This is a genomic window from Microbacterium sp. HD4P20, from assembly GCF_019449275.2.
Classification (GTDB): Bacteria; Actinomycetota; Actinomycetes; order Actinomycetales; family Microbacteriaceae; genus Microbacterium.
The window spans coordinates 339,098-391,809 of sequence record NZ_JAHZQZ020000018.1 but is presented as its reverse complement, the minus strand read 5'-3'; the positions used below and the strand labels follow the sequence as shown (position 1 = coordinate 391,809).

53 protein-coding genes, 1 rRNA gene and 1 riboswitch (1 of these 55 cut by a window edge) are annotated in these 52,712 nt (G+C 68.7%); of the genes, 21 read left to right on the top strand and 33 right to left on the bottom strand.

What is annotated here, in order from left to right:
* Positions 1-370 (bottom strand): 16S ribosomal RNA (locus K0817_RS15160); the annotation flags it as partial.
* Between the two features lie 517 nt (positions 371-887).
* On the opposite strand from K0817_RS15160, the gene dapD reads away from it, so the two are divergent.
* Positions 888-1,844 carry a 2,3,4,5-tetrahydropyridine-2,6-dicarboxylate N-succinyltransferase gene (gene dapD, locus K0817_RS15155; RefSeq protein ID WP_219982343.1) on the top strand — a complete coding sequence of 319 codons (957 nt, stop codon included), beginning with the start codon at positions 888-890 and terminating at the stop codon, positions 1,842-1,844.
* Positions 1,845-1,902: 58 nt separating this feature from the next.
* Here dapD and K0817_RS15150 read toward each other — a convergent pair whose 3' ends face one another.
* From K0817_RS15150 to K0817_RS15115, 8 genes are all read right to left on the bottom strand, one after another.
* Positions 1,903-3,201, bottom strand: coding sequence for a citrate synthase (locus K0817_RS15150; RefSeq protein ID WP_219982342.1), 1,299 nt, complete (start codon positions 3,199-3,201; stop codon positions 1,903-1,905).
* A gap of 185 nt (positions 3,202-3,386) precedes the next feature.
* The gene (dapC, locus tag K0817_RS15145) at positions 3,387-4,496 is read right to left on the bottom strand and encodes a succinyldiaminopimelate transaminase (RefSeq protein ID WP_253735416.1); all 1,110 of its coding nucleotides are present in this window, start codon (positions 4,494-4,496) and stop codon (positions 3,387-3,389) included.
* Between the two features lies 1 nt (position 4,497).
* Positions 4,498-4,818, bottom strand: a complete 321-nt coding sequence (gene fdxA / locus K0817_RS15140; protein WP_219982340.1) for a ferredoxin — start codon at positions 4,816-4,818, stop codon at positions 4,498-4,500.
* A gap of 69 nt (positions 4,819-4,887) precedes the next feature.
* Positions 4,888-5,271: a histidinol dehydrogenase gene (locus tag K0817_RS15135; protein ID WP_219982339.1), complete on the bottom strand. Its 384-nt coding sequence runs from the start codon at positions 5,269-5,271 to the stop codon at positions 4,888-4,890.
* A 46-nt stretch (positions 5,272-5,317) separates the two neighbouring features.
* The gene (locus K0817_RS15130; RefSeq protein WP_219982338.1) at positions 5,318-5,632 is read right to left on the bottom strand and encodes an AzlD domain-containing protein; all 315 of its coding nucleotides are present in this window, start codon (positions 5,630-5,632) and stop codon (positions 5,318-5,320) included.
* Positions 5,629-6,429, bottom strand: a complete 801-nt coding sequence (locus K0817_RS15125) for an AzlC family ABC transporter permease (RefSeq protein ID WP_219982337.1) — start codon at positions 6,427-6,429, stop codon at positions 5,629-5,631. Before K0817_RS15125 ends, K0817_RS15130 begins: the two co-directional genes overlap by 4 nt.
* Positions 6,430-6,522: 93 nt before the next feature.
* On the bottom strand, positions 6,523-8,436 hold the full coding sequence (gene typA, locus K0817_RS15120) for a translational GTPase TypA (protein WP_219982336.1): 1,914 nt from the start codon (positions 8,434-8,436) through the stop codon (positions 6,523-6,525).
* 71 nt (positions 8,437-8,507) lie between these two features.
* Positions 8,508-10,316 (bottom strand): ABC transporter ATP-binding protein, encoded by a 1,809-nt coding sequence (locus K0817_RS15115; protein ID WP_219982335.1) that lies wholly within the window; start codon positions 10,314-10,316, stop codon positions 8,508-8,510.
* Positions 10,317-10,347: 31 nt separating this feature from the next.
* Between K0817_RS15115 and K0817_RS15110 the strand changes: the two genes are divergently transcribed.
* Positions 10,348-10,956 carry a PH domain-containing protein gene (locus K0817_RS15110; RefSeq protein ID WP_219982334.1) on the top strand — a complete coding sequence of 203 codons (609 nt, stop codon included), beginning with the start codon at positions 10,348-10,350 and terminating at the stop codon, positions 10,954-10,956.
* Positions 10,957-10,969: 13 nt separating this feature from the next.
* Here the strand turns inward: K0817_RS15110 and K0817_RS15105 are convergent, their stop codons facing one another.
* The 3 genes from K0817_RS15105 to K0817_RS15095 all read right to left on the bottom strand — a co-directional run bounded on the left by K0817_RS15105 (position 10,970) and on the right by K0817_RS15095 (position 15,691).
* A complete protein-coding gene (locus tag K0817_RS15105; protein WP_219982333.1) occupies positions 10,970-12,148 on the bottom strand; it encodes an ABC transporter permease in 1,179 nt (392 codons plus the stop codon).
* Between the two features lies 1 nt (position 12,149).
* Positions 12,150-13,667 (bottom strand): ABC transporter permease, encoded by a 1,518-nt coding sequence (locus K0817_RS15100; RefSeq protein ID WP_219982332.1) that lies wholly within the window; start codon positions 13,665-13,667, stop codon positions 12,150-12,152.
* Between the two features lie 179 nt (positions 13,668-13,846).
* On the bottom strand, positions 13,847-15,691 hold the full coding sequence (locus K0817_RS15095) for an ABC transporter family substrate-binding protein (protein ID WP_219982331.1): 1,845 nt from the start codon (positions 15,689-15,691) through the stop codon (positions 13,847-13,849).
* Positions 15,692-15,854: 163 nt separating this feature from the next.
* Between K0817_RS15095 and K0817_RS15090 the strand changes: the two genes are divergently transcribed.
* Entirely contained in the window at positions 15,855-16,712 is an 858-nt protein-coding gene (locus K0817_RS15090) for a CPBP family intramembrane glutamic endopeptidase (protein ID WP_219982330.1), read from the top strand.
* 6 nt (positions 16,713-16,718) lie between these two features.
* Here K0817_RS15090 and gcvP read toward each other — a convergent pair whose 3' ends face one another.
* The 4 genes from gcvP to K0817_RS15070 form a co-directional block, all read right to left on the bottom strand.
* Complete coding sequence (gene gcvP / locus K0817_RS15085) at positions 16,719-19,553, bottom strand: aminomethyl-transferring glycine dehydrogenase (protein WP_253735425.1); 2,835 nt, start codon at positions 19,551-19,553, stop codon at positions 16,719-16,721.
* Positions 19,554-19,606: 53 nt separating this feature from the next.
* Positions 19,607-19,990, bottom strand: a complete 384-nt coding sequence (gene gcvH / locus K0817_RS15080; protein ID WP_219982328.1) for a glycine cleavage system protein GcvH — start codon at positions 19,988-19,990, stop codon at positions 19,607-19,609.
* The gene (gene gcvT / locus K0817_RS15075; protein WP_219982327.1) at positions 19,987-21,132 is read right to left on the bottom strand and encodes a glycine cleavage system aminomethyltransferase GcvT; all 1,146 of its coding nucleotides are present in this window, start codon (positions 21,130-21,132) and stop codon (positions 19,987-19,989) included. Before gcvT ends, gcvH begins: the two co-directional genes overlap by 4 nt.
* Before the next feature lie 141 nt (positions 21,133-21,273).
* Positions 21,274-21,371: riboswitch (glycine riboswitch) on the bottom strand.
* A 42-nt stretch (positions 21,372-21,413) separates the two neighbouring features.
* Positions 21,414-22,586, bottom strand: coding sequence for a MarP family serine protease (locus tag K0817_RS15070; RefSeq protein ID WP_219982326.1), 1,173 nt, complete (start codon positions 22,584-22,586; stop codon positions 21,414-21,416).
* Between the two features lie 141 nt (positions 22,587-22,727).
* Between K0817_RS15070 and K0817_RS15065 the strand changes: the two genes are divergently transcribed.
* The 6 genes from K0817_RS15065 to K0817_RS15040 are packed head-to-tail and all read left to right on the top strand — an operon-like array spanning position 22,728 to position 29,462.
* Complete coding sequence (locus K0817_RS15065; RefSeq protein ID WP_219982325.1) at positions 22,728-23,444, top strand: NUDIX domain-containing protein; 717 nt, start codon at positions 22,728-22,730, stop codon at positions 23,442-23,444.
* A gap of 21 nt (positions 23,445-23,465) precedes the next feature.
* Complete coding sequence (gene nadA / locus K0817_RS15060; RefSeq protein ID WP_219982324.1) at positions 23,466-24,812, top strand: quinolinate synthase NadA; 1,347 nt, start codon at positions 23,466-23,468, stop codon at positions 24,810-24,812.
* Positions 24,809-26,461 (top strand): L-aspartate oxidase, encoded by a 1,653-nt coding sequence (gene nadB / locus K0817_RS15055; RefSeq protein ID WP_219982323.1) that lies wholly within the window; start codon positions 24,809-24,811, stop codon positions 26,459-26,461. The genes nadA and nadB overlap by 4 nt, the downstream gene beginning before the upstream one ends.
* Entirely contained in the window at positions 26,455-27,330 is an 876-nt protein-coding gene (gene nadC / locus K0817_RS15050) for a carboxylating nicotinate-nucleotide diphosphorylase (protein ID WP_219982322.1), read from the top strand. Before nadB ends, nadC begins: the two co-directional genes overlap by 7 nt.
* Before the next feature lie 18 nt (positions 27,331-27,348).
* On the top strand, positions 27,349-28,494 hold the full coding sequence (locus K0817_RS15045; RefSeq protein WP_219982378.1) for a cysteine desulfurase family protein: 1,146 nt from the start codon (positions 27,349-27,351) through the stop codon (positions 28,492-28,494).
* Positions 28,495-28,505: 11 nt separating this feature from the next.
* Complete coding sequence (locus K0817_RS15040) at positions 28,506-29,462, top strand: glycosyltransferase family 2 protein (RefSeq protein WP_219982377.1); 957 nt, start codon at positions 28,506-28,508, stop codon at positions 29,460-29,462.
* Positions 29,463-29,469: 7 nt separating this feature from the next.
* On the opposite strand, the gene K0817_RS15035 is transcribed toward K0817_RS15040, so the two are convergent.
* The gene (locus tag K0817_RS15035) at positions 29,470-31,431 is read right to left on the bottom strand and encodes an ABC transporter ATP-binding protein (RefSeq protein ID WP_219982376.1); all 1,962 of its coding nucleotides are present in this window, start codon (positions 31,429-31,431) and stop codon (positions 29,470-29,472) included.
* 84 nt (positions 31,432-31,515) lie between these two features.
* Here K0817_RS15035 and K0817_RS15030 point away from each other — a divergent pair, with 84 nt between their 5' ends.
* On the top strand, positions 31,516-31,728 hold the full coding sequence (locus K0817_RS15030) for a hypothetical protein (RefSeq protein ID WP_219982321.1): 213 nt from the start codon (positions 31,516-31,518) through the stop codon (positions 31,726-31,728).
* Between the two features lie 126 nt (positions 31,729-31,854).
* The gene (locus K0817_RS15025) at positions 31,855-33,384 is read left to right on the top strand and encodes an MDR family MFS transporter (protein ID WP_219982320.1); all 1,530 of its coding nucleotides are present in this window, start codon (positions 31,855-31,857) and stop codon (positions 33,382-33,384) included.
* 6 nt (positions 33,385-33,390) lie between these two features.
* On the opposite strand, the gene K0817_RS15020 is transcribed toward K0817_RS15025, so the two are convergent.
* The 5 genes from K0817_RS15020 to K0817_RS15005 are packed head-to-tail and all read right to left on the bottom strand — an operon-like array spanning position 33,391 to position 35,475.
* Complete coding sequence (locus K0817_RS15020; RefSeq protein WP_219982319.1) at positions 33,391-33,900, bottom strand: hypothetical protein; 510 nt, start codon at positions 33,898-33,900, stop codon at positions 33,391-33,393.
* A 29-nt stretch (positions 33,901-33,929) separates the two neighbouring features.
* Positions 33,930-34,052, bottom strand: a complete 123-nt coding sequence (locus tag K0817_RS18595) for a hypothetical protein (RefSeq protein WP_301339968.1) — start codon at positions 34,050-34,052, stop codon at positions 33,930-33,932.
* 58 nt (positions 34,053-34,110) lie between these two features.
* A complete protein-coding gene (locus K0817_RS15015; RefSeq protein ID WP_219982318.1) occupies positions 34,111-34,944 on the bottom strand; it encodes a DNA-formamidopyrimidine glycosylase family protein in 834 nt (277 codons plus the stop codon).
* A gap of 36 nt (positions 34,945-34,980) precedes the next feature.
* Positions 34,981-35,271 (bottom strand): hypothetical protein, encoded by a 291-nt coding sequence (locus K0817_RS15010; protein ID WP_219982317.1) that lies wholly within the window; start codon positions 35,269-35,271, stop codon positions 34,981-34,983.
* Positions 35,272-35,292: 21 nt separating this feature from the next.
* On the bottom strand, positions 35,293-35,475 hold the full coding sequence (locus K0817_RS15005) for a hypothetical protein (RefSeq protein ID WP_219982316.1): 183 nt from the start codon (positions 35,473-35,475) through the stop codon (positions 35,293-35,295).
* 253 nt (positions 35,476-35,728) lie between these two features.
* Between K0817_RS15005 and K0817_RS15000 the strand changes: the two genes are divergently transcribed.
* Positions 35,729-36,142, top strand: coding sequence for a CBS domain-containing protein (locus tag K0817_RS15000; RefSeq protein WP_219982315.1), 414 nt, complete (start codon positions 35,729-35,731; stop codon positions 36,140-36,142).
* 75 nt (positions 36,143-36,217) lie between these two features.
* On the opposite strand, the gene K0817_RS14995 is transcribed toward K0817_RS15000, so the two are convergent.
* Entirely contained in the window at positions 36,218-37,219 is a 1,002-nt protein-coding gene (locus K0817_RS14995) for a TIGR03885 family FMN-dependent LLM class oxidoreductase (RefSeq protein ID WP_308211907.1), read from the bottom strand.
* A 104-nt stretch (positions 37,220-37,323) separates the two neighbouring features.
* Here K0817_RS14995 and K0817_RS14990 point away from each other — a divergent pair, with 104 nt between their 5' ends.
* The 4 genes from K0817_RS14990 (at position 37,324) to K0817_RS14975 (ending at position 40,245) form a co-directional block, all read left to right on the top strand.
* Positions 37,324-38,034, top strand: a complete 711-nt coding sequence (locus K0817_RS14990) for a GAF and ANTAR domain-containing protein (RefSeq protein WP_219982314.1) — start codon at positions 37,324-37,326, stop codon at positions 38,032-38,034.
* Positions 38,031-38,759 carry a GAF and ANTAR domain-containing protein gene (locus K0817_RS14985; protein WP_219982313.1) on the top strand — a complete coding sequence of 243 codons (729 nt, stop codon included), beginning with the start codon at positions 38,031-38,033 and terminating at the stop codon, positions 38,757-38,759. The genes K0817_RS14990 and K0817_RS14985 overlap by 4 nt, the downstream gene beginning before the upstream one ends.
* A 20-nt stretch (positions 38,760-38,779) precedes the next feature.
* Positions 38,780-38,959 (top strand): hypothetical protein, encoded by a 180-nt coding sequence (locus K0817_RS14980; RefSeq protein WP_219982312.1) that lies wholly within the window; start codon positions 38,780-38,782, stop codon positions 38,957-38,959.
* 98 nt (positions 38,960-39,057) lie between these two features.
* Entirely contained in the window at positions 39,058-40,245 is a 1,188-nt protein-coding gene (locus K0817_RS14975; RefSeq protein ID WP_253735415.1) for an aminotransferase class I/II-fold pyridoxal phosphate-dependent enzyme, read from the top strand.
* 33 nt (positions 40,246-40,278) lie between these two features.
* Here the strand turns inward: K0817_RS14975 and K0817_RS14970 are convergent, their stop codons facing one another.
* Both K0817_RS14970 and K0817_RS14965 read right to left on the bottom strand, forming a co-directional pair.
* A complete protein-coding gene (locus tag K0817_RS14970; protein ID WP_219982310.1) occupies positions 40,279-40,821 on the bottom strand; it encodes a putative immunity protein in 543 nt (180 codons plus the stop codon).
* A complete protein-coding gene (locus tag K0817_RS14965; protein ID WP_219982309.1) occupies positions 40,818-41,276 on the bottom strand; it encodes a DUF6194 family protein in 459 nt (152 codons plus the stop codon). Before K0817_RS14965 ends, K0817_RS14970 begins: the two co-directional genes overlap by 4 nt.
* Positions 41,277-41,348: 72 nt before the next feature.
* On the opposite strand from K0817_RS14965, the gene K0817_RS14960 reads away from it, so the two are divergent.
* The gene (locus K0817_RS14960; RefSeq protein WP_253735414.1) at positions 41,349-42,077 is read left to right on the top strand and encodes a MerR family transcriptional regulator; all 729 of its coding nucleotides are present in this window, start codon (positions 41,349-41,351) and stop codon (positions 42,075-42,077) included.
* Positions 42,078-42,345: 268 nt separating this feature from the next.
* Here the strand turns inward: K0817_RS14960 and K0817_RS14955 are convergent, their stop codons facing one another.
* The 3 genes from K0817_RS14955 to K0817_RS14945 all read right to left on the bottom strand — a co-directional run bounded on the left by K0817_RS14955 (position 42,346) and on the right by K0817_RS14945 (position 44,916).
* On the bottom strand, positions 42,346-42,927 hold the full coding sequence (locus K0817_RS14955; protein WP_219982308.1) for an alpha/beta fold hydrolase: 582 nt from the start codon (positions 42,925-42,927) through the stop codon (positions 42,346-42,348).
* 35 nt (positions 42,928-42,962) lie between these two features.
* A complete protein-coding gene (ychF, locus tag K0817_RS14950) occupies positions 42,963-44,036 on the bottom strand; it encodes a redox-regulated ATPase YchF (protein ID WP_219982307.1) in 1,074 nt (357 codons plus the stop codon).
* Between the two features lie 121 nt (positions 44,037-44,157).
* Positions 44,158-44,916, bottom strand: a complete 759-nt coding sequence (locus K0817_RS14945; RefSeq protein WP_219982306.1) for a class I SAM-dependent methyltransferase — start codon at positions 44,914-44,916, stop codon at positions 44,158-44,160.
* An 87-nt stretch (positions 44,917-45,003) separates the two neighbouring features.
* Between K0817_RS14945 and K0817_RS14940 the strand changes: the two genes are divergently transcribed.
* Positions 45,004-45,600 (top strand): exonuclease domain-containing protein, encoded by a 597-nt coding sequence (locus K0817_RS14940; RefSeq protein ID WP_219982305.1) that lies wholly within the window; start codon positions 45,004-45,006, stop codon positions 45,598-45,600.
* 83 nt (positions 45,601-45,683) lie between these two features.
* Positions 45,684-47,009: a DNA recombination protein RmuC gene (locus K0817_RS14935; protein WP_219982304.1), complete on the top strand. Its 1,326-nt coding sequence runs from the start codon at positions 45,684-45,686 to the stop codon at positions 47,007-47,009.
* 10 nt (positions 47,010-47,019) lie between these two features.
* Here K0817_RS14935 and K0817_RS14930 read toward each other — a convergent pair whose 3' ends face one another.
* Both K0817_RS14930 and glpX read right to left on the bottom strand, forming a co-directional pair.
* Complete coding sequence (locus tag K0817_RS14930; RefSeq protein WP_219982303.1) at positions 47,020-47,244, bottom strand: UDP-N-acetylmuramyl pentapeptide phosphotransferase; 225 nt, start codon at positions 47,242-47,244, stop codon at positions 47,020-47,022.
* Between the two features lie 184 nt (positions 47,245-47,428).
* Positions 47,429-48,418 carry a class II fructose-bisphosphatase gene (glpX, locus tag K0817_RS14925; protein WP_219982302.1) on the bottom strand — a complete coding sequence of 330 codons (990 nt, stop codon included), beginning with the start codon at positions 48,416-48,418 and terminating at the stop codon, positions 47,429-47,431.
* Positions 48,419-48,616: 198 nt separating this feature from the next.
* On the opposite strand from glpX, the gene fbaA reads away from it, so the two are divergent.
* Positions 48,617-49,648, top strand: a complete 1,032-nt coding sequence (gene fbaA, locus K0817_RS14920; RefSeq protein WP_219982301.1) for a class II fructose-bisphosphate aldolase — start codon at positions 48,617-48,619, stop codon at positions 49,646-49,648.
* A gap of 85 nt (positions 49,649-49,733) precedes the next feature.
* Here the strand turns inward: fbaA and K0817_RS14915 are convergent, their stop codons facing one another.
* Genes K0817_RS14915 through K0817_RS14905 form a run of 3 tightly spaced genes read right to left on the bottom strand, consistent with a single transcriptional unit; the run spans position 49,734 to position 51,981 of the window.
* Positions 49,734-50,282, bottom strand: coding sequence for an MOSC domain-containing protein (locus tag K0817_RS14915; RefSeq protein ID WP_219982300.1), 549 nt, complete (start codon positions 50,280-50,282; stop codon positions 49,734-49,736).
* A 59-nt stretch (positions 50,283-50,341) separates the two neighbouring features.
* The gene (locus K0817_RS14910) at positions 50,342-50,944 is read right to left on the bottom strand and encodes a DUF6264 family protein (protein ID WP_219982299.1); all 603 of its coding nucleotides are present in this window, start codon (positions 50,942-50,944) and stop codon (positions 50,342-50,344) included.
* Positions 50,941-51,981, bottom strand: a complete 1,041-nt coding sequence (locus K0817_RS14905) for a 4-hydroxy-3-methylbut-2-enyl diphosphate reductase (protein WP_219982373.1) — start codon at positions 51,979-51,981, stop codon at positions 50,941-50,943. Before K0817_RS14905 ends, K0817_RS14910 begins: the two co-directional genes overlap by 4 nt.
* 89 nt (positions 51,982-52,070) lie before the next feature.
* On the opposite strand from K0817_RS14905, the gene xseA reads away from it, so the two are divergent.
* On the top strand, positions 52,071-52,712 hold the 5' portion of the coding sequence (gene xseA / locus K0817_RS14900) for an exodeoxyribonuclease VII large subunit (RefSeq protein ID WP_219982298.1). The gene runs 663 nt beyond the window's last position; 642 of the gene's 1,305 nt are visible here — the first part of the coding sequence; its start codon is at positions 52,071-52,073; its stop codon lies off the right edge, out of view.

Genomic DNA, 52,712 nt, shown 5'->3' with positions numbered 1-52,712 from the left:
TTGTGCAATATTCCCCACTGCTGCCTCCCGTAGGAGTCTGGGCCGTGTCTCAGTCCCAGTGTGGCCGGTCACCCTCTCAGGCCGGCTACCCGTCGACGCCTTGGTGAGCCATTACCTCACCAACAAGCTGATAGGCCGCGAGCCCATCCCCAACCAAAAAATCTTTCCAACCCCCCACATGCGTGGAAGGCTCATATCCAGTATTAGACGCCGTTTCCAGCGCTTATCCCAGAGTCAGGGGCAGGTTGCTCACGTGTTACTCACCCGTTCGCCACTAATCCACCCAGCAAGCTAGGCTTCATCGTTCGACTTGCATGTGTTAAGCACGCCGCCAGCGTTCATCCTGAGCCAGGATCAAACTCTCCATAAAGAAAAAATGCATACACAACCAGAAAAATGATCATGCAGCGAGTTCGAAACTGACCAAAAACAAATGTCACTGACATCCATTAAATTGATCCAAAGGAATCCCAACCAGACAAAAGCCTGGACGAGGATATTTGGCATTTGACAAGTGCACGCTGTTGAGTTCTCAAGGATCAGACACACCAACCAAACCAACCACCACAACGATGACCAGCCCAGAAGGGCAACTTCACTAGTTTAGCTCTCGGCGCTCGGCCCGTCAAACTGACGTTCCTCGCTCTCAGAGCTTCCCTTCCCGGCCCGGAGGCCGTCTGGATCAGATCGTGATCCAGCGGAGGGGAGTTCGTTCTCCGCTTGAGGGGGGCGGGGCCTCTCGGCCGCTCCGCTCTACCCTTTGGGGCGAACAAGAGATACTTTACGTCGGATCTGCGCCAGGTGGCCAATCCACTGGGTCCCCGGGCGTGTCGCGCCCTGGATCGGCGGAATTCCGGGGCATCCGTCGCCGCGCTACCGTTGTGCACATGAGCGACGAACGATGGGTGTGGGGCGCCGGCCTCGCGACGCTGGCCGAAGACGGAACTGTGCTGGACACGTGGTTCCCCTCCCCTGCGGGAGGACGCATCCCCGTCGGCTACGACCCCCAGATGCCTCCCGATCAGCTCGAACGACTCGCGGTCGCCGATCCCCGACGAGCCGTCAGCGTCGACGTGGTCACCGTCGAGATCGACCTCGACGCATCACCGGCATCGACGTCTGACGCCTACCTGCGCCTGCACGCGCTGTCGCATCGACTCGTGCGCCCGAACGAGCTGAACCTCGACGGCATCTTCGGCCACCTGCCCAATGTCGCATGGACGACCGCGGGGCCGATGCATCCCGATGCGCTCACACGCCTGCGCCCGTTCCTCGTACGGGACGGCGTGCAGGTGCAGGGCCTCGACAAGTTCCCGCGCCTGCTCGACTACGTGACCCCGGCCGGCGTCCGGATCGCGGACGCCTCTCGAGTGCGACTCGGGGCCTATCTGTCGCCCGGAACCACCGTCATGCACGAGGGCTTCGTCAACTTCAATGCCGGCACGCTCGGCCAGAGCATGATCGAAGGCCGGGTCTCACAGGGCGTGGTGATCGGCGACGGCAGCGACATCGGGGGCGGCGCCTCCATCATGGGCACGCTTTCCGGCGGCGGCACGCACAAGGTGTCCGTGGGAGCGCGCACGCTGCTCGGCGCCAACGCCGGCATCGGCATCTCGCTGGGCGACGACTGCATCGTCGAGGCCGGCCTGTACGTCACCGCGGGCACCAAGATCGTGATGGCCGACGCACCTCCCCTTGCCGAAGGCGGGCGCCAGGTCATCAAGGGCTCCGAGCTCTCGGGGCGCGACGGCCTGCTGTTCCGGCGAAACTCCGTCACCGGCGCGGTCGAGGTCGTGCAGCGCGCCGGAGTCGGCATCACCCTCAATGAGGCCCTTCACGCCTGACCCACACGACGAGATCGGCCTGGGCGCGTGAGCGTCCGGGCCGATCTCGGTCATCGGCTCACACGGTGCCGGGATAGTCACGCTCGCGCGCGCCGATGTAGAGCTGCTGCGGGCGGCCGATCTTGGTCTGCGGGTCACTCGCGGCCTCGCGCCACTGCGCGAGCCAGCCCGGAAGACGCCCGATCGCAAAGAGCACCGTGAACATGCGGGTGGGAAAGCCCATCGCCTTGTAGATGACGCCGGTGTAGAAGTCGACGTTCGGGTACAGACGGCGCTCCTTGAAGTAGTCGTCGTTGAGAGCGATCTCTTCGAGCTGCTTGGCGAGATCGAGCAGCGGATCGCTCACCCCGAGCGCCTCGAGGACCTCGTCGGCGGACTCCTTCACCAGCTTGGCGCGGGGGTCGTAGTTCTTGTAGACCCGGTGGCCGAAGCCCATGAGCTTGACCCCGTCCTCCTTGTTCTTGACCCTCTCGACGAAGCGCTGCACGCTCTCGCCGGAGTCCCGGATCTGGCCCAGCATGTTCAGGACCGCCTCGTTGGCGCCGCCGTGCAGCGGCCCGTACAGCGCGTTGATGCCCGCCGAGATCGACGAGAACTGGTTCGCTCCGGTCGAGCCGACCAGGCGCACCGTGGACGTCGATGCGTTCTGCTCGTGGTCTTCGTGCAGGATCAGCAGCCGCTCCAGCGCCCGGGACATGACGGGATCCACTTCGTAAACCTCGCTCAGGACACCGAAGTTGAGCTTGAGGAAGTTGTCGACGAAGCCCAGCGAGTTGTCGGGATAGAGGAACGCTTGTCCGATGCTCTTCTTGTGCGCGTAGGCGGCTATCACCGGCAGCTTCGCCAGCATGCGGATCGTGTTGAGTTCGACGTGCTCGGGGTTGTTGGGGTCGGACTCGTTCTCGTAGTAGGTCGACAGTGCCGCCGTCGCCGCCGACAGGACCGACATGGGATGAGCGTTGTGCGGCAGCGCTGAGAAGAAGCGTTTGAGGTCCTCGTGCAGCAGAGTGTGGCGCCGAATGCGCCCGTCGAACTCGGCGAGTTCGTCCGCTGTCGGCAGTTCGCCGTAGATCAGCAGCCACGCCACCTCGAGGTACGTGCTGTTCGTGGCCAGCTGCTCGATGGGATACCCCCGGTAGCGCAGGATCCCCTGGTCGCCGTCGATGTAGGTGACGGCGGACTTCGTCGCCGCGGTGTTGACGAACCCGTAGTCGAGCGCCGTGTGTCCTGTCTGGCGGGTGAAGGTGGAGATGTCCACACTCGGGGCGCCGTCGCTGCCCTTCAGCAGCGGAAATTCGGCGGTCTGTTCACCGATCGTGAGGGTGGCCTTCTCCTGCTGGGTTCCCGCGTCGCTCACGGCGCCTCCTCGCGATTTCTGGTCGTGCCGGGGGTGTCGTCTCGTTCCGGCACGGACGCAATGGCATGTCCGCGAGGAACGAGGTACGGGGACGGAGATACCGCACCGCCGCTCATACAGCCTAGTGCGCCACCGCGCCTACTGCTGACACGGCCAAAGGGACGCGGCATCCGATGGAGGATTCATCACACCGACGCGGAGAGGCGCGCCGCGGCCGCGGCGACACGTTCGTCGGTGGCGGTCAACGACAGCCGGATGTGCTGCGGGAAGTGGGCTCCGTAGAAGTGCCCAGGGCCAGCGAGGATGCCGAGATCGGCGAGGCGGCCCAGGCTCTCCCAGGCATCGAGACCCTCGGTCCCCCAGAGGTAGAGGCCCGCCTCGCTGCCCTCGACACGGAACCCGGCCGCTTCGACCGCGGGTTTGAGGACGTCGCGGCGCCTGCGATACCGGGCCTTCTGCGAGACGACGTGCTGGTCATCGCCGAGGGCCGCGACCATGGCGGTCTGCACCGGCAGGGGCAGCATGAGTCCTAGGTGCTTGCGTCCGGTCAGCAGTCGCGCGACCAGTTCTGGATCGCCGGCCAGAAAGGCTGCGCGGTAGCCGGCGAGATTGGATTGCTTGCTCAGCGAGTACACCGACAGGATGCTGCGCAGATCGCCGCCCGTCACCCGCGGGTCGAGCGACGAAGGGATCGGCGTGGAATCCCACGGCTCGTCCCACCCGAGTTCGGCGTAGCACTCATCCGACACCAGCACCGCACCCAGTTCGCGGGCACGCGCGACCGCGACGCGCAGGGCGTCGACATCGAGCACGCGGCCGTCGGGGTTGCCCGGGGAATTGACCCACACCAGCCGCGTGCCCGCCGGCCACTGCGCCGGGTCGTCTGCGGCGAGCGACGTCGCGCCGACCAGCCGGGCGCCGACCTCGTAGGTCGGGTACGCCGCGCGCGGATGGACGACGACATCACCCGGCCCGAGGTTGAGGAGCAGCGGCAGCAACGCCACGAGCTCTTTCGAGCCGACCGTCGGCAGCACGTGGTCGGGCGTGAGTCCAGGCACGCCTCGCCGGCGGGCGTACCACTGCGCGATCGCCGACCGGAGTGCCGGGGTGCCGACGGTCTGGGGGTAGGCGTGGGCGTCTGTTGCGATGCGCAGCGCATCGGCCACGACCTGCGGCGTCGGGTCGACCGGCGAGCCCACCGACAGGTCGACGATTCCGTCGGGGTGAGCCCGAGCCCTCGCCGCGTAAGGAGCGACAGCATCCCAGGGGTAGTCGGCGAGGTCGGCGACCCCCACGTCAGTGTTCCTGCGGGGGCAGTGCGGCGATGATCGGGTGGTCCTTGTGGATGACGCCCACCTTGGCGGCGCCGCCGGGCGAGCCCACATCGTCGAAGAACTCGACGTTGGCCTTGTAGTAGTCCTGCCACTCGTCGGGCAGGTCATCCTCGTAGTAGATCGCCTCCACCGGGCACACCGGTTCGCACGCACCGCAGTCCACGCACTCGTCAGGGTGGATGTACAACGACCGGTCACCCTCGTAGATGCAGTCCACCGGGCACTCGTCGATGCAGGCGCGGTCCTTGACATCGACGCAGGGAAGAGCGATCACATACGTCACAGCACCAGTCTAGGTGCGCTGCCTGGGGCCAGTCGCCGCCAGCGGGGCCACGGCGGAGCGGGGAGCCGGTCAGGGGGACCGTGTCGGCCGCGCGGCAGCGCGCGAACGCTCGGGCCACGCGACGATCAGCGCCACGAGGATGGGGACTGCATAGGTCCACGCGACGGCGAGGCCCGTCTGCGGCACGATCACCGATCCACCTGGCCCGCTCCCCGAGAAGACGAGCGTAGCGACCATCATGCCCAGGCCCGTGGCGAGCGTGGCGCCGCGGTCCGCCGTGAGCAGGCGCACGGCGAGCAGCAGCGCAGCGCATCCGATCGCGCCGAGCACGAGGCCGAGCGGAAACGGACCGATCGTGTAGGCGTGCGCAATGGTGCCCGCCAGTCCGTAGACGGCACCGACGACCAACGCGACGAACCAGGTGCCGACGCGGGCAAGGACAGACGTACGCACCCGTCGACTCTAGCCGCGCAGCCACACGGGCCGCGTCGTCGGCCGGTCAGGCGGCCCAGCCCCACAGGCGGAGAAGCGCGGCCACGAGGGCGGCGGCGACGACCACCACGAGGAACGGCGCACGCAGCAGCAGCAGTCCCGCGGCGACCAGCACCGCGGGCACTCGGGCATCGACGACGACGGCCTGCCCGGCGCCGACCGTCTGCACCGCGACCAGGGCAGCCAAGAGAGCGACGGTGAGCAGATCGGCGATCCGCAGGGGGCGGGGCGACTCGACCCAGCGCGGTGGAATGAGGTAGCCGACGGTCTTGAGCGCGACGCAGATGATGGATGCCAGGAGCACCGCGGTCCACATGGTCATGGCAATCCCTCCCGTTCGGGGACATCGGCTGGTTCTCCCCCGCCGAACCCGTTCGTGGCTGTCGAGGACCCGGCAGGTCGTCCAAGCCAGTTCGTCCATCCGACGACGACCGCCACGGCAGCGGCGATGATGACGGGCAGTCCCGGCATCAGCACAGGGGTCAGGATCGTGGCGATGACCGCCGCCGCGATCCCGACGACGATCGGCTGCCGGGCTCGCAGGCGCGGCCACAGCAGCGCGAGGAAGGCGGCGGCCGCCGCGGCGTCCAGTCCGTACGCGCGGGGGTCGCCGAGCACATCGCCCAGGAGCGCACCGGCGAGCGTCGACAGGTTCCAGCCGATGTAGATGCCGATCCCGGTGACCCAGAATCCCAGCGTCCGGGCGCGGTGCCCGGTCTGTGCGAGCGAGACCGCCGTGGATTCGTCGATCGTGAACTGCGCGGCTGCCGTGCGACGCCAGAACCCCGATCCGATCACCGGGGACATGCGGATGCCGTAGGCGATGTTCCGCACACCCAGCAGCGCCGCTGACGCGATGGCCGAGGGCGCGGCCGCGAGCCCGCCGGCCGCGACGATTCCGACGAAGGCGAACTGAGATCCCCCGGTGAACATCAGCAGGCTCAGCACGCAGGTCTGCCAGACGTCGAGCCCGGAGGCCACCGCAAGCGCGCCGAAAGAGATGCCGTACGCGCTCGTCGCGAGCGCGACGCCGAGCGCCTCGCGGACGGCCCTGCGAGCCTCTCCCGCGCTGTGCGCATCGTCGAAGTGCGCGCCTTCGACGGCGTGGGGAGGACTCACGTCGTCATGCTAGCGAGAACCGGCGACACCGAGGCCGGGCCACCGCGTGGTCCGTGGCCCGCGAGAGGGCGGGTCGTGGCATCCGTTCGGCTGCTACGCGTTGGCGTCCTGGCGCTTGAGGCGTGCGGTCGCACGACCGCGCTCGGTCGCGTTCAGCACCACCTTGCGGATGCGCACCATCTCGGGAGTCACCTCGACGCACTCGTCGTCTCGGGCGAACTCGAGGCTCTCTTCGAGCGAGAGCTGACGCGGCGGCGTCATCGACTCGAACGTGTCGGAGGTCGACTGACGCATGTTCGTCAACTTCTTCTCCTTGGTGATGTTCACGTCCATGTCGTCGGCGCGGGAGTTCTCGCCGATGACCATGCCCTCGTACACCTCTTGCGTCGGCTGCACGAAGAACGACATGCGCTCCTGCAGCGCGATGATCGCGAACGGAGTGACCACGCCGGCGCGATCGGCGACGATGGAGCCGTTCTGGCGGGTCACGATGTGGCCCGCCCAGTCGTCGTAGCCGTGCGAGATCGCGTTGGCGATGCCGGTGCCGCGCGTGGTGGAGAGGAACTCGGTGCGGAACCCGATGAGGCCCCGCGAGGGGACGATGAACTCCATGCGAACCCAGCCCGTGCCGTGGTTGGTCATGTTGTCCATGCGGCCCTTGCGTGCCGCCATGAGCTGCGTGATGGCGCCCAGATACTCTTCGGGGGCGTCGATGGTCAGGTGCTCGAAGGGCTCCTTGACCTTGCCGTCCTCGCCCTTGCGTGTGACGACCTGCGGCTTTCCGACGGTCAGCTCGAATCCTTCGCGACGCATGTTCTCGACGAGGATCGCCAACGCCAGCTCGCCGCGGCCCTGCACCTCCCACGCGTCGGGGCGACCGATGTCGACGACCTTGAGTGAGACGTTGCCGATGAGCTCGCGATCGAGGCGATCCTTCACCATGCGGGCGGTCAGCTTGTGACCCTTCACCTTGCCGACGAGCGGGCTGGTGTTCGTGCCGATCGTCATCGAGATCGCGGGGTCGTCGACGTGGATCTGCGGCAGCGGCCGGACGTCGTCGGGGTCGGCGATCGTCTCGCCGATCGTGATGTCCTCGAACCCGGCGATCGCGACGATGTCGCCGGGGCCCGCGGAATCGGCCGGATAGCGCTCCAGGGCGCGGGTCTTCAGCAGCTCGGTGATGCGGGCGTTGCTCGTCGTGCCGTCGTGGCGCACCCAGGCCACCGTCTGGCCCTTGCGAAGCGTGCCGTTGAAGACGCGGAGCAGGGCGAGACGACCGAGGAACGGGCTCGAGTCGAGGTTGGTCACCCACGCCTGCAGCGGCGCTTCGTCGTCATAAACCGGTGCCGGCACGTGCGCGAGGATGGCTTCGAACAGCGGCTCGAGGTCGGCGTTGTCGGGCAGGTCGCCGTTGGCAGGACGATTGCGGGATGCCGCACCCGCGCGTCCGCTCGCGTAGACAACGGGCACGTCGAGCAGCGCGTCGACATCGAGGTCCGGAACGTCCTCGTGCAGGTCGGAAGCCAGTCCCAGGAGGAGGTCGTGGGCCTCTTCCTCGACCTCGGCGATACGCGCGTCCGGGCGATCGGTCTTGTTGACCAGCAGGATCACCGGCAGCTTCGCCTCGAGCGCCTTGCGCAGCACGAACCGCGTCTGCGGCAGGGGACCTTCACTCGCGTCGACGAGAAGCACGACCCCGTCGACCATCGACAGACCGCGCTCGACCTCGCCGCCGAAGTCGGCGTGGCCGGGTGTGTCGATCACGTTGATCGTGACCGGGACGTCGGTGTGAGCGCCGTTGTAGGTGATCGCGGTGTTCTTCGCGAGAATCGTGATCCCCTTCTCGCGTTCGAGATCGTTCGAGTCCATAGCGCGCTCTTCGACGTGGGCGTGCTCGCCGAACGAGCCGGTCTGACGGAGCATCGCGTCGACGAGTGTCGTCTTGCCGTGGTCGACGTGGGCGACGATGGCGACGTTGCGGAGGTCCGGACGGAGGGCGCGGGCCATGAGGGAATCCTTGCGAAAGTGGGAGATGCCGGAATTCGGCATCCCCCACTCTATCGGTCGCTACCTGCGCGTCAGCTCTCAGCTCGCGCGCCGCTGCGCTGCAGCAGCGCCGCCCGCTCCTCGCGACGCACCCGCTGCTCCTCCGGATCGGGCACCGGGACGGCCGCGATGAGACGCTGCGTATAGGGGTCCTGCGCGCCGCGCAGGATCTCGTTGCGAGTGCCGGTCTCCACGAGCTTGCCGTGGTGCATCACGGCGATGCGGTGAGCAAGAATGTCGACCACCGCGAGGTCGTGGCTGATGAACAGACAGGCGAACTGCAGCTGCTGCTGCAGTTCCTGAAGCAGATCCAGGAACCGTGCCTGCACCGAGACGTCCAGCGCAGAGGTGGGCTCATCCGCGACCAGCAGCTCCGGGGCGAGAGCCAGCGCGCGTGCGATCCCGACGCGCTGACGCTGCCCGCCGGACAGCTCGTGGGGGAAACGGTTTCGGTAGGAGGAGGGAAGCTCGACCTGTGTCAGCAGTTCTTCGACGCGCTTGTCGAGCTCCTTGCCCTTGGCCACGTTCGCCAGCAGGATCGGTTCACCGATCGATTGCCCGATCGGCATACGGGGATTCAGCGATGACGCGGGGTCCTGGAAGACGATCCCGGTGCGACGACGAATGGCGAACAGTTCCTTCTGCGATGCCTGCGAGATGTCCGTGCCCACAGCGGTGAGTCTGCCCTCGGCGATCGGAATCAGGCCGATCGCCGCGCGCCCGAGCGTCGTCTTGCCGGAGCCGGACTCGCCCACGAGTCCCACGATCTCGCCGGGGTAGATGGCGAGATCGATGTGCTCGGCGGCCCGGAAAGCGGGAATCCGGCCGCGCTTGGGGTAGTCGATCGCGACATCGTCGAAGTGCAGCACGGGCGTGCGTTCGTCGACGGCCACTCGCGAGGCTTCGGAGGCGTGTTCGCGGATCGCCGACACCGCCGGCACCGTGGACGTGTCGGTCGAGACGGATTCGGGGCCGGACCCGGCATTCTCCAGCACTCCGAGGCCGAGGTGCGGCACGGAAGCGAGGAGCTGCTGGGTGTAGGGATGCTCCGGCTTGTGGAAGATCTTCTCCACCGTGCCGGACTCCACCACGATGCCGTTCTTCATGACCATGATCCGGTCGGCGAGATCGGCCACCACACCCATGTCGTGGGTGATCAGGATGATGGCGGAATCGAGCCTCTTGTGCAGGTTTCGCAGCAGGTCGAGGACTTCTGCCTGGACCGTCACATCCAGTGCCGTCGTCGGCTCGTCGGCGATCAGCAGCAGCGGGTCGCACGAGATCGACTGCGCGATCATGGCGCGCTGACGCTGACCACCCGACAGCTGGTGCGGATACTTGTGGAATGACTGCTCCGGTTTGGGCATCTCGACCATCTGCAGCAGTTCGATGGCGCGCGCCTTCGCCTGGCTCGGCGAGAGCGCACGCTGGTGTGCACGCAGCGACTCCGTGATCTGGAAGCCGATCGTGTACACCGGGTTGAGCGCCGTCATGGGCTCCTGGAAGATGACGGCGATCTCGTTGCCACGCAGGGAGCGCAGGGTCGCGTCATCGGCGCCACGCAACTCGCGACCGAGCAGCTTGATCGACCCTGTCACGCGCGCGTTCTCGGGGAGCAGGCCGAGCAGCGCCATCGAGCTGGTGCTCTTTCCCGAGCCGGATTCGCCCACGATGGCCAGCACTTCGCCGCGCCGCACCTCGTAGTTCATGTCGATGGCTGCCGGGTAGAACTCGCCGTCGACCCAGAACTCGACGCCGAGCTCGTCGACCTGCAGGACCGTTTCGGGAAGGGCTCCATGCGACGCTGCGAGTGCGGCGTCCGTGCCCGTCTTGTCAGTCATTCGTGGTGTCCCATCTGCGAAGCTTGAGGTCATGTCTTTCCAGGAGGTCCGTTATCGGCCGGTTCTCGGCCGCATTCTCGCTGTCGTGACCGTGGTGGTGTGTGTCTTGGGCCTGGTGGCGCTCGTCTGGGCCGATCCCGCCTCGGCGGTGCGCTACGTCTGGCCGGTACTGCTGGTCGCCGTGCTGGCGTGGGCGCTGTTCTGGCGTCCGAGCCTGATCGTCGAAGAACACGGCGTCACGGTCGAGAACGTCCTGCGGACGCACTTCGTGCCATGGCCCGCGATCCGTGCGATCGACACGCGGTACGCGCTCGCCTTGCAGACCGCGAACGGCCGCATATCGGTGTGGGCAGCGCCCGCCCCGAGCAGGCACCGCATGCTCGGACTGGCCCCGAAGGACTTCGACGGCATCGGCGACTCTGCCCGCGGCCGCGTCGGCGAGCTCCGGCCCGCCGACGCGCTCACCACCCCGAGCGGCAACCTGGCCCAGGTGATCCGTGGTCACTGGGAGCGGCTGCAGGACGCGGGCGCCTTCACCAGCGGCGTGGATCCTGACGCGCAGCGCACGACGTGGCACATCGCGACGATCACGGCGATCGCCGCGTTGATCGCCGCGACGGTGATCGGCCTGCTGGCCTAGCAGCGACAGCACGTCATCTCTCCGGATCGAGCGGCTTGTGCTGAACGTCGCCGGGTTCCTCCGGGCGCGGGTCGTGATAATTCACGACGTCGCCCGTGTACGCGGTCTCGATCCCGACGTCCACCATGCGGGCGTCGGTCGAAGGGGTGGTGTCCACCGGCGCGACCGGACCGGCGGCCCGACCTGCGCGTGCCATCGCCCGCTCGCTCGGCATCTTCTTCTGGCGCGGGTCGAACGCGTCGCGCAGACCGTCGCCGATGAAGTTCACGCACAGCGCGATCGCGATGATGAAGATGCCGGGCCACCAGAAGATCCAGGGTCGCGTCGAGAACGCCGCCTGGTTCTCGGAGATGATCTTGCCGAGCGATGTGTCGGGGTTCTGGACGCCGAATCCGAGGAAGCTCAGTGCGGACTCCAGCAGGATCGCTCCCGCCATGAGCAAGGTCGCATTGACGACGATGACGCCGACGGCGTTGGGCAGGATGTGCCGGAAGATGATCCGGCGGTCCCGCGCTCCCGACACTCGTGCAGCATCGACGAACTCGCGCTCGCGCAGTGAGAGGAACTCACCGCGGACGAGACGGGACATCGTCGTCCATGCGAACAGGCCGATCACGACACCGAGCACGGCGGCGCCGAGGCTTCCGAACGTGTTTCCGAGCACGGAGCCGATCACGATGAGCGGGATGGTGATGATGATGTCGGTGAAGCGCATCAGCACCGAGTCGGTCCACTTGCCGTAGTAGCCGGCGACAGCGCCGATGACGACGCCGATGACCGTCGCGACGACGCCCGCGATGACCATCACCATGATCGACTGCTGCGCGCCGCGCATGACGACCGCGAAGATGTCGCGGCCGACCTCGTCCTGACCGAACGGGTGCTCCCCGAACTGCAGCGGCCACAGGCTGAGCGTCGGAACGCCGTTGTTCACCTTCGTCGGGATCTCGTTCCACGAGTAGATCCACCAGCCGGGAATGCGCAGACCCCACAGGTCCACGCCGACGGAGGTGAATGCCAGGATGACGATGAAGGCGAGGACGAACATCGAGATGAGCGCCGCGCGGTGACGGAAGAAGCGCCGGCGGACGATCTGCCCCTGGCTGAGGCCTTCGGTCTCCTTCTGCTCGATCGTGATCTCGGCCAGCGCCTGAGTCTCGACGCCGGGCTCCTGCGAAGTACTGGTGTTCATGTCAGCCCACCTTGATTCTCGGGTCGAGGGCCGCGTAGACGAGGTCCGCGATGAGGTTGAAGACGACCGCGAGGGTGCCGGTCACCACGAAGAACGCCATGACGGGGTTGGGATCGTGGGCCGCCAGTCCGTCGACGAACAATCGCCCCATTCCCGTCCAGCCGAAGACGGTCTCGGTGATCACAGCCCCGCCGATCAGCGCGCCGACATCGAAGGCGATGATCGTGGTGATGGGGATGAGCGCATTCCGGAACGCGTGCCTCACGATCACCGTCCGTTGCGTGAGGCCCTTGGCTCGCGCGGTGCGGATGTAGTCCTGGTTCATGACCTCGAGGAGGCTCGCTCGCGAGTATCGGGTGTAGCTGGCGAATGAGATCAGGATGATCGCGATCGTGGGCAGCAGGAGGTGGGTGTACAAATCGATGCCCTGCACCCAGAAGTTGCCGCCGAGACCGGGTGTCGACGCCCCCACGGTGGCGATCGGGCGACCTCGCACGCGGCTGGAGTTCGCGTAGACCTCCCAGTACGACATGTACTTGTCCAGCGAGATGAACGAGGCGACGAGGAAGCCCACGATCGCGGTGGTGCGAACGACGGGCCCGCGGTCGGGGGACCCCATGAACCAGCCGATCGCTCCGCTGACCACCAGGGTGACCACGGCGAGCAGCAGGAAGAACCACAGCGTCATGTTGTTGAGGATGGAGTTCATCATCGGGAAGTACAGCGCGATGCCGACCAACGCGACGATGAGCGAGGCATACAGTGCCTTGCGGTTGTGCAAGCCGGTCGAGATCGCTGTGACACCCACAGCGACGCCCAGCGCGAGCGCCGAGAAGACGACGATGCCGATCGAGGGATCCGCGAACCACTCGGTGACCGAGAGGAACGTCAGCACAGCGCCCGTCGCGAGGGCCGACACCCCGAAGACGATGAGTCGTCGTTTCCAGCGGCCGCCGATCAGCGAAAGCCAGATGAGACCTGCGATCAGGGATATCCCGATCGTCACCGGCACGGATATCGTCGGCTCGGCGAGCCAGTCGTTCAGCTGGATCGCGCCGTACTGCTTGAGCAGCACCGCGACCCAGAAGATCGGGAGGGAGAAGAACAGGAACGACAGCAGCGTGACCGAGTAGTCGAACCCCGTGTACTGGCGCAGAGCCGAAACGATGCCGACCGTGATGCCGAGGACGATCGCCACGATGGTGGCGGTGGTGACCAGCGTCAGCGTCGACGTGATCGCGTTCCCCAGCATTGCATTGACCTGTTGGTTCTGGATACTGATGCCGAAGTCGCCGCGGAACAGCCCGCCGAGCCACAGGAAGTAGCGCAGCGGGGGCGGGACGTCGAGGTTGAGAAGTCTGGTGCGAGCTTCGATGAGCTCTGCCTTGTTGGGGGCACTGCTCTGCCGGAGGTCCTCGAGGGGATCGCCCGAGAAGGACACCAGCAGATACATCAAGAATGTCGCGGCGAAGAGCACGAAGATCGACGCGATCAACCGCCGGATGATGAATGAAGCCATGGTGTGGCCGCCTGCCAATCGATGAATCAGCGAGCACGAGGCAGGCCCGGGAAGACGCCCGGGCCCGCGCTTCGCAGCTGCGAGGAGTCTAACGCGGTGGGGTGCAGGCCCCCTCGGGGACCTGCACCCCACCTCAGTTGCTCACGCGGACCGAAGTCCGGTGGAAACTGCGACGGTGATTACTCCTCGGAGCCGCCGTCGGTCACTTCCCAGTCCCATGCGTTCCAGAAGATGGTCGGCGCCAGGATCGAGGCGTCGATGTTGGTCACGCGGTCGCTGAACGCGGTGACCTCCGGGAACTGGAAGATCGTCACGCCGTAGAAGTCCTCCCACAGCAGACGGTCCATCTCCTGCTGGAGCTCGATCTGACGCTCCGCGTCGAACTCGACGTTCAGCTGCGAGATGATGTCGTCGACCTCAGCGTTCGAGTAGAAGTTGAGGTTGTTGATTCCACCGGTCTCGAACGTGGGGAGCGAGTTCGTCACGCCGAGGCTCGTCGACTGCCATCCGAACAGCGATGCGTCGTACGCGCCCGGGGTGCCGAGCAGGCCGCCCCACTCTTCCGAACCACAGTCGGTGACGTTGAAGCCGGCCTCAGCAGCCGACGCCTGGATCAGCGCGAACTCGTTGACACGGCGCGGGTTGTTCGAGGCGTACAGGATGCAGACCTCGGTGTTGGTGATGCCCGACTCCGCGAGAAGCGCCTGCGCACCCGCGATGTCGACCTCGGCGTAGTCGGCCGACGTGTTGTTGGCGATCGACTCGTCGTAGCCCTCAGCACCCGGCACGAACAGCTGCGAGTCGCGCAGGATGGCGTCGTCGCCGATGATCGGCTTGATCAGCGTGTCGACGATCTCCTGGCGCGGGATGGTCTTCATGAACGCCTCGCGCACGAGCGGGTTCGAGAAGATGTTCTCGGGGTTGCGCCCGCTGTCGAACTGAAGGTCGACGTGCTCGTAGGTGCCACCCAGGCCCGTGTTGACCGTGATGCCGTCGATCGCCTCGAGGGCGGTCGTGATGTCGGCGGTCGCCTGCGGCTGGATGATGTCGACCTCGCCGTTCTCCAGCGCCTGAACCGCGGCAAGCGGGTCGGGGATGAAGCGGATCGTGATCTCCTCGATGTTGGCGGCGTTGTCGCCCTTGTACTCGGGATTGGCCGTCAGCGTGACGAACTGGTCGGCGACGTAGTCGCTGATCATGTACGGGCCGCTGGCCGTCACGAGCTCCGGGTCGTCCGGCATCGCGGTGAAGTTGAAGCCGGAGTTCCAGAACGCCGAGATCGGCGCGAGCGCCGCAGCGTCGTTGCTCTCGATCGCGTCGAGGAGCGCCTGCTTGGCCTCTTCGTTGTCTTCGATCTCGAGCGACTTCTTGGCCACGATGTGAGCCGGCAGCATGGCGCCGACGGAAGCGAAGGTGAGCTCCCAGTCCACGAACGGCTCGTTGTAGGTCATCGTGATGGTGCGACCGTCGTCGCTGATCTCAGGCGTCTCCGAGACCAGACCCAGCCCCGAGGTGGGGGTGGCGCCGGAGTCGAAGTAGACGACATCGGTCGGGAACGCCTCGGTGAACTCACCCGTGTCCGGGTCGGTGAAGTCGGCCGGGTCGAAGTCAGGAGTGTCCAGCGCCCGGGAGTTGGCAGCCCAGTGCAGCATCAGATCGGCTGCGTCGATCGGCGTACCGTCCGACCACGTGACGTCTTCGTTGACCGTGTAGGACACCGTGAGCGGGTCTTCGCTCACCAACTCGTACGTGCCGAAGGAGGTGTTCTCCACCAGCTCAGGCGTGTTGTTGTAGTAGTTGAAACCGTCGAGCACCAAGTAGTTGATGTTGTTGTTCGCCGTGGCGTTTCCGAACGATGTGTTGCCGTTCATCGAGTAGAACGCCTGGTTCCACGCGGCGGTGATCGACGAGCCTTCGACGAGGCCCGAGTCGTCGCCGGTGTCGTCGCCGCCGCCCGCGGCGCAGCCCGAGATCACTAGGGCGCCGGCTGCGGTGAGTGCCACCGCTGCCGAGATGCGCTTCATTCTCACTGTTCCTCCTGTGCAGGGTAATGCGCACACGTCAGGCCTTGGCCGACGGGGCGCGGATGGGAAAACCATATGCACGCGTTGTGAGATGGTCAAAACGATGGACGAAAACGTTACAGAGCCTTAACTCAATCGACCCGAAGTGTGACAATCTGACAAGATGGCGGCGACCAATCGGCTCGCGGATGTGAGGGATTCCACGATCGCAGTTTCGGACACCACGGGAGAGCGCCGGCGGCTGAAGTGGGAAGTGTGCCTCGTGCTGGCCGTCACGGTCGGCCAGTCGGCCGTGTACTCGATGCTGTCGCTCGTCAGGCGTCTGCTCGCGCCGATCCCGTTGGGCTCGCAGCAGGCCCAGGTGAACCCGTCGCGGGATGCCCTGGCGCTGTGGGACATCGTCTACCAGCTCCTGGCGGTGTTCTTCGATCTGGCGCTCGTCGCGCTCGTGCTCTACCTGCTGTGGGATCCGGGCCGTAGCGCCTTCCGCCGCATCGGCCTCGACTTCTCGAGGTTCGGCGGAGACCTCGGCCGCGGCATCCTCCTCACCGCCGTCATCGGCATTCCCGGGCTCGGACTGTATGCCGCTGGGCGGGCACTCGGGGTGACCGTCGCCGTCGTCGCGTCGCCGCTGGATGCCGCGTGGTGGACCGTGCCGCTGCTCGTGCTGGCCGCGCTGCGGGCGGGGCTGACCGAAGAGGTCATCTTCATCGGCTATCTGTTCGACCGGCTCCGGCGACTCGGCTGGAACTGGTGGGCGATCATCCTCTCCACCGCCGCGCTGCGCGGCGCGTATCACGCCTACCAGGGCATCGGTGCGATCGTCGGGAACTTCGCGATGGGCGTCCTGTTCGGCTGGTGCTACAAGCGATGGGGCCGGGTCATGCCGCTCGTCATCGCCCACACCATCCTCGACATCGTGGCGTTCGTCGGCTATCCCCTCGCGGCCGCACTGTGGCCCGGCGTCTTCGCCCCTCCCCCCTCCCCTTCCCCGTCCCCGTCCCCGAGCCCGAGTTCCTGACCCGGGTCAGGCGAAGGCCTCGATCGGGGGGCAGGCGCACACGAGGTTGCGGTCGCCGTAGGCCTGGTCGATGCGACGAACCGGAGGCCAGTACTTCGTCCGCACGAGCGCGGGCACGGGGTACACGGCGCTCTCACGCGAGTACGGGTGAGACCACTCCCCGGCGACGACCGCCTCGGCGGTGTGCGGAGCGTTCACCAGGGGGTTGTCATCGGCGGGCCACTCCCCTGCTGCCACGGCGAGAGCCTCGGCCTTGATCGCGATCATGGCCTCGATGAAGCGCTCGATCTCGGGGAAGTCCTCGGACTCGGTGGGCTCGACCATGAGGGTCCCGGCGACGGGGAAAGACATCGTCGGGGCGTGGAAGCCGTAGTCGATGAGGCGCTTGGCCACGTCGTCGACGGTGATCCCGGTCGCCTCACGCAGCGGCCGCAGGTCGAGGATGCACTCGTGGGCGACAAGACCGCCCTCGCCGGTGTACAGCACCGGGTAGTGCTCACGCAGGCGCGATGCGATGTAGTTGGCCGACAGCACGGCGGCCGCGGTCGCCGCGCGCAGGCCGTCGGCGCCCATCATGCGCACGTAGGCCCACGAGATGGGCAGGATGCTCGCCGAGCCGTGCGGGGCGGCTGAGATCGGTCCGCCGTCGAAGACGCCGCCTGCGTGGTCCTTGCGCTGCGAGAGCGGATGCGACGGCAGGAACGCGGCCAGGTGGGCCTTGGCCGCGACGGGCCCGACTCCGGGTCCGCCGCCGCCGTGCGGGATCGCGAAGGTCTTGTGCAGGTTCAGGTGCGAGACGTCGCCGCCCAGGTCGCCGAAGCGCGCATAGCCGAGCAGGGCGTTGAGGTTCGCGCCGTCGATGTAGACCTGGCCGCCCGCATCGTGCACGGCCTGCGTGATGTCGAGCACGTCGTGCTCGTACACGCCGTGCGTGGACGGGTACGTGATCATGAGGGCGGCGAGCTCGGACGCGTGCGCCGCGATCTTTGCGCGCAGGTCGCCGAGGTCGACGTTGCCGGCCTCGTCGCACGCCACCACCACGACGCGCATGCCCGCGAGCACCGCCGAGGCCGCGTTCGTACCGTGCGCCGACGACGGGATCAGGCAGACGGTGCGCTCGAGGTCGCCGTGCGCGCGGTGGTACCCGCGGATGGCCATGAGTCCCGCCAGCTCTCCCTGCGATCCAGCGTTGGGCTGCAGCGACACCGCGTCGTACCCGGTGACCTCGGCCAGCCATACTTCGAGCTGCTCGATGAGGGCGAGATAGCCATGGACGTCGGCCTCGGGCGCGAACGGATGCACGCGCGAGAACTCAGGCCACGACACGGCCGCCATCTCGGTGGCGGCGTTGAGCTTCATGGTGCACGAGCCGAGTGGGATCATGCCGCGGTCCAGCGCATAGTCGCGGTCGGCGAGCTGCTTCAGGTACCGCATCATCGCCGTCTCGGAGCGGTGGGTGTGGAACACCGGGTGCGTCAGGAACTCCTCGACCCGCCGCAGCGCCGCCGGCACGCCGGCCAGCGGCACGGCGTCGGCGAAGGGCACCGTCCGCTCGCCCTGCTCCCCCGTGCCGGCGAACTCGCTCTCGGGCAGCCCGAACGCCCATGCGACCGCGGCGAGGTCGGCGTCGGTCGTCGTCTCGTCGACCGAGACGCCCACGGTGGCGTCGTCGACCCACAGCAGCTGGTACCCCAGCGAACGCGCACGCTCGATCACGCGCCCCGACGGACCCGGAGTGGTCACGCGCACGGTGTCGAAGAACGAGTCGGACGCCAGCGGCAGCCCATAGGAGCGCAACCGTGCGGCGAGGGCCTCGGCCTTCTGTGCGACCTCCGTCGCGATCGCCTGCAGCCCCTCGGGGCCGTGATAGACCGCGTACATCGAGGCCATCACGGCGAGGAGCACCTGCGACGTGCAGATGTTCGACGTCGCCTTCTCGCGGCGGATGTGTTGCTCGCGCGTCTGCAGCGCGAGACGGTAGGCCGGATGCCCCGCGGCATCCTGCGACACACCCACCAGCCGTCCGGGCAACTGTCGCTCCAGGCCCTGCCGCACTGCCATGTAGCCCGCGTGCGGGCCGCCGAAGCCAAGGGGCACGCCGAAGCGCTGCGTCGTGCCGACCGCGATGTCGGCGCCCAGCGAGCCCGGCGAGCGCAGCAGCGTGAGGCCGAGCAGGTCGGCGGCGGCGACGACGAGCCCGCCGGCGACATGCACGGCGTCGATCACGCCCGACGGGTCCCACACGTTCCCCGACGCGCCGGGGTACTGCACGAAGGCACCGAACACGGACTCCGGCAGGGTCGCCCCGCGCGCGAGGTCGAGCTCGAGAAGCTCGATGCCGACAGCTCCGGCGCGATGCGCGAGCAGCGCCTTGGTCTGCGGCAGGGTGTCGGCGTCGACGGCGAACACATTCGACGCGGACTTCGAGGCGCGCCGGGCCACCAGCATTCCCTCGACGACGGCCGTCGACTCGTCGAGCATCGACGCGTTCGCCGTCGCGAGTCCGGTGAGGTCGGTCACCATCGTCTGGAAATTGATCAGCGCCTCGAGGCGCCCCTGCGAGATCTCGGGCTGATACGGCGTGTAGGCGGTGTACCACGAGGGGTTCTCGAAGACGTTGCGCGCGATCACGGACGGAGTCAGCGTGTCGTAGTAGCCGAGGCCGATCATGGGGCGGCCGGTGCGGTTCTGCGAGGCCAGCGCGCGAAGCTCGGCGAGCGCCTCGGCCTCGGTCGCCGCGGGCGGGATGTCGGTCGTCGCGCGGGGACGGGAGCGGATGGATGCCGGCACCGCCGCCTGCACGAGGTCCTCGACCGAGTCGTACCCGAGCGCGTCGAGCATGGTGCGCTGGGCTGCGGCATCCGTTCCGATGTGCCGCTCGGCGAACCCTCCTGTCACTGGTCGCCACCTGTGAGAGCGACGTACGCGTCGCGATCGAGGAGCTGCGCGACGTCGGATGCCTCGACCCGGAGCTTGACCAGCCAGCCCTCGCCGAACGGGTCGGAGTTGACCAGCGACGGGTCGTCGACGACGGCGTCATTGGCCTCGACGACGACCCCGGTGAGGGGGGCGTAGAGCTCGCCGACCGACTTCGTCGACTCGATCTCGCCCACGACGGTCGCGGCGGTGACGCTTGAGTCGACCGCGGGCAGCTCGACGAACACGACGTCGCCGAGCTTGTCGGCCGCGTAGTCGGTGATGCCGACCGTCGCGATGTCGCCGTCGAGCGCGACCCACTCGTGCTCGTCGGTGTACTTGAGGCTGTTGAGGTCGGTCATGAGTTCCTCCGGTAGAAGGGCAGGGTGGTCACGGTCGCGGGGATGCGGGTACCCCGCACGTCGATGAAGAGGGGGGTGCCGGGTTCGGCGAGCGCCGGTGGGACGAATGCCATGGCGATGGGATGCCCCAGCGTCGGGCTGAGGGCTCCGCTCGTGATCTCGCCGATCGGCGTCTCGGCGTCGGCCGACTCCAGCACGGCGTAGCCGGCGCGGCCGGCGCGACGGCCCTCCGACACGAGGCCCACGAGCACCGGCGCGTCAGGGGTGAGGACGGCGGCGAGGCGGTCCTTGCCGACGAAGTCGTCCTTGTCGGCGGCGACCGCCCGGCCGAGGCCCGCCTGGGCCGGCACGATGTCGAGTGACAGCTCATGGCCGTAGAGCGGCATCCCGGCCTCCAGGCGCAGCGTGTCACGAGCGGCGAGGCCCGCCGGCACGAGGCCATGGGGTTCGCCGGCGACCAGGAGCGCGTCCCACAGCGCCGGGGCGGCGGACCCGCGGATGTAGAGCTCGAAGCCGTCCTCCCCGGTGTATCCCGTGCGGCCGATGTGCACCGGCACGGGCAACTCGCCGGGAGCTGCGAACCGCGCGTGCGTCATTCGGTAGTACTTCACGTCGCCCAGGGCACCTGCGAGTTCGCCGATGCCGGCGGTCGCCTCGAGGATCGCCTGCGACGCCGGCCCCTGCACCGCAACGAGCGCGATGTGGTCGGTTGCGTCCTCCACCTCGACATCGAACGGCTCCGCACGCTCGTCCAACGCCTGGGCCACCGCCGCACGGTTCCCCGCATTCGCGACCACCATGAGGCGCTCCGAGTGATGGCGATACACGATGACGTCGTCGATGATGCCGCCGTCGGCGGCCAGCACCAAGCTGTACTTCGCCTGGTCATCGCGCATCGCGGAGATCCGTCCGGCGAGCGCGTAGTCCAGGAACGCGCCCGCGTCACCGCCTGTCACGAGGAACTCGGCCATGTGAGAGATGTCGAACAGCCCGGCGGCCGTGCGCACAGCATGGTGCTCTGCGAGGTCGGAGGTGTAGCGGACGGGCATGAGCCAGCCGCCGAAGTCGGTGAACGAGGCGCCCAGCGCTTCGTGGCGGTCGTGCAGCGCGGTGGTGCGCGGGGGCGGCGCAGATGCGGTCATGAGTTCTCCCGTGATGGGCGGGCGGGCGCCTGGCGACGTCCGTGAACTCCCCCTCTGTCATAGGCCTGAGAGTTTCGCCGGATGCGGGCACCCGGTTTTCACCTTCGGCGGATTCGAAGCGAATCACTTTCCAGAGTCGGCCTCACCCGAGCGGTACGCGGTACCTGAGAGATTGGCGGGGAGGCTTGCTCCTTCGGTGCTCGGCGATGATGCTGCCGAGGCTCTCCCGCGCGGGTCGTTGGCCGGTATTGACTTGCGCAGTCAGCATAGCGGCCAACAGGTCATCCCACGCAGCTTCCCGACGACACGCGGTCCGACAGCGATGGCGCCTGCGTGGCGACCGCGGTGAGCTCAGCCATGGTCATCGCGTAGCCGAGGTCGGGATCGTTCTCGCCGCGCGCGAACACGACGCCTGCCAGCGCGCCGTCTTCGGTCAGCACGGGTCCGCCCGAGTTGCCCGGGCGCACCGCAGCCTGCAGCGAGTAGATGTCACGGGCATTCCAGGTCTCGTCGTAGATGTCGGGCACCGGTACGGTTCCCGTCGAGAGCACACCGGCCGATTCCATTGTGAAGGGCCCCCCGTGGGGGTACCCCTGCACGACGGCGGCCGTTCCCGGTGTCAGCGTCGGCGAGAACGCCAGCGGCGCGACGCCCAGGTCGTCGATCGCGATCACCGCGAGATCGTCGATCGGGTCGAAGTACACGATGCGGCCTTCGCGCGCCGGGACGCCGGGCAGCTCGACCACCGGCGTATCGACGCCCGCGAGCACGTGCGCGTTGGTGACGACCCGGTCCTCGGCGACGACGAAGCCGCTGCCGGTCAGTCCCCGCCCGCACGCGTACGCCGTCCCCGATACCCGGGCGACGGATGCTGCGGCACGGGCCAGATCGGGATCGTCCAGCTCGACCGGCGCAGCGGGTTCGGCCGAACCGGGGCCGAGCAGGCTGCCCAGCTGGGGCAGTCCGTCATCGATCACGGCGCCGCGCAGCTGCGCGAGCGCGGCGTCGACCGGGTCGGGCGTGAGCGCCTCGATGCCGCGCAGCACCTGCGACGATGCGACAGCCGACGACACCACGGGCACGCCCGCGACCGCGATCGCGGGGGCGACCAGGGCGAGTGCCAGCGCCGCTGCGACGACGGACGCGATGCCGCCGAGGAAGCGCTCGATGCCGCGCAGCTTCAGCCGGTCGGCGCCCGAGCGGAGCGCAGCGCCCACCGCGGCCCCGGCTGCCGCGCCGAGCGCGACCAGACCGAGGGCAGCGGCGAGCACGGCGGGGCCGCGCCACGCCGGCGAAGGCACCCAGCCGCTCACCAGCGGCGTCAGCCAGTACGCGGCGAGCGCGCCGGCGGCGAGCCCGGCGAGGGTGCCGATGCTCGCGAAGAGCCCGCGACGGATGCCGGCGGCGAGGGCGGCGATCAGCACCAGCACGATCAGCACGTCGACGACGATCACGCGCACTCCTTCCGGGGTCGTCCGGCCAGGCTACGCACGCACCCTGGGAGGGCGCCGCGACGGGGACCCGCGGCATCCGATGTCACGCATTTGGAGTTCTGGTCACAGTGACACTATGATCGATTCGGAGTTAGAGTCACTATGACCAGAACGGCTGCCATGACCCCGGAGACGATCCTCACGACCGCCGACGACGCCCTCCGCGTCGCGGTGTCGACGGTGATCTTCACGCTGCGCCGCCTGCCCGGCAGCGACGCTGCTGCGGTCGCACTGCCGCTCGTGCGCCGAACCCGCGATCCGCATGAGGGCCAGTGGGCGCTCCCCGGCGGCTGGCTCGATCTCGCCGAGGACCTCGGGGCTGCGGCATCCCGCACCCTCGCCGAGACCACTGGGCTGGCGCCGAGCTATCTCGAGCAGCTGTACGCCTTCGGGGCGGTGGACCGCTCCCCCACTCGTGTCGTCTCGATCGTCTATTGGGCGCTGATCCGACCCGACGAGATCGTCGACGACGTCGAGAACGTCGCGTGGTTCGACGCGGCGTCCCTGCCCGAGCTCGCCTTCGACCACAACGAGATCGTCGACTACGCACTGTGGCGGCTGCGCAACAAGGTGGGCTACAGCCGCATCGCGCATGGCCTCCTCGCCGACGAGTTCACGCTGGCCGAGCTTCGCGAGGTCTACGAGACGATCCTCAGCCGTCGCCTGGATCCGGCCAACTTCCGCCGGCAGGTCGAGAACTCCGGCAACCTCATCCCCACCGACCGGTTCCGCACCGGAAGCCACCGGCCCGCGCGGCTGTACCGCTACAACCAGGATGTCGAGCTGGCCGAACGCGGCCCCCTCGGCGCCCACGATTGACCACCCGAACGGAGCACCCGTATGCCCGCCGTAAACATCACCCTCCAGCCTCCTCCGGCCCCCGTCGATGCCTCGGTCGACCATGCGATCCAGGCGATCGTCGCGGGCGCGTCCATCGCCGAGACGTGCAGCACCGACCTCGCGGTGGGTCCATGGGACTTCGACACGCGGCCCGGCTACGGTCCCGGGTCGTCCATGGGCGACGTCATCCCGACGGGATCGCCCCGCCAGGGCGAGCTGCCCCGCGAGTACCGTGACGCATCCGAGGACGAGCTCGACGGGCGCATCCGCGCCGCCAAGGCGACGCTCGGCGAGCGCGTCGTGGTGCTGGGACACTTCTACCAGCGCGAAGAGGTCGTGCGTCACGCCGACTACGTCGGCGATTCGTTCCAGCTCGCGAACGCCGCGCTGGAGCATCCCGACGCCGAGGCCATCGTCTTCTGCGGCGTGCACTTCATGGCCGAGACCGCCGACCTGCTCTCGCGGCCTGAGCAGGCCGTCATCCTGCCGAACCTCGCCGCCGGCTGCTCGATGGCCGACATGGCCGACATCGACCAGGTCGAGGAATGCTGGGAGCAGCTCGCCGACGTCTACGGCGACATGGACGCGACGGATGCCAACGGCAAGGTCCCCGTCATCCCCGTCACCTACATGAACTCGTCGGCAGCCATCAAGGGCTTCGTCGGACGCCACGGCGGCATCGTGTGCACGTCGTCCAATGCGCGGACGGTGCTGGAGTGGGCGTTCGCCCGCGGGCGGCGCGTGCTGTTCTTCCCCGACCAGCACCTCGGCCGCAACACCGCCAAGGCGATGGGCGTGCCGCTGGAGCAGATGCCGATGTGGAATCCGCGCCGGCCGCTGGGCGGGGCATCCGTCTCCACCCTCGAGGATGCGCGCGTGATCCTGTGGCACGGCTTCTGCTCGGTGCATCGCCGCTTCACCGTCGACCAGATCGAGAAGGCACGCGCCGAGCACCCCGGCGTGCGCGTCATCGTCCATCCGGAGTGCCCGATGGAGGTCGTGGACGCCGCCGACGAGGCCGGGTCGACCGACTACATCCGCAAGGCGATCGAGGGCGCCACCGAGCCGACCACATTCGCGATCGGCACCGAGGTCAACCTCGTGCAGCGCCTGGCCGCCCAGCACCCGCAGCACAAGATCTTCTGTCTCGACCCGGTGGTGTGCCCGTGCTCGACGATGTACCGCATCCACCCCGGGTATCTCGCGTGGGTGCTCGAAGGACTCGTCGCGGGAGAAGTGCGCAACCGCATCGCGGTCCCCACGGATGTGGCCGCGCCGGCACGCGTGGCACTGGAGCGGATGCTGGCGGCCAAGCCACCGGCCGGCCGGGTCGAGAAGGCGTCATGACGACCGAAACCCCGCCACTGCGGCCGCACGCTGTCGTCGTCGGTTCGGGCATCGCCGGTCTCCTCACCGCGCTGCACGCCGTCGAACACGGCTGCCGTGTGACGCTGGTGACGAAGGACGTCCTCGACCACGCCAACACCCGCTTCGCGCAGGGCGGGATCGCCGGCGTCATGTTCGCCGATGACCGGGCCGAGGACCACGTCCGCGACACGCTCGTCGCCGGCGCGGGCCTCAGCGACCCGGCCGCCGTGCGCGTGCTGGTCGACGAGGGCCCCGCGCGCATTCGTGAGCTCGTCGAGCTCGGTGTGGCATTCGACCGCGACGGTGAGGGCACGTTCGTCAAAGGACTCGAGGCGGCGCACTCGTACCCCCGCATCTTGCATGCGGGAGGGGATGCCACCGGAACCGCGATCGAGAAAGCACTGGTCGCACGGCTGCGCGCGAGCGAGGTCGCCGTGATCGAGCACGCCTTCCTGGTCGACCTGCTTCGCGAAGGACCCCGCGTGCGAGGGGTCGACCTCCTCGTCGGCGAGACCCGCGACCGCGCGGGCACACGGCTGGTGATCGAGGCTGAGGCGGTGGTGATCGCGACCGGCGGGGCGGGTGAGCTCTACGCCCACTCCACGAACCCCGTCGTCGCGACCGGCGACGGCATCGCGGCCGCGATCCGCGCCGGCGCCTCCGTGGCCGACCTGGAGTTCTTCCAGTTCCACCCGACGGTTCTGCAAGGCAAGTCTGACGCCGTCGGGCCGGCGGCCGGGGACTCGTTCCTGGTGTCGGAGGCGGTGCGGGGTGAGGGCGCGACGCTGATCGATGAGGGCGGGCGCCGATTCGCGCTGGACGCGCACCCCGACGGCGAACTCGCGCCGCGCGACGTGGTCGCCCGCGCGATCGCGCGGGCGATGGAGGCGCAGAACGGTCGCCCGGTGTTCCTCGACGCGACCGGGCTGGGAGGATCGGATGCCGCTGCCCGTGCCGCCTTCCTCGCCCGTCGCTTCCCCACCATCGACCGTGCCGTGCGCGAGCGCGGACTGGACTGGGCGCGCGAGCCGATTCCCGTGACGCCCGCCGCGCACTACCTCATGGGCGGTGTCGTCACCGACCTCGTCGGGCGCACCACCCTGCCGGGCCTGTACGCGGTGGGTGAGGTCGCCCGCACCGGCGTGCACGGGGCCAACCGGCTGGCCTCGAACTCGCTGCTCGAGGGTGCCGTCTTCGGCGCGCGCGCCGGTGACGCGATCGCCGATGACGTGGCATCCCGAACCTGGCCCACGCATCCCCTCCTCCCCCCGGTTCGTTCGTCACATATGCCCGCCAGAACGGCACTTTCGCGTGCATATGTGACGAATGAACGGGAGGTGCGGGAGTTCTCGCGGCACGCGCTGCAGGAGCTCATGTGGGAGCACGCGGGCCTCGTGCGGGATGAGAGCGGGCTCGGGCACGCGGCATCCGTCATCGCCGCGTGGCGGACGCAGCCGCGCGCCCCGCGCACCGAGCACGAGTTCGAGGACGCGAATCTGCTGCTGGTCGCCGAGCACCTCGTCGCTGCCGCTCGCGCGCGTCGTGAATCGGTGGGGGCGCACTTCCGCGGCGACGCCGCCGCCGCGCCCATGCCCGTCGCCATCCCGAAAGAGGCCGTCGCATGCTGAGCCGCACCACCATCGACCGCGTCGTCGCCGCCGCCCTCGACGAGGACGCGCCGTGGGGCGATCTCACGAGCGAGTACCTGATCCCCGAGAACGCGCGGGCGCGGGCCGACCTCGTCGCACGTGAGTCCGGGGTCTTCAGCGGCGGCGACGTGTTCGCGGCGGCCTTCCGCCTGACCGATCCGCGCATCGAGGTGCAGCTTGTCGTCGAAGACGGCGAGTGGTTCGAGCCCGGCTCCGTGCTGGCGGTCGTGACCGGTCCCGCGCGGGGCGTGCTGACGGCAGAGCGCATCGGCCTGAATTTCGCCCAGCGTATGTCGGGCATCGCGACGCTCACCGGGCGCTACGTGGCTGAGGTCGCCCACACCCGCGCGCGGATCGCCGACACCCGCAAGACGACACCGGGGCTGCGCGCGTTCGAGCGCAAGGCCGTACGCGACGGCGGCGGTCGAAACCATCGGCATTCCCTGTCGGATGCTGTTATGGCGAAGGACAATCACCTCGCCGTCCTCTCGCGACGGGCAGAGCCCGCCGCGTGGGGCGCGACCATCACCGGCGCCTTGCAGGCCGCGAAGGACAGGCTCCCCCACACCACGCATCTCGAGGTGGAGGTCGACCGTCTGGACCAGATCGAGCCGGTCCTCGCCGCCGGAATCGGCACGATCATGCTCGACAACTTCTCGCTCGACGACCTCCGCGCCGGCGTCGCCCAGGTCGCGGGTCGCGCGACGGTCGAAGCCTCGGGCGGGGTGTCACTGGAGACCGTGCGTGCCATCGCCGAGACCGGCGTAGACGTCATCTCGGTGGGCGCGCTGACCCACTCCGCGCCCGCCCTCGACATCGGCCTCGACGTCCGCATCGACGCCCCCTGAACCGGCACGCCGATGAGCATGCTCTACCTCGACAACGCGGCGACCACACCGGTGCGACCCGAAGTGCTCGACGCGATGATGCCGTACCTCACGCGATGGTTCGGCAACCCGTCGAGCCACCACACCGTGGGCGAAGCGGCCGCCGATGCGCTGGCCGACGCCCGCGCGCGGGTCGCGCGCGTGCTGGGCATGCGCACCGGGGACGTCGTCTTCACGTCGGGTGGCACCGAGGCCAACAACCTCGCGGTGAAGGGCATCGGGCTCGGTGCGTGGCAGTCCGGCAGCAGACGCCACCTCGTCACGACGCCGATCGAGCACGAGTCGATCCTCGAGTCCGCGAGTTACCTCGAGCGCCTGCACGGCTTCACCGTCACCCACGCCGACGTCGACCGGCACGGCCGCCTCGCACCGGCGACCCTCGTGGACGCCCTCCGGAGCGACACCGCGCTGGTGAGCCTCGGGTACGCCAACAACGAGGTCGGGACGGTGCAGGATGCCGCCGCCCTCGCTGCCGCCGCGCACGAGCACGGCGTGCCCTTCCATCTCGACGGGGTCCAGGCCGCGGGCTGGCTGCCGCTGTCGGCCGTCGAGCTCGGGTTCGACGCGATCTCGCTGGCCGGCCATAAGCTCGGCGCGCCTAAGGGCACCGGCGTGCTCGCCGTCCGCGGGCGGATCCCGCTGGAGCCGCTCCTCCACGGCGGCGGCCAGGAACGCGGCCGGCGCAGCGGCACCGAGGACGTCGCCGGTGCAGTCGGCTTAGCAACGGCGCTCGAGCTGGCTGAGACCGAGCGGGTCGAGGCGTCCGCTCGCGTGTCCGCGATCCGCGATCGCTTCATCGCCCGCGTCCTCGGCGCCGTGCCGTCGGCCGCAGTGACCGGTGATCCTGTTCATCGACTGCCGGGAACGGCGAGCTTCACGTTCGCCGGGACGAGCGGCGAGGCCGTCCTGCTCGAGCTCGAGCGACGTGGCGTGGTCTCTTCGAGCGGTTCCGCGTGCGCTGCGGGCAGCGACGAGCCTTCGCACGTGCTGCTCGCGATGGGGGTGGCGCCCGCCGTGGCACAGACGGCGGTGCGCTTCACTTTTCCGCACGCGCTGCGAGAACCCCTGGATGCCGTCGCCGACGCGGTCGCGGCATCCGTCGCCGCCGTACAATCGGGCGGGTGACCTCGCCGAGCCTGCCCGCGCCCGTCGTGACGGTCATCGTTCCGGGCTTCGACGTCGAGGAGTACGCGCTCGAGGCACTCGATTCGCTGCGCGCGCAGACCTTCGGCGCGTGGGTCGCCATCCTGGTCGACGACGCGTCCGCCGACGCGACGGGTGCGATCTTCGACGCGGCCGCGGCGGCGGATCCGCGATTCCAGGTCGTGCACCACCGCGAGCGGCAGGGCCTCGGGGCCGCACGCAACACCGGGCTCGCGCACGTGCGCACTCCTTTCGTCGCCTTCCTCGACGCCGACGACAGATACACCCCGCACGCGCTGGACCGACTCGTCGCGACGCTCTCCGGATCGGGCAGCGATTTCGCCCTCGGCGCCTACGTGCGATTGCGGCCGGATGATGCGGGAGGATACGCGGCCGGGGACGTGCAGCCGTGGGTCGCCGCCGCCACCGACCCGGCGCGGACAAGCATCACGCTCGACGAGCACCCGGAGGCGTCGGGCAACATCGTCGCGTGGTCCAAGGTGAGCCGCACAGAATTCTGGCGGCGCGCGGATCTGCATTTTCCGGTCGGCAAGATGTACGAGGACCAGATCGTCGCCCAGCAGATGTACGCCCGGGCGCGTGCGTTCGACGTCATCCCCGACGTCGTCGTGCACTGGCGCGAGCGGGCGGACGGGTCGTCCATCACCCAGCACAAGGCCGAGCTGCCCGTGCTGCGCGACTACCTCGAGGCCTTGGCGGGCGGCATCGCGGTGCTGGATGCCGCCGGCCAGGCGCGGGCGGCGGCGGCTCGTGTCCGGCTCGTCCTGGCGATGGACGTGCCCCCGTTGGTCGCCCTCGCGAAGGAGCACCCCGACGATGCGTACCGGCGGGCGCTGGGCGGTTTCGTGCGGGAAATGTGGGCCAGGGTCGACGGCGGGCGCCCGGGCGAACCCGTCGCGACGGCTCTGGCCGCAGCGCGGCTGTGGTGATCCGCGCTCAGAGCGGGTCGGGAGCCGCGTCGGCGCGTCGCTCAGGGTGATCCGACGGCGGGACGGACTCGGCGATGTCGAGCTCCGTGTCGAGCACGCGGGTCGTCGCCAGCTGCTGAGCGGCGAGCTCCGCGTACAGCCCGCCGGCGGACAGGAGCGACGCGTGGGTGCCGGACTCGACGACGAGGCCCGCCTCGACGACGTGGATGACGTCCGCGGCGATCACGGTGGACAGCCGGTGTGCGATCGACAGGGTCGTGCGTCCGCGCGCCGCGGCGTCGAGGGCCTCCTGAACGACCCGCTCCGACACGGTGTCCAGGGCCGACGTCGCCTCGTCCAGCAGTAGGACGGGCGGATCCTTCAACAGCACCCGCGCGATCGCGATGCGCTGCTTCTCGCCGCCCGACAGCCGGTAGCCGCGCTCGCCGACAACCGTGTCGTAGCCGTTCTCGAACCGCTCGATCACATGGTGGATGTTGGCCGCGCGGCACGCGGCCTCCAGCTCGGCATCCGTCGCGTCCGGCCTGGCATAGCGCAGATTCTCGCGGATCGTGGCGTGAAACAGGTAGGTCTCCTGCGAGACGATGCCGACGTGGTCGATGATCGACTCCTGCCGCAGGCGCCGCACGTCCTCGCCTGCGAACAGGACGGACCCGTCGGATGCCTCGTACATGCGTGGCGTCAGGTAGAGGACGGTGGTCTTGCCGGCACCGGACGGCCCCACGAAGGCGACGTGCTGGCCCGGTTCGGCGACGAACGAGACGCCGTTGAGCGTCGGACGGGCGTCGGCCGACGCATCCGGGTACCGGAAGACCACATCACGGAACTCGATGCGTCCGATCGGGCCGGGGGCCTCGTCGACCGCGATGGCGTCGGGCGCGTCGCCGATCGCGGGCACCAGATCGAGGTACTCGAAGATGCGGGCGAACAGGGCGGCAGAGGTCTGAAGATCGAGCGAGACGCGCATCAGGCCCATCAGCGGCATCAGCAGCCTCGCCTGCACGGTGGTGAACGCCACGACGGTTCCGGCGGTGATGGCGTCGGTGCCTCCCACGATGAAGTAGCCCGACACGAGGTAGATCACGGCGGGGACGCTCGACATCAGCACCTGTACGACCGCGAAGAATCCCTGGCCGCTCATGGCGCGGCGAACCTGCAGCCGCACCTGGTTGCGGTTCTCGTCGCCGTAGCGCAGGGATTCGGTGCGCTGCCGGTTGAACGACTTCGACAGCAGGATGCCGGAGACGCTGAGGGTCTCCTGCGTGATGGCGGTCAGCTCCGAGAGCGACTCCTGCGTCTCGCCTGCGATCCGGGCGCGCACCTGCCCGACGCGCCGCTGCACGATCACCAGGACCGGCATGAGCACGACCGCGATGATGGTCAGCCGCCAGTCGATCAGGATCATCGCCACCAGAGAGGCGACGACGGTGACGGTGTTTCCGAGGATGCTCGTCACGGTGTTGGTGAGCACGCCCGAGACGCCCCCCACGTCGTTCTGGAGGCGGGATTGGATGACGCCGGTCTTGGTGCGGGTGAAGAAGCCGAGCTCCATCGCCTGCAGATGGTCGAACAGCTTCACACGGAGGTCGCCCGTGACACGGTTGCCGACAGTGGACGTGAGCCAGGTCTGCAACACACCGAGGGCCGCCGAGAGGAGGAACAGTCCGATCATGAGGCCCACCAGCCGCCACAACAGCGGGATGTCGGGCGGCGAGCCGTCCACCGGGAAGAGCGCATCGTCGAAGATGCGCTGCACCAGCAGCGGCGGGATGACCGCGATGCCGGCTCCCACCACCACGAGGACACCGGTGATCGCGATCGACGACAGGTACGGACGGAACAGCGCCACGACGCGGCGCCCGAGGTTCGGAATCTTCGGCGCCTCGGCGTTCAGCCGCCGCTGCGCCTCATTGTCGACGGGGCGGAATCCGGGATGGCCGCCACCACCGCCTCCTCCGCCACCGCGCATGCTCACGCACGTCAGCCTAACCAGGCCGCTGGACGCCACGGCTCGCACCCCACCGACCCGATCCCGCCGCGCTAGGCTTGCGCCATGACCTCGACGTCCGGAACGCCCGAGCACGACGGCAGCGATCTCGCCGAACTGCGCAAGGAGATCGACGCCCTCCAGGCGATCCCGCACGAGGAGGTCGTCAACCCGATGCCGAAGAACATCGAAGAGCGCGAACCCACACCACACGCGACCGACGCGATCGGCTCCGAGAAGTGGGACGAGTCCGCCGACGAGGAGACCCTCGAGGGCTGACCCGCCCGGGTTCACGATCCGTTTCCCGGAATCGGGAATGCGATGTCGGTCGCCGTCGTTATGGTGGAGGCTTGCCATCCTCGGGTGGCGTTTCTGCTGTCCATCCGAGCCCCGAGGAGACGACCTATGGCCGCCATCGACACCACTCCGGGAACCGGCAGCATCGCGGCCGTCAAGCCCGCCGTCGCCTCCGGCGTCGCCACCCTGGGCCGCGAAGAGGGCCGCGTCATCTGGCTGCTCCTGGCCGCGGCTTTCGTCGCCATCCTGAACGAGACGACCATGGGCGTCGCGATCCCGCACCTCATCGACGACCTCGGCATCACCGCGCTGGCCGCGCAGTGGCTGACGACCGCGTTCATGCTGACGATGGCGGTGGTGATCCCCATCACCGGGTTCCTGCTGCGCAGGTTCACCACGCGGACGATGTTCGTCGCGGCGATGGGCTTGTTCTCGACGGGAACGCTCATCGCGTTCCTGGCTCCGGGGTTCCCCGTGCTGCTCATCGCTCGCGTTGTACAGGCCTCCGGCACCGCGATCATGATGCCGCTGCTGATGACGACGCTCATGACCGTCGTGCCGGCAGCCATCCGCGGCCGCATGATGGGGCGAGTCAGCATCGTCATCTCGCTCGCTCCCGCGATCGGTCCCACGGTGGCCGGCGCGATCCTGAACTCGTTCGAATGGCGCTGGATCTTCGGCATGGTGCTGCCCATCGCCATCGTCGCCCTCGTGGTCGGCGCCCGGTGGATCCACAATCTCGGCGAGCCGACGCGCGCCCCGATCGACGTCCTCTCGGTGATCCTGTCCGCCCTCGGCTTCGGCGGCCTGGTATTCGGCCTGAGTCAGCTGGGCGGCGGCGGGCACGGCACCGGTGCCGAAGCGGCAGCCGCGAGCGCCACCTCCACCGCGACGCTCGTGATCGCGCTTGTCGTCGGCGTCGTGGCGCTCGGACTGTTCGGTTGGCGTCAGGTGCGGCTGCAGCGCAACGACGACGCGCTGCTCGACCTGCGCGTGTTCCGCTCCGCGAACTTCTCGCTGTCGATCGGGCAGATGGTGATCATGTCGATGGCGTTCTTCGGCGCGATCACGGTGGTGCCGCTGTATCTGCAGCGCGTGCTCGAGGTCGATCCGCTGCAGACCGGGCTCGTCGTGCTTCCGGGCGCTCTGGCGATGGGGCTTCTGGGTCCGGTCATCGGGCGCATCTACGACCGCCGTGGCACGACCGTCCTCCTCGTGCCGGGAGCGGTGATCACGACGGCGATGCTGTGGTTCTACACGACCTTCTCCACCGAGACACCGGTCCTCCTGGTCGCTGCAGCGCAGACAGTGCTCTCGATCGGGCTCGCGTTGTCGTTCACGCCGCTGTTCACCGCGTCGCTGGCCTCGCTGCAGCCGAAGTTCTACTCCTACGGGTCGGCGATCGTCGGTACCGCGCAGCAGGTGGCCGGTGCCGCCGGCATCGCGCTGATGTTCGGTGTGATGTCGGCAGCGACGGCGGCCGCGTCCGCGAACGGCGCGGGCGATGTCGCCTCCGAGGCGGCCGGCACCCAGGCGGCCTTCCTGGTCGCCGCGTTCCTCTCGCTGCCGCTGCTGGTGGGGGCGTTCCTGATCCGCAAGCCCGTCGACCAGCCGATGGGCGCGCCGGTCGCGCACTGAGCCACATCAGTGGTGGATGACCGCCTTGAGCACGATCAGGATGCCGCCGAAAGCGGCCGTGATGAGACCGCCCAGCAGGCGTGAAGTCCAGTGTGTGCTCCACGCGGCGACCGCGATCCAGCCCAGCGCGCCGAGCATCACGGTGTTGACGATGAGCGCAAGCCAGATCGCGAGGGTGTCGTCGATCACGTCGGTCGTGCCCGACAGCAGAACCAGCAGCGGCGGCACCGACGCCACGAGAAGACCCAATGAGTGACGGGCCGAGGCCAGCAGGCTCTCACCGAGCCCGGCCTTCCCGTCGGTCATCGCGAGACGGCCCAGCGTCCCCGCGTACACGTGAGCGAGGTAGAAGACGAGCACCGTGACGGCCGTCGTGACGAGGGCGTTGACGGAGGTGCCGACGAGAGAGCCGCTGACGACGATCATTCCCGACACCAGGATGAGACCGTAGACGGCCTCTTCTGACTTGAGGAGGCGGGTGAGGCGTGGGGTCAGCCGCAGCTGCTGGCCGGTCACGGCGGTGGTGTGCGAGGGGAAAGCGCTCGTCAGTCGATACTGCAGCTGCCACCGCCGCAGCACGAGCCCGAGGACTCGACCACGGTGAGGAGGCTCTTGTCCTCTGGCACGGGCTGGAGGGTGACCGGGGCGGGAAGCTGCGACGTCGTCATGGCGACCATGCTACCCGTGCCGCGGCGCGTGAGATCCGTACAGCGCACGGGCCGGCTCCTACAAGCGCACGCCCTCGGTCTGACACGTCGGGCAGTACTGCGCCGAAGCGCCCGAGAAGGAGAAGTCGCGCACCGTGTCGCCGCAGACCGGACAGGATTCGTTCGTGCGCCCGTGGACGCGCATCGCCGCGACCTTCGCGGGCTTGAGCTGGTCGATGGGGACGCCGCGACGGGCGCCGATCGCATCCCGCAGCACGGCGACAGTCGCCTCGAAAAGCCGCTGCCGCTCCCCGTCGCCAAGCGCGGCGGCGTGCGCGACGGGTGAGATCATCGCCGCGTGCAGGATCTCGTCTGAGTAGGCATTGCCGATCCCGGCGAGCGACTCCTGCTCCTGCAGGATCGCCTTGATCTGCTTGCGGCGTGCACCCAGGGCCGCGTCGAACGCGGCGCGAGTGAAGTCCGGGTCGACGGGATCGGGCCCGAGCTTGGCGATGGCCGGCACTTCGCGCGGGTCACCCACGACGAAGAGTCCCAGCGAGACCCAGGTTCCGGCATCCGTCATCTCCATGGCCACCTCGCCCGAAAGGCTCACGGTGGCCAGGGAGGGCGGCCGGGTGGCGTCGGCTCCGGTCTCGTCGTCATCGCCTTCCACCCAGCGGATCCAGCCGTGGCGTCCGAGCGATACGACGAGGCTCTCGTCGCCGAACATCACCTCGATGTGCTTGCCGTGACGCGCGGCACCGGTGATGGTGCGCCCGATCAAGGTCGCCGGGGGTGTCGCACGCGTCTTGACGGTGCGGAACTCGAGGATGTCCACCGCCTCGACGGTGCGGCCCGATGCCGCGGTGTCGAGGAATCCGGCGAGCGCATCGACCTCGGGCGACTCAGGCATGCGCCCATACTGCCACCGGCAGCCGACACTGACCTGTCAGGCGTGCGCGGGCGGGCGATGTGGAATGGGCTCTGGCTTGATCGCCCCGGCGCCGCGCGAACGTTGGACCATCTGCACGGCCGCTCGGAACATTCCCTCGAGCGAAGGGTAGCGCGCTGTGCCGAACCCGATGGACACCCAGACCACCTCGTACTGTCCGGTCTCGAGCAACTCCACGTACGCCACCACACTGGCGGCGTCGCTGCGCGCCACGCTGCGATCGCAGAGCCGCCACGAGCGCTCGGCCAAGGGCACGAGCGCCAGTTGATGGACATCGTCACGGTACATGTCTTCCTCCTGTGCGCACGATTACTCGTGCCGGTCTGCCGGCATCTGCTGCGCGCGCTCGATGCGTCGGCGCTCGGGCGATTCACTCGGCCGCGCTCTCATCGAGCCGCGGTCGGTTCCCTGTGCCGGATCGGCGGTGCGCTCGGCGTCTCGCTTGTGCTCGGTCGGCGCGACGATGCGCCATACGCTCGCGTTGTGGGCCATTGCGAACCTCCTGAACACAGCATGCGCGCGGTGTCCGCGTGGGGCCAGGGGGTTGACACATCTGGACCCCCCGGATAGACCGGCGGATGCCGCGGCGGCAGTGGCTGCATCCGGGGCTACGCGTGCCCGAGCGGAGTGTCAACCCCCTGCGCTTGGCCCTACGGGCGTCCGTAGCGTCGTGACAGAACAGTGTCGGCCGCGGTTTGCCCACGCGCGCCCGTGACCGGCAGCGGCATACCGAAAGGAGTACACCATGACCGTCGCCCGCGACATCATGACGCCCGACCCGCGCTGTGTGGGCGAGAACGAGACCCTCGTCGAGGCGGCACGCCTGATGGCATCGCTCGACGTCGGAGCCCTCCCCATCTGCGGAGAGGACAAGCGGCTGAAGGGCATGCTCACCGACCGCGACATCGTCGTGAAGTGCCTGGCCCAGGGCGGAGATCCTGCGACCACGAACGCCGGCTCTCTCGGCGAGGGCAAGCCGGTCACAATCGGGGCCGACGACGACATCGAGGAGGCCCTCGAGACGATGCAGCGTCACCAGGTGCGTCGCCTGCCCGTCATCGACGGCCACGACCTCGTCGGCATCATCAGCCAGGCCGACATCGCGCTGGCGCTGGATCCTCGCGCCACTGGCGAGACGGTCGCCGAGATCTCGGAGTGACCACCCCGCCGAATCCGCACCTCCATGCCGACGGCAGGCGCAGACCCTCGTGGCCGGCACCTGCCGTCCGTTCTGTCACGAGATCCTTCGGATGCCCTCGAGGAGGCCCTCCCGGCACCGCGTGAGAAATTCGGCCTGATCCTGGCCGACATGGTGGAGGAAGACCTCGTCCGCGCCGACCGCGGCGAGCATCGCGATCCGCTGTGCAACCTCGTCCTCATCGGTGCTCACGAGCACGCCCCGGCGCAGCGCATCGGGGTCGTTCGGGTCCGAGACGCGATCGAACTCCTCGGGTTGCATGATGTCCCACATCAGCTCTGCGGGCGCCGTCGCGTGCCGCCACTGGTCGGCGGCCAGCTGCAGCGCCTCGGACTCGGTGGCAGCCAGACTGATGTGCACCTGCACCGCGCAGGGGCCGGTGCCCCCGGCATCCCGATACGCCGACAGGATCTCGCGCACCCTGTCAGGGTCGTGGCCGACCGTGATCAGACCGTCGGCCCACGACGCCGCCCACGATGCCGTCGGCGCCGACGCCGCCGCCGCGCGCAGCGGTGGGGGCTGCGGGGGACGGCTCCAGACACGGGCGTCGTGCACCCGGAACATGCCGTCGTGGTCGACGCGCTCCCCCTCCAGCAGCCGACGCATGACCGACACCGACTGCCGCAGTCGTTCCTGACGCTCGTCCTTCGGAGGCCAGGGGTCCCCCGTGACGTGCTCGTTGAGCGCTTCGCCGCTTCCGAGCGCGGGCCAGAATCGCCCAGGGAACATCTCCGCGAGCGTCGCGATCGCCTGCGCCGTGATGACGGGGTGATAGCGCTGCCCGGGTGCCGTGACGGTGCCGAACGGCAGCGACGTCGTGGCAAGCGCGGCGCCGAGCCAGCTCCAGGAGTACCCGGATTCACCCTGAGCCAAGCCCCACGGCGCGAGATGGTCCGAGCACATCGCACCATCGAAACCGGCGCGCTCGGCCTCCTGGACGTCAGCTAGCAGTTGCGAGGGAGGAATCTGCTCGTGCGAGGCGTGATAACCGAGGAAGACCATGCTCCCAGCCTGTGCGGTGCGCGCGAGGGCTGCCACGGCGTTGCCTCGGCGCCGGGATCGTGGTAACCGCGTGTGGTCGACGAGTGCACCGAGGACGCGGTCGTGACCCCGCCCTCGCGGTACCGTGGAAGCGGACCGCCATGACTGACGCATTCGAAACCACCCTCGAGGAGCTCGAGCGGTCGCCCGACCGCCCCGAGCGCTTCAGCGCGTCATTCCTCGCCGTGCTGCCGGTCACCGGCGCGGCGGTCTCGACCGTCGGCCGGCTGATGGGCAGCGAGACCGTGTCGGCGACAGACGACGTCGCGGTCCGTCTGGACGAACTGCAGTTCGATCTGGGCGAAGGGCCGTGCTGGGAAGCCGTGGGGGGCGCACGCTTCGTCGCCGAGCCGGATTTCCGCAGCGAGGGGGCACGCCGCTGGCCGCGGTTCGCTGCTGCGGCCTCTGCCGAGGACGACATCGCCTCGATGTTCGCTCTTCCCCTCGCGGTCGGCGACCTCAGGTTCGGGGCGGTCGATCTCTACTCGAGGCGGCGGCTGCTGCTCGAGGACGCCCATATTCGCCAGGCGACCGCGATGGCGGAGATCATCGGGCGCCATGTGCTGCGCGACGCGTTGTCGAGCCTCGCGGACGACGTCACCGCCGATGAGAAGCCGTACTCGCGGCGGATGGTCCACCAGGCGACCGGCGTGGTGCTCGCACAGCTCGATCTCTCGGCGGACGACGCACTGCTGGTGATCCAGGCGCACGCCTTCGCGACCGGCGAGAGCGTCGCGGAAGTGTCGAAGAACGTCGTGACGGGGAGGCTGCGCTTCGACCGCCAGGCCTCCGGAATCGAGGCGACACGATGACAGCGCTCACGCGGGAGGCTCGACTGCTCGAGACCTTCGCGACCCTGGCAGACACCCTCGTCGACGACTACGACGTCGTCGAACTGCTGCAGACCCTGGTCGACGCGTGCCGTGACCTGCTGGACACGACCGATGCCGGCATCCTGCTGGCCGACTCCACGGGGGTTCTCGAGCTGATCGTCTCGACCAGCGAGGCGGCCGAGCTCGTGGAGGTCATGCAGGTCGGCGCCCAGGCGGGCCCCTGCATCGAAAGCTACCGCACCGGAAGTCGCGTGTCGCTGCCGAACGTCGAGGAGGCTCCCGAGATGTGGAGCGAATTCCGTCGCACCGCCGTCGAGAACGGATTCGCCGCGGTCGAGGCGATTCCGATGCGCCTGAGGGACGTGACGATCGGAACACTGAACCTGCTGCGGTCGACTCCCGGGTCACCGCCGGACGACGATGTGGCCACCGCGCGCGCCTTCGCCGATGTCGCCACCATCGGCATCCTCCACGAACGCACTCTGAGCGAGTCCGAGGTGCTCTCGACGCAGCTGCAGACCGCGCTGAACACCCGTGTCATCATCGAGCAGGCCAAGGGCGTCGTCTCTTTCACGGCGGGAGTGCCCGTCGACGCGGCGTTCGCCCTCATCCGCACGTATGCGCGTCATCGAGGACTCCGCCTGGGAGCGGTGGCGGCGCAGTTGGTGAGTCGCGAGATCCGCATCGGTCCTGATCTGCACTGACCGTCTCAGCAATCTCCCGGGTGCGGTCGCGGCGACCCCGCACTGGCCTCTCCGCGATTTACCGCGAAGACACGCCCGCTCTCGAAGACGGCGAGGCGGTCGCCCATCTCGTCGACAAGGCGCGGGCGCTCCATCCGAACGGCGACCGGCCGATGGCGCCCGCCGACGTCCACGACCCGTCGCTGGGCGACCGCGTCTAGCTCGCAATCGTTGCGCGTTCCGAGGGGCATTGACGCGGCATCCGCACCTTGGGATGCTGACCACGTCACGTACGACGCTGGGGACGAAGGTGATCACTGTGGCCATATCCGCGCGAGCCACTCAGGCGAAGGGCGCTGTGGACGTCGTCACGACGTTCCTCGCACGGATCCGGGCGCTCGCGGATGACCCCGACGCGCTCGATCTGACGTTCGGCAATCCGCACGAGATGGCGCTGCCCGGGTTCACGGCGGCGCTGCGGGCACACGTCGAGCCCCGGTCGGCGGACTGGTTCGGGTACAAAGCGAGCGAACGACCCGCGCAAGAAGCGGTGGCCGCAGGGCTGAGCGCCGAGCTCGGACTGCCCTTCGAGCCCGAAGACATCGCGATGACGCAGGGAGCCTTCGGTGCGATCTCGCTGGCATTGGCTCTCTTGACGGATGCCGCCGACGAAGTCGTCATCCCCGTCCCGGGCTGGTTCTGCTACGAGCCCATGCTCCACGCCGTGAACCTCGTCCCGGTGCGTGCTCCGCTGGAACCGGTGAGCTTCGACCTGGACGTCGACGCGATCGCGAGGGCGATCACGCGCCGGACGAGGATCGTGATCGTCAACTCCCCCGCCAACCCCACCGGTCGCGTCTACTCGAAGCAGGAGTGGGAGTCCCTCGCCGCAGTACTCGAGGAAGCGTCACGCACCCACGGCCGCCGAATCTGGCTGATCTCGGACGAGCCGTACCGGCGCGTTCTCTTCGACGACGTGGAATTCGCCAGTCCCGCCGCGTCCTACCCGTGGACCGTCATCGACTACAGCTACGGGAAGGTGCTGCTGGCACCCGGCCAGCGGCTGGGCTACCTCGCGCTTTCGCCGCTCATCCCGACCCACGAGCGTGAGGAGCTTCGCGATGCACTCATGCCGCTCGGGCTTGCGATCGGGTGGGGATTTCCCGATGCCGTCATGCAGTACTCGGTGCCGGAGTTCGAGACGCTCACGATCGATCTGGCCGAGCTCACCCGCAAGCGGGACCGCCTCTACGCAGCCTTGACGGATGCGGGGTTCGAGATCACGCGCCCCGAAGGCACGTTCTACCTCTGGGGGCGTGCACCCGGCGGCGACGCGATCGCATTCTGCGACGCGCTCGCAGAGCGAGGCGTCTATGTGATGCCCGGGACGCTGTTCGACCAGCCGCAGCACTTCCGCATCTCGTTGACGGCGACGATGGAGATGATCGAGGCGGCCCTCCCCCACCTCGTCGAGGTCGCGACCGCGAGCCGCGGGGCGGCCGCGTAGACACGGCACGTCCCCGTTGCCGGCCGGCACCGGCTACGCAGGTCCGCGCGCGTCGAGCGCGGATTGGATGTCGCGGATGATCCTGCCGAGCGCGCCGGAGGCCAGCAGGCCCGCACCGAGCGGGCCGGCCGAGTCCTCTCCGAGCGCGGGCAGGCGCCGCAACGCGTCAGCAACGTCGTTCGGCATGTGCTGCAGCTGCCACCGCACCTCCTGATCGGTGGCCTCCGGTCGGGACGGTTCGGCAAGACCGGCCGCCTTCGCTGCGTAGGCGGCGGCGCCCAGGGCGTGTGCCCCCATGTGCGCCACGCCGGCTGCTTGCGCCGCGGACCGCGCCGCCGCCGCGCCGACGTTGCTCACGCCGCGCGCCGCCCGGCCGGCGACGAAGCGACGGCGGATCTCGCCCGCGGCGCCGAGGTCGCCCCGCGCGAAGGCCCGGGCGCGCGCGATCGCCTCGCGTGGTCGGTCGTCGTCTGGGACCTCGGCCTCGAAGAGGGGCAGCACCCGCTCCGCGCAGTCCGCCGCCCACGCAGCGACCGTCCGGCGATCGGCTTCACTCAGGGTCTGCGGCGAACTCACTCGGCGGATCCTCGCCGGCCGCGGCGCTCAGCGCGCGTCCGCGCGTTCCTGTGGGCTGCCTGCAGCAGCGCGATCACCGCTGCTCCGGTCGCACCGCCGGGATTCACCACCGATATCCACCCCACCGTGCCGTAGAGGGGGTGCCGGAAGAAGGCATCGGCATCGGCCGGCGTGGCATCCTTCACGGCGAGCTCCGCGGCGCGCTCCTGCCCCACGTGGATGTTCACGCGGAACCGATCGGGCGCGCCGTCGAGGTTGGACGAGCGGTCGTCGGGATAGTCCTTCGTGATGATCGTCCCGTAGGGCTGCGTCCGCTCGGGCATCACCCCATCCGGTGCGTAGTAGAAGAACGCATCCCCCCATGCGAGCTCCGGGTACGAACCCGACTCGTCAGGCAGCACCACGAGCGCTCCGTCGAGCGAACGGACGGCATCCACGATCTCTTGAAACTCCATTCCTCCATGCTCGCCTTCATGTGCTTATGTGGACTTTGGCGAGGATCTCTCCCAAGAATCCGAGGTATCGCGATGTCAAACCCTCCAGAGCGGATGCTGACGACCGCGGCTGTGGGCCTGCTGGTGGGCTACTCCGCCCAGCAGGTGCGCGACCTCGAGCGCCTCGGGGTCATCCCGCGTGCGCAGCGCGCGCCGAACGGTTACCGCGGCTACCACGAACGCCATGTCACGGCACTGCGGGCCTACCGCGCGGTCGCCGCAGCGATCGGGCCGGTGGCCGCCCGGCGGATCCTCCCCGTGGTGGTCACCGGCACGGTGGAGGACGCGGCCGAAGCAGTCGACGACCTGCACGCTGCGATTGCGCGCGATCGCGCTGATGTGCGGGGTGCCCTGCGCGCCCTGGTCTCGGTCCTGGCCGACCCGACAGACGAGTCCGACGAACGCGACGTCATGACGATCGGAGAGCTCGCCGATGCCCTGGGCCTGCGACCGTCCGCGCTGCGGCACTGGGAAGACCACGGTCTCGTCCGCCCTGCCCGCGCGGGCGCCGCTCGCCGGTACCGTGCACGCGCGATCGCCGAAGCCCGCGTGGTCGCGGTGCTTCGTGCGGGCGGCTACGGCATCCCGCACATCTCTCGCGTGCTCGACCAGTGGCGAACGCACGGCCTGACCGCTGAGGCGCGGGACCTTCTCGACGCCCGGCTCTCAGACCTCACGCGCCGCAGCATCCGCTTGCTGGAAGGCGCCGGCCACCTGCATGCCCTGCTCGACGCGCGTCAGGTGGAGCCAGCACGCCAGTAGCGCCCTCAGCTCGATGTCAAGCCCGCGACCGTCGACACCGCACGAGCGATGCTGAGGTCGATGCGAGGAGGAACGATGACCAATGCGAGCCGAGACGACGCGCACGGACCGATGGGGCTCCCCGATGAGCAGCCCACACAAGACCCGACCGACCTCACCAACCAGCCGGCCCTGCAATCGGGCGCGGCGTCGCGCTGGCTGGATCTACATCGTCGAGTCGACCCGGCTGCCCTGGACGTGACCGCATGTACAGCCTTGGGGCCGGCACTCAGTCCCAGTCGAGGTATTCCTCAATGACGACCGCCGTCTGGATGGGGTGCGTGAGCGGGAACAGATGACCCGCTTCGGGGATGCTGGTGACACTGGCGCGATCGACGGCGGTGGATTGCAGGCGCTCGCCGTTGGCCGGCGGCGTGACGTCGTCATCCGTCCCCTGGATGATCAGGACCGGAATGGCCGGTGGCAGCGGAATCTGCTCGTCCTGCACCCCGAGCAGCAGCAGGCCGTTCACCCGGCCGGTCTGCGCGGCGGCGAACGCCCGGGCGACCGTGCCGCCGAACCCGTGGCCGCCGATCCAGGTGTGATCCAGACCGAGATGGTCGAGTACCGCCGCGATGCTGCTCACCCGCTCGTTCAGCGCCGCCGGCTCGGCTGAGGGCCCCGACGCGGTCGGGGTGCTGATGCGCACGACCCGGAACCCGGCCTCCTCGGCGAGATAGTGCCCCACGACGCCGAGGGCGTCCCGTTCCAGGCCCGGCTCGGGAATGAGCACCAGAGCGACCGGCCCCTCGCCCTCATCGACATAGCGGATCGCGCGGCCGTCAGGCTCGAAGATCTGGGTTTCGGTCATGACGGAGAATCCTCTCGCGTAGGGACGTGCGGGGGTTAGACGTTGAAGCGGAACTCGACGACGTCGCCGTCCTGCATGACGTAATCCTTGCCCTCGAGACGGGCCTTGCCTTTCGCGCGGGCCTCGACGACCGAGCCGGTCGCGACGAGATCGTCGAACGAGATGACCTCGGCCTTGATGAAGCCCTTCTCGAAGTCGGTGTGGATGACGCCGGCCGCCTGCGGCGCCTTCCAGCCCTTGCCGATCGTCCACGCGCGTGCTTCCTTCGGCCCGGCGGTCAGGTAGATCTGCAGTCCGAGGGTGTCGAACCCGATGCGCGCGAGCTGGTCCAGACCCGACTCCTCCTGGCCCGTGGAGGCAAGCAGCTCGGCGGCGTCCTCCGGGTCGAGGTCGATGAGCTCGGACTCGATCTTCGCGTCGAGGAACACGGCCTGCGCGGGCGCCACCAGCGCAGCTAGTGCAGCCTTTCGCTCGGCATCCGTCAGCACGGCCTCGTCGACGTTGAAGACGAAGATGAACGGTTTCGAGGTCAGCAGGCCCAGCTCGCGGATCGGCCCGAGGTCGATGCCGGATGCCGACAGCAGCTCGCCGCGCTGCAGCGCTTCCTGCGCTGCCTGCGCCGTCGAGAGCACCACCGGATCGAGCTTCTTGCCCCTGACTTCCTTCTCGTACCGCGTGATCGCCTTCTCGAGGGTCTGAAGGTCGGCGAGCTGCAACTCGGCGTTGATCGTCTCCATGTCGCTCTGCGGGTTCACTGCGCCCTCGACATGGACGACGTCGTCGTCGTCGAATCCGCGCACGACCTGGGCGATGGCATCCGCCTCACGGATGTTCGCGAGGAACTGGTTCCCCAGTCCCTCCCCCTCGCTGGCGCCGCGCACGATGCCCGCGATGTCGACGAACGACACTGCGGCGGGCAGGATGCGCTCGGAGTGGAAGATCTCGGCGAGCTTCGCCAGTCGCGAGTCAGGGAGGTTGACCACCCCGATGTTGGGCTCGATCGTCGCGAAGGGATAGTTCGCCGCGAGCACCTGGTTCTTGGTCAGGGCGTTGAAGAGGGTCGACTTGCCGACATTCGGGAGACCGACGATTCCGATGGTGAGAGCCACGGGCATCCAGCCTACCCGGCGCCGGTGTCCGGGCCCGGCCGGTCAGCGCGGATCCACCACTCGCGGGCACCGTCCGCCGCGAGCGCACGCCACTCGCGAGCGACCTTCGCCGCGAATGCCGTCAGCTGCGGATGCCGCGATAGGCGCGCGTCACGTAGGGGATGTCGACGACCTCGGCGCCCGTCTCGTCCCGGCGTCGCTGCGCATCGAAGAGATCCCCGACGGCGGTCAGTATCCGCGTGCGTTCCTGGATCGAGGCCGTGATGATGTAGCTGCGCGACGACACCATGTCGAGGAACGCCGACCGCCCGAGCGTGCGCGTCCATTCCCACCTGTGCTCTTCGAGGGGACCGATCGGCGCGGCGACCTGCGCGTCGCCGTCGGCGAGCATCGTCTCAGCGTGACTGCCGTGCATCACCCGGGTGAGCTCCGCGATCCACGGGACAGTCTCGTCGCGGATGTTCCACACCAGCCCCAGCACACCCCCGGCCCGCAGGACCCGTCCGGCTTCCTCGGACGCGGCCACGACATCGACCCAATGCCACGCCTGGCCGAGCAGCACCGCGTCGAGCGACGCGTCGGGCAGCGGCATGCGCTCGGCCTGTCCCACGAATGTGGGCACACCGTGGACGTGTTGCCTCAACTCCGCGAGCATGCTCGGGTCGGGGTCGATCGCGACCACGTCCGCTCCCGCCTCGACGATCGTGCGGGTGAGCTTGCCGGTTCCGGCACCGACATCGGCGACACGCAGAGCGCGATCGTGCTGCCGGACCGGCGCGAGCATCCACTCCACGGCTTCACGCGGATAATCCGGTCGCCCCGACTCGTAAGCCCCGGCCACAGCACCGAACGACACCGACATCTCTTCGCGGCTGCTCATGACTCGAGCCTATGACGCTGCCACCGAGCCACGCCGAGCACGGCGCGCCTGACACGGCGATCCCTGACGCCGGGTGAGTCTGATGGGGTGCCACTGGATTTCACCGCGATCGACTTCGAGACGGCGAACTCCAGCAGCGCCTCAGCGTGTGCCGTCGGGCTCGTGCGCGTGCGCGACGGCGAAGTTGTCGACAAGACCGGGTGGCTGATCCGTCCGCCGGCGGGACACGACGTGTTCTTCGAACTGAACACCCGTATCCACGGAATCCGAGCCGAGGACGTCGTCCATGCACCGACGTGGACCCAGCAGCTGGGCGCTCTCACCGCGTTCGCCGGCGATGACGTTCTGGTCGCCCACAACGCCGGCTTCGACATGTCTGTCATCAAGCGCGCGTGCGACGCCACCGGCGACGAGTGCCCTCCATACCGCTACGCCTGCAGTCTGCAGGTCGCGCGCAAGGTGTACCAGCTGGACTCCTATCGCCTGCCGTTCGTCGCCGCCGAGGCGGGGTTCCCCGACTTCGCGCATCACAACGCCACCGCGGACGCCCTCGCCTGCGCACACGTCATGATCGACGCGGCGCGACGGCTCGGCTCTGACGACGTCGACGCGCTCGTCGATGCCGCCGGTGTGAGAGTTTCGCAGATCCTCATCGCCGCGGCTCCGGCCGTCTCCTTCGCCTGATCGGGGTTTCCGCGGCCCGTCGCGGGCGCCGTCGCCGGGCGTGACGTCCCGGCGATGTCGGCGGCCCCGGGCATCCTGGGACTATGGACGCCCTCCTCATGTCGATGCTCGCGATCGCGACGCTGGTGCTCGGCGCGTTCGCCGGCTGGACGGCGGGCCTCGCCCGAGGCGCCGCACGGGCCGCCCGCGAGACGGCAGACCTGCGTGCCCGGTTGGCCGCATCCGAGGCTGCGCACCAGGGCGTGCAGGCCCAACTCGACCACCAGCACCTGCTGTACCGCGAGCTGGCGTCGCAGGCGCGGCACGACCAGGCCTCGCGCGAGGAGCGGGAGCGTCGCGAGCAGTCCGTGCTGCGCGCGCTGGCCCCCGTGCAGGAGACACTCGCCGCGATGCACCACAAGGTCGATGAACTCGAACGCGACCGGCACACCCAGTTCGGCACGCTGGCAGAGCAGTTGCGTCGCGCCCACGAGTCCGACGAAGCGCTGCGTGCGACGACGGAGTCTCTCGCCGGAGCACTCCGCTCGGGTGCGACGAGAGGCGTGTGGGGAGAGACACAGCTGCGTCGCGTCGTCGAAGCGGCGGGCCTGACCCACCACGTCGACTTCGACCTGCAGGCATCCATCACCTCCGACGCGGGGGCCGGGCGCCCCGACATGGTCATCCGCCTGCCCGGCGACAAGGCGATCGCCGTCGACGCCAAGGTGCCGCTGGACGCCTACCTCGAAGCCAGCGCGATCCCCTTCACTGCCCAGGGACCCGAGGCGGCCCGCCGCAGCGCCCTGCTCGGCAAGCACGTGAAAGCCGTCCGCTCACACGTGGACGCCCTCGCGCGCAAGACGTACTGGGCCGGTCTGTCGTCGAGCCCCGAGTTCGTCGTGTGCTTCCTCCCCAGCGAATCCCTGCTGGCGTCAGCGCTCGAAGAGGACCCGTCGCTGCTTGACTACGCCTTCGGCAAGCGCGTCGCCCTCGCGTCGCCGGTGAACCTGTGGGCGGTGCTGAAGACAGTCGCCTACACCTGGACCCAGCAGGATGTCTCCCAGGAGGCCCGCACGCTGTTCGAGCTGGGCAACCAGCTCTACGAGCGGCTGGGCTCGCTTGCCTCCCACGCCGACGACCTGCGGCGCGCGATCGAGCGGACAGTCGACAGCTACAACCGCTTCGCCGGCTCCCTCGAGACTCGGGTGCTGGTGAGCGCCCGAAAGTTCCCCGGCATCGATGCGACCAAGCTCGACACCGTGAGCGAGCCGGCGCCGATCGAGAAGGCACCGCGCCGGCTCACGGCTCCCGAGATGCTCGATCACACGCTCGAAGAACCGACGCGCGATCAGTCGCTGGGTGAGCCCATGGCAGCCGCGATCGCGGAGCTCGGCGAGGTGCGCGCTCGCATCGCCGACCCGAACGCCTAGTCCCGAGACGTCAGGCGCCGCCGGGAACGAAGCTCAGCAACAGGATCACGGCTGCGGAGAACCCCACGAAGGCACCGATCATCCACCACGCGCTGAGCTCGTGGCCCTCCTCGCGGCGAACCCGCAGCAGGACATCGGGGCGCCGAGCAGGATCGACGGCGTTCTTCACGACCGCGTTCTGCACGACGGCGTGAGCACCGGTCTGCGGCGATGACTTGCCCACCGTTGCGGACATCGACAACCCCCTGCGGAATGGGAAACAACGACGTGCCTCCCTGGACACGACTTCGATTCTGCCAGACATCCCTCCGCAACAGCGTCACGAATGGATCACATCAGCCCCAGCAGTCACAGCGGTCTCCTCCATCACATGAGGGTCCTCACATGACCTCTTGTCCAGGAGGTTCAGCTCGCGCCGCTCAGAGCCACTTCGACACGAGATGCTCCGACGTGATGCGGCGCAGCGTGCCGGATGCCCCACGCAACACGACGCTCTCGGTGTAGACGTATCCCCCCTCACGACGCACTCCTGCGACCAACTGGCCGTCGGTGACGCCGGTCGCGACGAAGATCGTGTTGTTGCCCCGCACGAGCTCGTCCGCTTCGTAAACGGTGCCGTCGAGCTTCAGGCCGGCGTCGATGCCCTTCTGCTTCTCGTCGTCGTCGCGCGGCCACAGGCGCCCTTGAATGTGCCCACCGAGCGCCTTGATGGCGCACGCCGTCACAATCCCTTCGGGACTGCCCCCGACACCGACGCACATGTCGGTGCGCGCGTTGTGGCGCGCGGCGTTGATGCCGCCGGCGACGTCGCCGTCACTCATCAGGCGCGTGCCGGCCCCCGCCTCACGGATCTCGGCGATCAGCTTCTCGTGACGGGGGCGATGCAGCACCGACACGACGATCTCGTCGACAGGCTTGCCGAGCGCCTTCGCCAGGAGCCGGATGTTCTCGCCGATGGGCAGTCGGATGTCGACGACGCCCACTCCGGCCGGACCGGTCACGAGCTTGTCCATGTAGAACACGCTCGAGGCATCGAGCATCGTGCCGTGATCCGACACGGCGATGACCGACAGTGCATTGTTCCGACCGGCTGCCGTCAGCGACGTGCCGTCGATCGGGTCCACCGCGACATCCGCCCGCGGCCCCCGCCCGTTGCCCACGCGCTCCCCGTTGAAGAGCATCGGGGCCTCGTCCTTCTCACCCTCCCCGATGACGATGGTGCCGTCGAAGTTGACGGTGGTGAAGAACGCGCGCATCGCGTCGACTGCCGCGCCGTCGGCGGCTTCCTTGTCGCCGCGCCCGATGAACGGGACAGCGCGAATCGAAGCGGCCTCCGTGGCGCGCACCAGTTCGAGTGCGAGGTTGCGGTCGGGTTGAAGGGGACTCATGTCCGCGGTCAGGCTCACCATGTCGGTCAGCCTAGCCAGCATGCCGCGCGAGGCGCCCGGCTTTCATGCCTGTCGCGACGAAGGAATCGCTGTTCTTTCGCCGGGGGCAGGACCACGTCATCCGGAGCCGTCCATGGATCGGGACGCCGGTCCAACCACCCGGCCTTCGCTAGGCTTCTCGTGAAGCTCGTCCCGACAGAACAGAACTAGGGAGCACCCATGCCCGTCGCCACCCCGGAGCAGTACGCCGACATGCTGGACCGCGCGAAGGCCGGTGGCTTCGCGTATCCCGCCATCAACGTCTCGAGCTCGCAGACGATCAACGCCGTCCTCCAGGGGCTCACCGAAGCCGGATCCGACGGCATCCTCCAGGTCACCACCGGCGGCGCCGACTACTTCGCGGGCCACACCGTCAAGGCGCGTGCCGCCGGCGCTCTCGCGTTCGCCAGGTTCGCCACCGAGGTCGCCAAGACCTACCCCATCACTGTTGCGCTGCACACCGACCACTGCCCGAAGGAAGCACTCCCGGGCTTCGTCATGCCCCTCATCGAGGCGTCGGAGGAAGAGGTCAAAGCGGGTCGCAACCCGATCTTCCAGTCGCACATGTGGGACGGCTCGGCCGTTCCCCTGGACGAGAACATCGAGATCGCCAAGGACCTGCTGCCCCGGCTGCGCAACATCAACGGCATTCTCGAGGTCGAGATCGGCGTCGTCGGCGGAGAAGAAGACGGCGTCACGCACGAAGGCTCGAACGAGGCGCTGTACACCACGGTCGCCGACGTCACGAAGGCCGTGGAGGCGCTGGGTCTCGGCGAGAACGGCCGCTACATCTCGGCCCTCACCTTCGGCAACGTGCACGGTGTGTACAAGCCCGGAAACGTCAAGCTGCGACCCGAGCTCCTCGGCGAGATCCAGGAGGGCATCGCCGCACGCTTCGGTACCGGTCCGAAGCCCCTCGACCTCGTCTTCCACGGCGGCAGCGGCTCGACCGACGAAGAGATCGCCCTCGCGGTCGCCAACGGCGTCGTGAAGATGAACATCGACACCGACACCCAGTACGCCTTCACCCGCTCGATCGCGGGCTTCATGTTCTCGAACTACGACGGGGTGCTGAAGGTCGACGGCGAGGTGGGCAACAAGAAGGCCTACGACCCGCGGGCGTGGGGCAAGATCGCTGAGTCGGCGATGGCGGTCCGCGTCGTCGCGGCCACGCAGCAGCTGGGCTCGCACGGCAAGAGCCTCGCCGCCTGATCAGTCGATACGGATGCCTCCGGCCCGAGCCCTCGCGGGCGTGGGCCGGGGACATCCGCCGCTTCGACCCGGGCGTCGCAAACCGTCACGGACCTCGGTAGACCTCGAGGATGGTGGGCGCTCCCGCTGGGCGATGAACGACCTCGATCCCGTCGCCCGCGCGGACGCGGCCCGTGCTCCGCACCCGGAGGTAAGGACCGAGCCGCCGGGCGTCCGAGAAGCGCCTCACCCAGCCACGCTCCTCCTCCCCGCCGACCCAGCGGGCGAACGTCTGGCACGGCGTGCGCGGCATCGTGACCTCGACTTCGACGCGATCCCCGATCCGCCACCGCTCCCCGATCAGTGCGGCGTTGACATCCAAGCCCTCGGTACGCAGATTCTCGCCGAAGAAACCCGCGGGCAGGGCACGGCCGAGCTCTTCTTCCCAGAACGCCGCGTCCTCGGCGGCATAGGCATAGAGCGCCTTGTCGAGGCCGCCGTGGTGCTTCCTGTCGGCCTGGACGTCCGCGTAGGCGCCGTACGTGCCGATCCGCACCGCCCCGTCGATCGCGGCCTTGTCGATCGCCGTCACGCCGACCGGACCGGCGTCCGGGTGAAGCCGGCTGACGGCGCAGATCGCAAGCAGGCAAGCCATCCCGTCATCCTATGCACGCACTGTGGTCTCCAGTCCGCTTGCACCTAGGGTTGCTCGCGTCAGCCCAGACTGCCGACCAGGGCGTCCCACGCGGCGGGATCGTTCATCAGCGGAACGACCATCAGCATGCCCGCCACGAAGACGAAGACGACGCCCGCGACCAGCGGGATCCACCACGACAGCCGGCGGCGGCTCATGTTCCACCAAGAGATCGCGGCGGTCGCGATCCAGCCGACCGTCAGCAGCAGTGCGGCGGCGATGCCCCACGGCCGGCCGGCTGCAGGGTCCGCCAGCTCGGCCTCGACGCCGAGGACCGTGAACATGGTGTCGGCGTACGCCGAGTAGTCGAGGAAGGCCGGGTACGACGAGATGACGTTCACCAGCCCGTACGCGAGCAGGGCGAACGTCACGATGCGGTCGACGGCTCGCCGCCGGGTCAGCGCCGCGTCAGCGGCGGGAGGAACATCCGCGCCGGCAGTCTCGGTAGCGGCGGGGCCGACGGGCGCGGCGACCGCGGGCGGCACTTCGACGGGGCGCCCGGTCTCGAGGGCGGCGGTCACGTCGGGCTGGCGGATGCGCGCGCGCTGCTCCTCGGGGGTGGCGTACTCACCGTACTGAGGTCTGGGTCGAGCACCCGGCTCGGGGGCGACGGCGTCGGTCACGCGCGGGCCCTCCCGCCCAGAGCGCGGTCGTCCCGCTTGCCCGCGGCATCCGTCCGCAGCTCTTTGGGGAGCGAGAACTGCAGGTCCTCCTCGGCAGTGCGCACCTCTTCGACGTCGCGGAACCCCGCGTTCGAGAGGTCTCGGAGCACCTCCTGCACCAAGACGTCAGGCACCGACGCACCGCTGGTGACGCCGACCGTCTCTACCCCGTCGAGCCACGCCTGCTCGATCTCGTCGGCGTAGTCGACCCGGTACGCGGCCTTCGCCCCGTACTCGAGCGCGACCTCGACCAGTCGCACACTGTTGGAGGAGTTCGCCGAACCCACGACGATCACCAGGTCGGCATCCTTGGCGACCTTCTTGATCGCGACCTGGCGGTTCTGAGTGGCGTAGCAGATGTCGTCGGAGGGCGGATCCTGCAATTGCGGGAACCGATCGCGCAGGCGCCGTACGGTCTCCATCGTCTCGTCGACCGACAGTGTCGTCTGCGACAGCCACACGACCTTCGACGGGTCGCGCACCACGATCGTGTCGGCCTCATCCGGCGAGTTCACGATCGTGACGTGCTCGGGTGCCTCACCGGCGGTTCCCTCGACCTCTTCGTGGCCCTCGTGGCCGATCAGCAGGATCTCGAAGTCGTCGCGCGCGAACCGCACGGCTTCGCGGTGCACCTTGGTCACGAGCGGGCATGTCGCGTCGATGGCGAGGAGCCCCCGATCGGATGCCGCGTTCACGACCGCGGGCGAGACCCCGTGTGCGCTGAACACGACGTGCGCACCCTCCGGCACTTCGTCGACCTCTTCGACGAAGATCGCGCCCTTGCTCTCGAGCTCGGTCACGACATGGATGTTGTGCACGATCTGCTTGCGCACGTACACCGGAGCACCGAAGCGCTCGAGCGCCTTCTCGACGGCGATGACGGCGCGGTCCACGCCGGCGCAGTACCCACGGGGCGAAGCCAGGAGCACCCGCTTGTGTCCGGGGACCGCGTTATTCTGGAGCGGTTCGCGCCGCCGCGGAATACGCGGGACGGGCATGCTCACGGATCTCGTACCCAAGGTGCCGGTGCTCACCCCACGAGTCTACGGGCGCACCCGTGGACGGGACCTGTGAGCGAGAGGACCGCATGACGACCTTCCAGCCCGCCGCGATCGCCGGCGAGCCGCCACCAGCCGACTCGGTGAAGCCCCGCGACTCCACATCCGACGCGCCGACATCGGTGGCGCGCCTGAACGACACCATCCGCGGATTCATCCAGAACTGGGGCTCGGTGTGGGTCGAGGGCGAGATCACGGCGTGGAATCAGCGCGGCGGCAACGTCTTCGGTCGCCTCAAGGACCTCGTCACGGACGCCACGATCTCGTTCCGGATCTGGTCGTCCACGCGCGACCGGCTGCCGGGCGATCTCAAGGTCGGCGATCACGTCATCGCGTGCGTCAAGGCCGACTACTTCAGCAAGACGGGCGACTTCAGCTTCAGCGTCTCCGCCATGCGCCACGTCGGGCTGGGCGATCAGCTCGAGCGCCTCGAGCGCCTGCGGGTGCAGCTGCGGGCGGAGGGACTGTTCGACCCGTCCCGCAAGAAGCCGCTCCCGTTCCTGCCCCACGTGATCGGGCTCATCACCGGCGAGAACTCCGATGCCGAGAAGGACGTTCACCGGAACGCCGAGCTGCGCTGGCCGCAGGTGCGCTTCCGCACCAAGTTCGCCGCTGTGCAGGGCGACCGGTGCGTGCCCGAGACGATCGCCGCACTCAAAGCCCTCGACGCC

Excerpts from the sequence above, each read along its gene's own strand:
- dapD (WP_219982343.1), top strand. The coding sequence starts at position 888 with ATGAGCGACGAACGATGGGTGTGGGGCGCCGGCCTCGCGACGCTGGCC.
- K0817_RS15130 (WP_219982338.1), bottom strand. The coding sequence starts at position 5,632 with ATGACCATGTGGACCGCGGTGCTCCTGGCATCCATCATCTGCGTCGCG.
- typA (WP_219982336.1), bottom strand. The coding sequence starts at position 8,436 with ATGGCCCGCGCCCTCCGTCCGGACCTCCGCAACGTCGCCATCGTCGCC.
- K0817_RS15115 (WP_219982335.1), bottom strand. The coding sequence starts at position 10,316 with ATGACTGACAAGACGGGCACGGACGCCGCACTCGCAGCGTCGCATGGA.
- K0817_RS15110 (WP_219982334.1), top strand. The coding sequence starts at position 10,348 with ATGTCTTTCCAGGAGGTCCGTTATCGGCCGGTTCTCGGCCGCATTCTC.
- K0817_RS15105 (WP_219982333.1), bottom strand. The coding sequence starts at position 12,148 with ATGAACACCAGTACTTCGCAGGAGCCCGGCGTCGAGACTCAGGCGCTG.
- K0817_RS15100 (WP_219982332.1), bottom strand. The coding sequence starts at position 13,667 with ATGGCTTCATTCATCATCCGGCGGTTGATCGCGTCGATCTTCGTGCTC.
- K0817_RS15095 (WP_219982331.1), bottom strand. The coding sequence starts at position 15,691 with ATGAAGCGCATCTCGGCAGCGGTGGCACTCACCGCAGCCGGCGCCCTA.
- K0817_RS15090 (WP_219982330.1), top strand. The coding sequence starts at position 15,855 with ATGGCGGCGACCAATCGGCTCGCGGATGTGAGGGATTCCACGATCGCA.
- gcvP (WP_253735425.1), bottom strand. The coding sequence starts at position 19,553 with ATGCTCGACGCGCTCGGGTACGACTCGGTCGAGGACCTCGTGCAGGCG.
- gcvH (WP_219982328.1), bottom strand. The coding sequence starts at position 19,990 with ATGACCGACCTCAACAGCCTCAAGTACACCGACGAGCACGAGTGGGTC.
- gcvT (WP_219982327.1), bottom strand. The coding sequence starts at position 21,132 with ATGACCGCATCTGCGCCGCCCCCGCGCACCACCGCGCTGCACGACCGC.
- K0817_RS15065 (WP_219982325.1), top strand. The coding sequence starts at position 22,728 with ATGACCAGAACGGCTGCCATGACCCCGGAGACGATCCTCACGACCGCC.
- nadA (WP_219982324.1), top strand. The coding sequence starts at position 23,466 with ATGCCCGCCGTAAACATCACCCTCCAGCCTCCTCCGGCCCCCGTCGAT.
- nadB (WP_219982323.1), top strand. The coding sequence starts at position 24,809 with ATGACGACCGAAACCCCGCCACTGCGGCCGCACGCTGTCGTCGTCGGT.
- nadC (WP_219982322.1), top strand. The coding sequence starts at position 26,455 with ATGCTGAGCCGCACCACCATCGACCGCGTCGTCGCCGCCGCCCTCGAC.
- K0817_RS15045 (WP_219982378.1), top strand. The coding sequence starts at position 27,349 with ATGCTCTACCTCGACAACGCGGCGACCACACCGGTGCGACCCGAAGTG.
- K0817_RS15035 (WP_219982376.1), bottom strand. The coding sequence starts at position 31,431 with ATGCGCGGTGGCGGAGGAGGCGGTGGTGGCGGCCATCCCGGATTCCGC.
- K0817_RS15030 (WP_219982321.1), top strand. The coding sequence starts at position 31,516 with ATGACCTCGACGTCCGGAACGCCCGAGCACGACGGCAGCGATCTCGCC.
- K0817_RS15025 (WP_219982320.1), top strand. The coding sequence starts at position 31,855 with ATGGCCGCCATCGACACCACTCCGGGAACCGGCAGCATCGCGGCCGTC.
- K0817_RS18595 (WP_301339968.1), bottom strand. The coding sequence starts at position 34,052 with ATGACGACGTCGCAGCTTCCCGCCCCGGTCACCCTCCAGCCCGTGCCA.
- K0817_RS15015 (WP_219982318.1), bottom strand. The coding sequence starts at position 34,944 with ATGCCTGAGTCGCCCGAGGTCGATGCGCTCGCCGGATTCCTCGACACC.
- K0817_RS15010 (WP_219982317.1), bottom strand. The coding sequence starts at position 35,271 with ATGTACCGTGACGATGTCCATCAACTGGCGCTCGTGCCCTTGGCCGAG.
- K0817_RS15005 (WP_219982316.1), bottom strand. The coding sequence starts at position 35,475 with ATGGCCCACAACGCGAGCGTATGGCGCATCGTCGCGCCGACCGAGCAC.
- K0817_RS15000 (WP_219982315.1), top strand. The coding sequence starts at position 35,729 with ATGACCGTCGCCCGCGACATCATGACGCCCGACCCGCGCTGTGTGGGC.
- K0817_RS14990 (WP_219982314.1), top strand. The coding sequence starts at position 37,324 with ATGACTGACGCATTCGAAACCACCCTCGAGGAGCTCGAGCGGTCGCCC.
- K0817_RS14985 (WP_219982313.1), top strand. The coding sequence starts at position 38,031 with ATGACAGCGCTCACGCGGGAGGCTCGACTGCTCGAGACCTTCGCGACC.
- K0817_RS14965 (WP_219982309.1), bottom strand. The coding sequence starts at position 41,276 with ATGGAGTTTCAAGAGATCGTGGATGCCGTCCGTTCGCTCGACGGAGCG.
- K0817_RS14960 (WP_253735414.1), top strand. The coding sequence starts at position 41,349 with ATGTCAAACCCTCCAGAGCGGATGCTGACGACCGCGGCTGTGGGCCTG.
- K0817_RS14955 (WP_219982308.1), bottom strand. The coding sequence starts at position 42,927 with ATGACCGAAACCCAGATCTTCGAGCCTGACGGCCGCGCGATCCGCTAT.
- K0817_RS14945 (WP_219982306.1), bottom strand. The coding sequence starts at position 44,916 with ATGAGCAGCCGCGAAGAGATGTCGGTGTCGTTCGGTGCTGTGGCCGGG.
- K0817_RS14935 (WP_219982304.1), top strand. The coding sequence starts at position 45,684 with ATGGACGCCCTCCTCATGTCGATGCTCGCGATCGCGACGCTGGTGCTC.
- K0817_RS14930 (WP_219982303.1), bottom strand. The coding sequence starts at position 47,244 with ATGTCCGCAACGGTGGGCAAGTCATCGCCGCAGACCGGTGCTCACGCC.
- glpX (WP_219982302.1), bottom strand. The coding sequence starts at position 48,418 with ATGGTGAGCCTGACCGCGGACATGAGTCCCCTTCAACCCGACCGCAAC.
- fbaA (WP_219982301.1), top strand. The coding sequence starts at position 48,617 with ATGCCCGTCGCCACCCCGGAGCAGTACGCCGACATGCTGGACCGCGCG.
- K0817_RS14915 (WP_219982300.1), bottom strand. The coding sequence starts at position 50,282 with ATGGCTTGCCTGCTTGCGATCTGCGCCGTCAGCCGGCTTCACCCGGAC.
- K0817_RS14905 (WP_219982373.1), bottom strand. The coding sequence starts at position 51,981 with ATGCCCGTCCCGCGTATTCCGCGGCGGCGCGAACCGCTCCAGAATAAC.